The following is a 57,671-nucleotide window of genomic DNA, read 5'->3' on the forward strand; positions in this document are numbered from 1 at the left end:
CAGTATGGTACCGGCAGCCAGGCTGCAAATGCCATATCTATTTATATGGGTTTGGTAGATGCTGCCGATAAGCCTAAAGTATTGGCCAACCTGATTGCCGATATCCGGAGCCACAATAACGGAATTACCGCCGGAGATATAGGATACAGATACCTGTTACGGGTATTGGATGAAGCAGGTCGGTCAGATGTGATCTTTGACATGAACAACAGATCTGATGTGCCGGGATATGGCTATCAGATAGCGCAGGGCGCTACTTCGCTTACCGACTCATGGCAAGGTAACCGGATATCGTCAAATAACCATTTTATGCTGGGGCATTTAATGGAATGGTTTTATAGCGGTTTAGGCGGTATTGCCTGTGATACAAACTCAACGGCGTTTAAGAATATCATCATCAGGCCCGAAACCGTAGGTGATGTAAACAGCGCAAAAGTGACATTTTTATCTCCTTACGGCACCATTGCCAACGAATGGACAAAAACAGGCAAAACGTTTGTGATGAAAACAGTTATACCCCCAAATACCCAATCTACAATTTATTTGCCGGCTAAAGCGGGCAGTGTAATTACCGAGTCGGGAAAAAATGTAAGATTAAACACCAACATCAAATTTATAAAATTAAAAGGTGGCAAAGCTGTGTTAAAAGCAGGATCGGGGAAGTATGTTTTTGCTGTAGATGATTAGCTGTCAGTTAATAAACAGCTTGTGTAGCAATAAAGCGATGTTAATATATTGTATAATAGAAAGTTGAAAAAAGTGCATTAAAAAACATACATCGTTTTTTAAATCAAATTAAAAAGTGCACCTACCGAGTCTTGATTGAAGAATTATTCGGGCTTTAATGGTATTAAAAAGCTCATTTCTATTTGTTTTTTATAACTGCCGGGAGCTATCCCTGTTATTGACTTGATAGAACAACTGTTTAATTCACTTGCAATATTAGAAATTAAATAGATTGACCAACATCCAAGCAGAAATAAAGTCGGATTTGTATAAAGAAAAAGCTGTTTAGATCAAACACCTGACTATCCCTTTCACCTACTTTTGAAATATCAATTGTATAATCAGAAACTGCAATTGTTTAACCAATTAATTACATACGGCACAAGCATTTAAAGGACACATAAAGATGTGGATTTATATGATAGCCCAATAAGATGATTTTCAATACTCTTATTTGCAAAGTATTTAATGTAAAGTTTTAACAGAAAATATAGGTTATCGAGTCGCGGTATCAAAAACGGTTGTTGCATATGCTGTAATTGCCTTATTCGGAATCAAGGCATAAAATGCAGCTAAACATAGTCCTGAAAAATAAATTTCTCTGGTTTGTTACAAATCAAATAGTTAAAAAAATGAAGCATAAATTATTAAGAGTTTTTTTTACGGCTGCCACAGTTTGTTTAATGAAAACGTATGCGGGTGCCCAGCAGATGCCCATTAACAACGGGCCATTTAAGCCAACGGATGAATCGCTGAAACAGTATAAATACCCGGAATGGTTTAGAGACGCCAAATTTGGCATATGGGCGCATTGGGGGCCGCAGGCTGTTCCGCGACAGGGCGATTGGTATGCCCGGAATATGTATGAAGAGGGGAGTAGGCAAAATATATATCATGTGGCAAACTATGGCACGCCTTCAAAATTTGGCTATAAAGATATTATCCCCCTATGGAAAGCTGAAAAATGGAATCCCGAAAAGCTAATGGCTTTGTATAAGCGAGCCGGCGCAAAATATTTTGTAAGTATGGGAAGTCATCATGATAATTTCTTTTTATGGAATTCAAAAATTCACCGGTGGAACTCGGTAAATATGGGGCCGCATAAAGATGTGGTAGGGTTGTGGCAAAAAGCGGCTAAAAACGAAGGTCTTAAATTTGGCGTATCCGAGCATTTGGCGGCCAGCTACACCTGGTATCAATCGGCGCACCGTGCCGATACCGCCGGCCCTTACAAAGGTGTTCCTTATGATGGTGCAGACCCTCAATACGCCGATCTGTATCATACTAAAGCCGCCCCTGGCGATAATGGCTGGTTAACTACTAACCCCGAATGGATGAAAGAATGGTATAATGATGTAAAGGAACTGGTAGATACTTATCATCCCGATTTACTTTATTCTGATAGCAAACTACCATTTGACGAGGTAGGGCGCAGCATGCTGGCTAATTTTTATAATGGCAACATAGCATTCCATAACGGCCAACCAACAGCGGTATACAATTGCAAAGAAGCATCAGAAGGCAAATGGGCGCAGGATGTAGAGCGTGGTGTACTTGATTCAATAAGTCCTTACCCATGGCAAACAGATACATCAATTGGCGATTGGTATTATCGTACCGGTCAAAAGTATAAAACCGGTACCGAGGTTATTCAGATGTTGTTGGACATTGTTAGTAAAAACGGCAACCTGCTGATTAATGTTGTACAGACTCCCGAAGGTGATTTGGAACCGGATGTGTTAAATATTGTTGAAGAAATTGCGGCCTGGATGCCTGTAAATGGCGAAGGAATATATGGTACCCGTCCCTGGAAAATTTATGGCGAAGGGCCTTCAACAATTAAAGCTAACCAGGCAAAAGGCACATTTGGCGGGTTGAGCGATACGCATGCTTACCAGGCTACAGATATACGTTTTACCACCAAAGGGAATGTTTTATATGCTTTTTGTATGGATAAGCCGCAAAGCGATATCCGTATTACTTCACTTGGTAAAAAATCAAAAATTAATAATAAAACGATAGCGGGAGTAAAATTACTGGGCAGTGATGCCAAATTGCAATGGAGGCAGGAGGATGATGCTTTGATCATTACCTGTCCAAAAGACGCATCGGCCTGGAGGGTAAGGGGCTTAAAAGTAGAGCTCAAATAGCCGGGTAAAATGAAGCAAAAAATTGATTTACCTAAAGTTATATTCGGCACCAGTGGTCTCGGAAATTTATATGAGGCTTTGAGTGATAGCACCAAGTATCATATTGTAAAACAAAGTGTTGAACATTCGGCTTCGCCGGTTGTGTTTGATTCTGCCGGGAAATATGGAGCTGGTTTGGCACTGCAATCTTTAGGGGAGCAATTAAAACTGTTGGGTGTGCACAAGGATAATGTTTTGATAAGTAACAAACTGGGTTGGCTGCGAACAAAACTTACCACCGCCGAGCCCACTTTTGAACCCGGCGTATGGAAAAACCTTAAACATGATGCTGTACAGTCCATCAGTTATGAAGGGATACTTAAATGCTACGAACAGGGTAACGATTTGCTGAAGGGGTACAACACGTCATTGGTATCTGTACATGATCCCGACGAGTATCTTGCCGCAGCAATAGATGAAGATGATAAGGCCAGGCGTTATGAAGATATCCTTGCAGCCTACCAGGCTTTAGCCGATTTGAAAAGCAGCGGCCATGTAAAAGCAATTGGCGTTGGTGCAAAAAATTGGAAGGTTATTCAAAGACTTGCGGCTGATGTAGAGCTGGATTGGATAATGATAGCCAACAGCATGACCTTACATAGCCACCCGGCCGGTTTGATTGAGTTTATGCAAAAGATGCAGGTTAAGGGGACAGCCATTATTAACTCGGCAGTATTTAATGCCGGATTTTTAACGGGTGGCGATTTTTATAATTACCGCCGCGTAACTCCGGAAACTCATGAAGGCAAAGCATTGTTTGCCTGGCGTAATCAATTTAATATGATCTGTAATCAGTTTAACATTAAGCCAGTAGCTGCCTGCGTTTTGTTTGGGTTGAGCGCTCCCGGTGTAATCAGCATAGCGCTGAATACTACCAATCCCGATAGGGTAAAACAAAACATAGCCTTAGCCGAAGCTGAAATCCCTGCAGATTTTTGGATTGAGTTGAGTGAAAAGGGATTAATTGATGCTGATTATTTGCCTTTACTACTAAACAAAATATAATTGATGATGAGTAAGTATTGTTTTGCGCTCGATTTGAAAAATGATCCACAACTTATTGCCGAATATGAGGATTGGCACCGCCGTGAAAATGCCTGGCCCGAAATAATAGAGAGTATTACCGGGGCAGGTATAACTAATATGGAAATATACCGTACCGGTAACCGGTTATTTATGATTATGGAAACCACGGAGTCATATTCGGCAAACTCAAAAGCGGCGGCCGACGCTGCCAATCCAAAAGTGCAGGAGTGGGAAACTTTGATGTGGAAATTTCAGCAACCCTTACCCTGGGCAAAGGCCGGCGACAAATGGCTGCTAATGGATAAAATATTTCAATTATAAATGATGAGCGTATTAACCTGTACAGGTCTTGGAGCCTTTGAGTATTGTTGATCCAAAGGATATTGAAACAATTTAAAGCCCAATTTCTGTTTCTTCCATCTCATTGTCCCAATTTGAATATCGTGGTATGCTACACGATACGCCTTTTACATCCTACAGCAATATCAGTTTATTCAGCATTTCGTACAATACGGCTAAATAAGGCATTGATTTACGGAATTCGGATTGAGGCGTCACACAGTACAGGGGTTGAATCCCAAAATCGATATCTTCCGCGTTGCGCGAGCCAGCTACAACGTTAACACTTTGCTGTGATATAACATTCCCAATGATAATTTAACTAAAATTTAATTACACAATTAAAAGCGTCACGGCCAATGCCTAAACAAATCATGGCAAAATCCTTCATAAACCTGTGCTTTATGTTGTATTGATTAACAAAAGTTGACTTTTATTGCTGAATAGTGTGATGATGTCCTTTTTTGAAGGTATAGTTTTGGGTCAATAATTTATGAGCCGTTTTTTAAAAATGGAGAAATATTTTAATGTTAACGTAAAGTATCATTAATAGGAGGTGAGAGTGTTAGGTTGCCGATGTCTCGTAGAAAAATAATTTCTATGTAAAACCTCAACAGGCCACCACTTCGATGTGTTTTCGGCAATTTTTTATTTATCAAAATAGATTTAAGTTAAAGTAGCTACTATGAATATTAAACGGAGTGCATCATTGCTGGCGACGGGTTTTATAATTTTTGCAGCATTTAGATCACAAGGACAGTCTGCAGCTTCAGGCAAGGTAGATATCATCACGTCAAATGATACCTTACGAAGCCTAAAGCCATTTTTTACGCCGGCAACGGCATTAAAAAAAATGCCAGACGCTGATGGATTTATTCAGCGTTGGTTGCTTTTAGAACCCATTAATAAATCAATACGGAGCAATCTTGTATTTACAGATAACTATCTGCAAACACAATTTGAAACCGAATATTTTCCCAACCAGTTTACTGTTATTCCAAAGGATGGAGAAAAAGTAAAAGTTGGAGAGCAGCAACTGTTATGGCATGCATTGGAAAGCCCCAATTTCAACGTCAAATTATTTCGGTTTGCTTATGGGTTAAAAAAACAGACATATGCCGTATTGTTTTGGGCAGTAACGGTAGTAAACAGTCCGCGTGAAATAAAAAACGTGCGATTGGCCGTAGGATCAAACGGTGGATCAACGTGGTGGCTAAACGGAAAAGAAGCGATAGTACTTGATGGCGATAGACGCATGGTAATGGATGATTGTGTCTCGGCCAGGGTGACACTTAATAAAGGAAAAAATATAATACGGGGAGCGGTAATTAACGGGCCCGGACTAAGTGATTTTTGTGTCCGCCTACTGGATGATCAGGGCAAACCAATAAAAGACCTTGGTATCAGTTTACAATAAAATAATCATCCTGCGTAGTATTGAATTTGTATAGTAATTAAGTTAATATGAATTTAACAGTTAAGGTAATAAGTAATATAGTGCTGTTTTTATGGCTGTTGGCCGGAAAAGCGACAGCGCAAATTGGTAAACCGTTTATACACGATCCCTCCACTATTGCCGAATGCGATGGAAAGTATTACACATTCGGGACGTTTGGAGGCGGATTAATATCCGAAGATGGTTGGACATGGAATGGTGGAGCAGAGCGGCCCGGCGGAGGGGCTGCCCCTGATGTGCTAAAGATTGGAAATCGCTACCTTATTGTTTATGGTGCTACTGGTGGCGGCCTGGCCGGCGGTCATAATGGGAAAATACTAACCATGTGGAATAAATCGCTCGATCCGAAATCGCCGGATTTTAAATATTCAGAGGCTGTGGTGGTTGCGTCATCCGATGGCATAGAGGATAACGATGCTATAGATCCAGGGCTTCTTATGGACCCCACTGATGGAAGGTTGTGGTTATCCTATGGTACCTATTTCGGGTATATCCGCCTGGTGGAGCTTGACCCCAAAACAGGTAGGCGTGTGGAGGGTAATAAAGCATTAAATATAGCCATCGATTGCGAGGCCACAGATCTGTTATACAAAGATGGATGGTATTATTTGCTTGGTACGCACGGAACATGCTGTGATGGCCCAAATTCAACCTATAATATTGTTGTTGGGCGCTCCCGGAAGGTAACCGGCCCGTATATAGATAACATGGGAAGAGGCATGTTGAAGGGAGGTGGCAAAATGGTAGTTGCAGCCGGCGACAGGCTGATTGGGCCAGGCCATTTTGGCCGTATAATAGTTGATAAGGGTGTTGAAAAAATGTCTTGCCACTACGAGGCAGATTTAGATCAAAGTGGCCGTAGTGTGTTAGGCATCCGCTCGTTATTATGGAAAGATGGATGGCCCGTTGCCGGAGATGTATTTAAAGATGGAATTTATGAAATTGAGTCTGAACGAAGGGGATACGCCCTGGAGTTGAGGGTTGATTTTACAAGAATGCCGGGCGGGATGCGATTTAGCCGCAATAACGATGAACCTGTAAAACCTGTTCCATCCCAGGAATTAGCAGATGTAATTAAAAGCTGGCCGACAGGAAACATTGGTGTAAGAATGAACGATTATATGTTTCGTCCGCATCAAAAATGGTCAATTTTGCAAGTGCCAGGCGCAGGCGGATATCTGGGTGGCCCGTATTATAAAATTGTAATTGCCGGTACAGACCGTGCTTTGGCGGCAACTGCTGACGGCGAGCTTATTACCGTTCCTGCGTTTACTGCCGCACCCGAGCAATTATGGCGAATCGATCAGCTTATTGACGGAACTTATAGGATTATGCCAAAGGTGGTTCCAAACTCGAAAGAGCCGTTAGCTTTGGTGTCATCTGGCGACAGCACACCAACGCTCGCCAGGTTTGATATGAATAGTGATAATTCCAAGTGGAATTTTAGAGTTCATTAATTTATTAAGCCCACTCCCCTAAAAAGTTTTGTTTATGACTGATAATGCTATTGAGTAAAGTTTTCAATATCCTCTTTGTTTTTATTGGTTGTGTTTTAAATAAATATAATCAGGAAAAAGTCAAAGCAACCTGAAAGAGCTTGTACCGCTGTTGTTTAAAAACCGGTCGGTCTTGTAGTGTTAATATATTTTAAGTGCGCTTAATTGCGGTTAAGCAATTAAGCGTGTTTTTTTAACATGTATTCCAGTCACAAAATATTCAGGTAAGCTATCATGTGATAAGAGTGCAGTTATTGCTTTGTAAACAGAAATAGCCATTTTTATAACAGAGAAAAATCTACTATGAATAAAACATTTATTAACCTTTTTTGGGCACCGGTATTTTTTTTAATGAGCTTAACCGCGTCTTTGGCACAAACGGCTCATAATCCCATTATGTATGCAGATGTGCCCGATATTTCAATAATCAGGGTAGGCAGTACCTATTACATGAGCAGCACTACTATGCATATGAGTCCGGGCGTGCCGATAATGAAATCCAAGGATTTGGTTAATTGGAAAATTGTTAGCTATGCGTACGATATGTTGGATGATACCGATGATTTGAATCTAAATAATGGGCAAAATAGTTATGGGCGAGGTTCTTGGGCAAGCAGCCTGCGCTATCATAAAGGCGCATACTATGTATCTACGTTTGCCGGCAATACAGGCAAAACATATATTTATACTACTCATAATATTGAAAAAGGCCCCTGGAGGGCTATCTCGTTTAAACCAAGCCTGCATGATCATTCCTTGTTTTTTGACGATGATGGTAAAGTTTATATGATTTACGGAAGTGGGCGCATTATGTTAGCGCAATTGAAGGATGATCTTTCCGGGATAAACCCCGATAAAAAGCCACAGGTGCTGATAGAGAATGCCAGCCTTGCAGCAGGGCCAAATTTGGGTTTGCCGGCAGAGGGGTCTCAGATGTTTAAAATTAAGGGTAAATATTACTTGTTCAATATTTCATGGCCACGTGGTGGAATGCGAAGCGTTCTTATTCATCGGGCAGATCACATTACAGGTCCGTACGAAGGCCGTTTGGCATTGCAAGACAAAGGTGTAGCCCAGGGAGGCTTGATAAATACGCCAGGCGGCGAATGGTTTGCATATCTTTTCCGCGATTTTGGTTCGGTAGGCCGTGTACCTTACATGATTCCGGTAAAGTGGGAAGATGGCTGGCCCTTATTGGGTATAAATCATCGGGCCCCCGATACCGTTGCACTACCTGCAAATAAATCATTAATGCCAGGCATAATTTCGTCGGATGAATTTAACCGCAGGCATGGTGAGCGCGATTTGCCGCTGGTTTGGCAATGGAACCATAACCCGGTTAACCAATTATGGTCTGTAAGGCAGCGTAAAGGATATCTTAGGCTAACTACCGGCAGGCTTGATACTACTTTAATTACGGCAAGAAATACGCTTACACAACGCACGTTCGGCCCGGAGTGTTCGGCTATAACGGCGCTTGATGTTTCTGGCCTTAAAGACGGCGATCATGCCGGCCTGGCATTGTTGCAGCAAAAATTGGGGTGGGTAGGCGTGAAGGTCGAAAACGGGAATAAGTTTATCGTTATGGTAAATGCAAAGGGCGGTTCGTCAACAGAGTCGGCAAGTATTCCCTTATTCCAAAACCGGGTGTATTTAAAGGCAGCGTGTGATTTCAAGGACAGGGCCGACAAAGCGTATTTTTATTATAGCCTCGACGGCTGTAATTGGATAGCAATTGGTGGCGTGCTTCAAATGGCTTATACTATTCCACATTTTATGGGCTACAGGTTTGGTTTGTTTAATTATGCCACAAAAATTACCGGAGGTTATGCCGACTTCGATTATTTTCGATTAGCCGATAAGATTGTCACCCCACATTAATTTGTTTGTTTAAAACAGGCATGGTTTTCATACTAAACAAAACATCTTATTTTATCTGATTTTAAACAACAGTGTTGCAATTGCATTAATCAGTGCTACTGTGAAATTGATAATCAATTTACCTTGCAGCACAGTATCCTTAGTGTAACAAGCTTATAATTGGGATGGTAGTATTTTTTAAATGATTTTAAAATAAAAACTATGAGAAACTTAATACCCCTTTTTTGCCTTTTATTACTTTTCTGCCATCAAGCCAGGTCACAAGACAACAAAAGTTCGGAGCCTGATATTTCCGGTGGTATGCCTGCTGCCACAAATATCAGGGGCGCGCAGTTTCCACTTATTTTGTCTAATCATCATGTGGTGTTCAAATTAAAAGCACCTGATGCCCAAAAGGTGCAAATAGAATTAGGGAAAAAATATGATTTGATAAAGAGCGACGACGGTTTTTGGAGTACCACCACTGATTCAATAGGTGAGGGTTTTCATTATTACTCGCTTTTGATTGATGGCGTGGCAACAGCAGATCCTGCAAGCGAAAGTTTCTATGGCATGGGGCGTATGGCCAGTGGCATAGAAATCCCTTTTGCGAAAGGTGATTATTACGCGGAAAAAGACGTACCCCACGGCGACATACGGATAAAAAAATATTATTCGCTGGTCACTAATTCCTGGCGGCAGGTTTACATTTATACCCCGCCCGGTTATGACGCCAACACGGACGACAAATACCCTGTTCTTTATATTTTGCATGGCGGCGGCGAAGATCAACGCGGTTGGGCTATCCAGGGAAAAACGGATATGATTATGGATAATCTTATCGCAGAAAACAAGGCAAGGCCAATGCTGGTTGTAATGCCCGATGCCAATTTGGGTGCGGGTGCGTTTGGCGAAGACGGGCTTAGGGCATTTGAGACAGAAATACAACAATGTATCATTCCTTTCATCGAAAAAAACTACAGGGTTAAAAATAAAAATGAGTACCGTGCGCTGGCAGGTTTGTCTATGGGCGGGATTAATACGTTTTACACCGGCATATATAATACCCATTCTTTCGCGTACCTGGGGGTATTTAGTTCTGGCTGGATTTTACCCATCCAAAACAATATAGCGAACCGGCAGTATGAATACATGCGGCAAAACAGTGCAAAGATTAACAGTAATCTGAAATTGTTTTGGTTATCGGAGGGCGGGAAAGAGGATATAGCCTACAAAAACGGCCAGATTATGCTGGCCAAACTGGATGAACTAAAAATACGCCATACCTATTATGAGTACCCCGGAGGCCACACCTGGCCCGTTTGGAGGAATAACCTTTACACTTTTGCCCCGCTTTTATTCAAATAATACAACGCCAAAAGTTGATGAGAAGTAAATGAATCTATTTAAAGAACAAGATAATAAACTACAAATAATGACGGATTTTAAGAAATGCTTATCGCTAATTGTATCTATTTTATGGTTCAATAGTTTAATGGCACAAAACCCGCTTATTCAAAACCAATTTACCGCCGATCCTTCGGTACGTGTTTTTAATGGAAAGGTATACCTTTATCCGTCACACGACATTCCGGCAACACCGGGGCATGGCCGGGCCGGATGGTTTTGTATGCAAGATTACCACGTGTTCTCATCGCTTAACCTAACCGATTGGATCGATCACGGTGTAATCGTTAGCCAAAATACGGTACCCTGGGCCGACTCTGCCGCTTATAGTATGTGGGCACCTGATTGTATTGAACGGGCCGGAAAATACTATTTTTATTTCCCTGCTCCTGCAAAATCCGGTGGCCCAAAAGGGTTTTCAGTAGGTGTGGCAATAGCCAATAAACCTTATGGGCCCTTTGTTCCACAACCCTTGCCTATAGCCGGGATTCATGGCATTGATCCGAATGTACAAATTGATAAGGACGGACAGGCGTATATTTATTGGGCGCAGGGAAACCTTTACGGTGCCAAACTGAAAACGAATATGCTTGAACTGGCATCAGAGCCGGTAAAACTTGAAGGTTTTCCGGATAAGGGCTTGAAAGAAGGACCTTATTTATTTGAAAGAAAAGGTATTTACTATATGACCTATCCCCATGTAGCCGATAAAATAGAGCGACTTGAATACGCCACGTCAGATAATCCTCTCGGGCCCTTTAAATATGCCGGGGTGCTTATGGACGAATCAACTTCGGGCTGCTGGACAAACCACCAGTCGGTCATCGAATTTAAAAATCAATGGTACTTATTTTATCATAACGACGATTTGTCTCCAAACTTTGATAAAAACCGCTCGGTAAGGGCCGATAGCTTGTTTTTTAACGAAGATGGCACTATTCGCAAGATTACTCCAACATTGCGTGGCGTTGGTATAACTGCCTCATCAGAAAAAATACAGATAGACAGGTTTAGTGCTAAAAGCGCGGATGGCGTAGAGATAGCATTTCTTGACACGCTAAACAAATTCGAGGGTTGGGAAACTATTTTTAATAAAACCGATGCGTGGGTGAAATATAGCAGTGTTTTTTTTGGTAAAAAAACAGCGGGGCACATTAGCGCAAAAATTCGTTCGGTAACCGGAGGGGTTCTATTGGTAAGTATCGATGGCAAACCTGGTAAGGTTATAGCAAAACTTATTATACCAAAAGGGAATAACTGGAGCATTGTAAAAAATGCACTTGTATCGATGCCTGGCGGCGTCAGGAATCTTACTGTACAACTAACAGGCGAGGGGCGGGTAGAAGCGGACTGGGTAAGCTTTAAATAAAACTTATATATCGCATTGCCGGATAAAGCTACCTGGATTTAAAACCATTGGTGTAAACCTGTATACAAGTTGTAAACCAGGTTTGAGCAAATATATAAACAAGCGGCTCTCGTTTTTTAAGGGGGATACAATATACAAGTCTTGTTTTTATACCAGCACACTGTTATTCTCTACTTTTCTGTAATCGGATGGAAGCATATTAAATTTTTCCCTAAACGACCGGGAAAAATAATGAGGCGTAGCAAACCCCGCTTCATAGGCTATTTGCGTAACGGTAAGATCACTTTTTAACAGCAATATAGCCGCCCGGTCAAGTTTATATGAGCGGATAAATTCAACAGGAGGAAGACCCGTAAGCTCAAATATTTTTGTGTAAAGCGCCCCCCGGCTCATCGACAAATGTTCGCTAAGATCAACAACAGAAAATTTGGGATTATTTAAGTTGTTATCTATGTAATTAACCACCTTATTTAAAAATATTTCTCCGCTCGATGTAACATCTATATCAGGGTGTATAACTTTTAATTGTTTTTTGTAGGTGTTTTTAAGCATTGCATTGAGTTGTAATAAGTTTTTAATTTTGATATTTAAAATTTCAAAATTAAATGGCTTGGTCAAATAATCGTTTGCTCCCGATTCAAGCCCCCTAAGCTGCTCATCTTCGCGCGTGCAGGCGGTGAGCATTATAAACGGAATGTGGCTGGTACGCTTATCAGCTTTTATTTTCCTGCTCAGCGTAATACCATTCATAAATGGCATGGTTATATCGCTAATGATTAAATCAGGATGGCATGAAAGAGCCTTATCCCAACCCTCTATACCATTTGAAGCCTCAACAATTTTATATTGGGTTATTAAATTGTCCTTAATATAATAGCGAAACTCATCATTATCTTCTACAATAAGCAATACCGGCATATCTGTAATTGCGTGCACATTATTTTTCTTTATGCGTAAATCTTTATCTTCAACATCTGTTTTAATCGGCGGCTTAACTTCAATTGACGAAGTGGCAAAAACTTCCAGGGGAATTAATACACAGAAGTCGGCTCCTTTTCCTAATTCACTTTCAACAGTGATACTGCCGCCATGCATTTCAACAAACTCTTTTGTTATTGAAAGGCCAATTCCGCTTCCTGGGTTTATGTTTCCTGTATTCATATCTTCTGCCTGGTAAAACCGTTTGAAAATTAAATCTTTTCTATCCGGTTCAATACCAATGCCGGTGTCGCTTATTTTAATTTCTAATACGGTTTTATCTGTTTCAGATGTGGGACGCAGAGTTATGTAAACTGAAACCTTTCCACCGGGCAAGGTAAATTTAAAGGCGTTGGAGAGCAGGTTAAATAAAATACGCTCCACTTTATCGTGATCATAGCGTACAAACATTTTTTCCTTTGGAGCGTTAAAATTGAAGGTGATGCCTCTGGATTCGGACAGGTCATGAAAAGAATCCGCAACATCACTTATAAATGAAATTATCTCCCCCTCGGCAAGGCAAAGCTTCAGTTCTTGTTCTTCTAATTTGCGAAAATCTAAAAGTTGATTTACCAGATTCAACAACCTCCGCGCATTCCGTCGTATAACTGCCAACTGGCCTGTAGTTTGTTCATCCTTAGTTTCTGATAATAGTTTATCCGCAGGTGCCATGATCAACGAAATTGGCGTGCGGAACTCGTGACTTAGGTTGGTAAGAAACTTAATCTTAAGCATATCAAGTTCGTGCAGGCGTTCGGCTTCTTTTCTTTCCTGCTCCAATGCCAATTTCCCTTTCAGTTTTTTTATACCTCTGTGGCGGATAAGCAGAAGCGCGCCCGAAGCAATCAACACATATAGCAGGTAAGCATACCAGGTCATCCATATGGGTGGATGGATAACGATGCGAATTTGCGTGCCGGCATTGTTCCATATCCCATCGTTGTTGCAAGCCTTAACCATAAACACATACTCGCCAGGATCTAAATTGGTATAGTACGCCGTAGTAGCCGAACCTACGTAATTCCAGCTTTTGTTGAACGATTTAAGAATGTAGGCATACCTGTTTTGCTGGGGAAGTGTGAAATTAATTGCTGAATAACTGATTGAAAAGTTTTCCTTATAATCAAGGTCAATTTGCTTTGCTACCGAAATATCCTGTTTAAGCGGCGAGTGATTCCCTGATAATACAGTGTTGTTATTTACCTTAAGTGTAGTTAAAAATACAGGGGGGGCGTTATCGTTATGTTTTACTTCCTGCTGCGGATCAATATAGTTAAAGCCCTTAGCCCCGCCAAAAAACAGCACTCCTTTCTTTGTGCGGATACCCGATCCATCTATAAACGCATCGTTTTGCAGGCCGTTGCAGGCATTATAGTGAGTGAACTTTTTAGATGTTTTGTTAAGTGTACATATGCCTTTATCCGTACTCAGCCAAATATTACCGCTGTAATCCTCAAGAATTTTGTGAACTACACCATCTGTCAGTTCATCTGGCGCAGCGTAATTAATGATTTTTTTTTGCCCGGAATTAAAGCAATATAAGCCATCCCCGGCGGTGCCAATCCACATGTTGCCGCTATGATCATCCTGTAAAAGTGAAAAAGTACGATCTATCGCCATCCCTGTACTCTTATTATTATATACTTTAAACTTTTGAGTAGCGGGGTTTAATACAGCTATTCCACTGCCATAAGTACCAATCCAAATATTTCCTTCATGGTCCTCTTCAATAGCCCTGATAAAACCATTAACAGGCAACAGGCTCTCCCCGGCAGAAGCAGCAGTTGATACGTATTTAAAGAAGGTTTTTTTACCGGGGTCATAAACGTTGACGCCGCCGCCGTTGGTCCCTATCCATATTTTTCCTTTGCTGCTTTCTTTGAGGCAAAATATTTCGTTGTGGTTTATCTGCTCATCACCTTTCCCGGCATTTAATTGTTTGTATCCACCGGTTTTTGTATCATAAATAAACAGGCCGTCCTGAAAAGTGCCTATCCAAAGCTGTTGGTTACCATCAAGCATCATACTTAATATTGGCAAACCCGCTGAATTATTTTTTGCTTTGGATTTTATGGCGATATGGCTGAACAAACCGCTTTTGCTGTGAAGTAGGTTTAAGCCTCCGCCATCCGTACCTACAAACAAATCGCCGTCCCTGGTTTCCGCGAATGATGAAACGAAAGGGGCGCTTAAACCTGCGGGATCAAAGGCATTATTTTGCTTTGAGTTAAATAAGGTAAGATTTTTGTCGTATTTGTCCACACCACCCTGGTAAGTGCCAAGCCAATAAATACCATCGGGATCGTTATAGATACAACGGATAGATTTGCTGCTGATGCTGAATTTATCCCGGTCGTCATGATTGTAGCGCTTTACCTTTCCCGATACCGGATCTAAAATATTTAAACCGCCTTCGGTGCCTACCCAAATTTTATCACCATTGGCGGCTATGCTGTAAATGAGGTTGCCGCTAATTGTGCTATCATCATTGGGATTGTATTTGAAATTTTTAAATGTTTTTAAATCCGGCGATAAGCAACTTAGTCCATTATTAGTTCCTATCCACAGCCTGTGCTGGCATTCGGCTATGGTATTTATTCCCTCATTGGGAATGCTTGACAGATTGTTGTTTTCATGCCGAAAGGCTATAAAGTTGTTTGATTTTTCATCATAAAGATAGAGGCCCTTATCCGTGCCAATCCACATCCTGTTCTGGCTATCCCGAAAGATAGACAATATGATTCCTGAGTGAAGCTGCCCTTGTTTATTATTGTCGGTTTGATAATATATTTCCTGTTTTGTTTTAGGATCAAGTACGCATAAGCCTCCTATCATACCAATCCAGATACGTCCATGAGCATCACCGTAAATAGACTTTATATAGCTGTTTGCAAGATTTCGATAGGAGGGACTCTCCGGGTAGGTTTTAAAACGATCAAGGGAGCGATCAAGGTAATACAGTCCGCCCCCTAAAGTAGCTACCCACAACTGCCCTGCCTGATCTTCATATATGCTTGTTACCTCTTTGGAGCGGTAACCTGATTTGTCTGCTGGATCAAAGCGATAAGGCTTATGTTCCATCCCATCAAATCTGTCAAGCCCGTCGGCTGTAGCAAACCACAAAAATCCGTAGTGATCTTTGAGTATCGCATTTATAGTATTTGAGAGCAAACCATCGTGCGATGTCATTACGGTAAATCGTATAGCTTGCCCGCGGCATTGGATATTGATACCAAGCGATACCATTAGTACAATTAAAAACAAACGGTTAACTGCGGTTCGCTTATATAATAGGTGTGGTATGGCGGATGTCATTGCTTTTTTTTAAATATACAGTCATCCCGCTTTATGGCAGATGAGGGTATTAATGAATATATTGCAGAAAACGTGTGGTTTATAATGGTACTATTTCGAGCATCTGCTAAAATCGTACAACGTAAATCTAAACTATAAATTTATAAAAAGCAATCGATTGCGTAAATAAAAAAAATTCTTCATCAAATTCTTATTTACGTTATGTAACGTAAATGTTTTATGATTTCAGACACTTGTGTAAAGGGCGGTTAACTTTATAACTTGAGGGCTATAACCGCATTATCATAATTGAAATATGCCGGTAGCATAAACAATTAATCTACAGTGTTAAAATGGTAGTATAATTTAATAAGAGTTCCTTACCTAATTACTACATCTTACGGCTAAAAACCACCTAATTTCAACCAAAGTGTTGATTTCTTCAACATTTGTGGCACATCAGGCTCTGTTTTCAAAATACTTTTGTTCAAAAAATGATTGCACGCTTGTGGGTTTTATCATTTTGATGATTTTAAATTATAAGACCAATAAAACTATCAACTGCACTTAACCCATTATGTGAATTTGCACCGATTGCAATAAGGCCCTACACTATCTATGAGTAAAATATCTGAAATGCTAACATCTAAATATTATGAATAAACTCACCCGGTTTACGGGCCTTATAGTCCTATTTACGCTCGCTGTTTTATTGGTAAAGGGTCAGGAAAAAAAGCCTGATTCTTCCTTGTTCTATCAAACAGTAAACACCTACGTGAACCCGGTATTACCTGGCGACCACCCAGACCCCACCTTGCTAAAAGTGGGAGATGATTTTTATCACTGCGGTTCTTCCTTTCACTTTAACCCTTATCTGGCCGTTTATCACTCCAAAGACCTTGTTCATTGGGAGGTAATCAGCAGGGTGCTGCCATCATCAAAAGCCGCCTGGATTAATGACCGGCCGTCAACAGGTATCTGGCAGGGAGCCATAACCTATTTTTATGGCTCTTACTGGATATATTTTTCGGCCGGCGGGCAGTGGTTCTCTAAGACAAATTCTCCTAAAGGGCCTTGGTCTGTTCCTGTACAAGTAAAATCAAATGCCGAAACAGGTGATCTTGGGTATGACAACTCCATTTTTGTAGATGATGACGGAAAGCCTTACATGGTGATAAAAAACGGCCAGAAGGTTAATCGTTTACAGGCATTAGGCACGGACGGGCAATTGACAGATCACGTGATAAATCTCGACTGGGTAAACGCCAGGTTACAGTATAGCTGGGCAGAGGGCCCCGTAATGTGTAAACACAATGGCTATTACTATTACTTTCCGGCCGGCGATGTTACAGGCGGGCAATATGTTTTAAAAGGAAGAACATTAACCGGCGACTCTACAAAATGGGAAAGGCTTGGTGATTTTTTCAAGCCAATCACAGATGATAAGACAGGTTTTCGTCGTCCTAACCATATTTCAGCTCCCGTTCAGTTAGCCGATGGTACCTGGTGGACAATTGGGCAAAGCTATGAGAAATACGATGGCGACGATTGGTCGGGTACCGGACGCCAGACATCTTTATATCCGGTAGTTTGGGAGGGCGACAGGCCATGGGGTATGGCCCCGACTACCATACCTATCCTAAAGCCACACCTGCCACGTGCCGGTATATCATGGACGAGTATAAAAACAGATTATTTTGACGGCAGTGAGTTGAGCCTGAACTGGCATTTTCTTACCAAAAAAGCGTCTGCCTCTTACTCCCTTACCAGCCGTAAGGGATGGATAAGGCTTACGCCCGATTCTAACCGTACCCACCTTGTTCAAAAAGAAACGGACCATTATTATTCCGTAATTACCAAGGTTGACTTGAGTGCAACTAATGATGGTGCTAAAGCCGGCATTTACCTCACTAACGGGAACCAGGCAATAGTGGTTAGGCTTTACAGCGGCTACAAAAATGGCAGCAAAATTGTTTTCAGCATGGATACCGCGAGTAGGAGCGCGCCGAATATCTTCGGCAACGTGGTTTGGCTGAAACTTGAAAGGTATGGCCACGAGTTAACCGGGTTTTATAGTGGCGACGGAAAAACCTGGGGTGCTTTAGGCAGACCAATTAGCGCGGTTAAACTTGATGAAGGTCAACCAAATTTTAATTCGTGGGTAGGGACAAGTGTGGGTTTATTTGCAGAGGGCAAGCCGGCCTATTTTGATTGTTTTATTTGCAAAGATGGGGCTTCGCCGTTGCCGGCAGCAGGGTATCGTAATTACTATGGAACAGCAACTGTAAATAAAGGGAAGTGGAAAACCGTAACCAACACATCCCTGTATGGCGGATGGTTTATGATAGCAGGTGTGGAAATGGGGCGTTCGTCGGCATCCTCCGTTCAGGTAATTGCGTCGTCAAAACGTAAGGGCGCTATTCAAATATGGCTCGATGATCTTCGGGACGATAAATTGATAGCCACAATACCCATAAGCGCTACCGGCACCGATAACTATAAAACATTCAGCAAACCACTTAAAAATGTTACCGGGCAACATGATGTTTTTGTACGGTATTCTGCGGGTGTTCCACAAAGCATCTTTATCAAAAGCATAAGGTTTCCCGGTAAATAAGATAGCTTTTAGATATTAAAAAATAGGGAGAATTTTAAGACAAAATCTTTATAAAACTACAGTGTAAGTATGAAAAAAATAGTGTTATTGTATATAATGGTTGCTTTGCTGCCGGCTTTTGCAAATAGTCAAAGTAAGAAATTTTCAAAAAAAACGCAGGGGAAGGGGGCTTTTGCTTCTGGTATTTATCCCAATGTTTTTCAGGAGGCCGGATATGGCAAAGAGGATATTGACACTAAAGTGGCGAAGGCTTACCATGATGTATTTGAAGGCCCTAATAAGGTTTACTTCGAAGTGGGCGATTCAATGGCCTATGTATCTGATGTGAAAAATCACGATGCCAGAACCGAGGGCCTTTCATATGGTATGATGATCGCTGTGCAGCTTAACAAAAAAGATGTTTTTGACCGCATATGGCGGTGGTCAAAAAAATATGCTCAACACCAGGACGGACCAAGTGAAGGATATTTTGCCTGGAGCATTAATCCCCAAACAATGAAGCGTAATTCAGAAGGCTCCGCATCCGATGGGGAATTATACTATGTTACCGACTTACTTTTTGCCTCTAATCGGTGGGGAAATAACACAGGCATTAATTATTATGGAGAGGCCAGGAGAATATTGGATGCCATGTGGAAAAAAGAGGGTGCCGCGAATGTCCATCCTTTTATAAACATTGCCGCGAAACAAATTTCTTTTGTGCCAGAAGGTGGCGGATATGAATGGACAGATCCATCTTACCATTTGCCGGCATTTTACGAAGTATGGGCGCTTTATGCAAAAGATGGCCATGAACAATTTTACCGGGATTGCGCAGACACCGCAAGGGTGTTTTTACACAGGGCCTGTGACCCCGTTACTGCACTTAACCCCGATAATACCTATTTTAATGGCAAGGCACTCAACTGGGGGCGAATGCAGCCGGCTTTTCGTTTCGACTCCTGGCGGGTACCAATGAATATCGCCATGGATTACGTGTGGTTCGGGAAAGACAAAAAATGGCAGCAAGATTATGCGAAGCGCTTTCAAAACTTTTTAACATCGAAGGGAATAAATGATTTTGAGGATCAGTTTAATACAGATGGATCTACGCCGGCCTTTATTCTTCCGGCAGGAGGAGTAAAAAAGTTAAGGCATTCTTTGGGACTGGTGGCTACCTCCGCTTCGGCATCGCTTATGATAGCCGGCAATACAAAATTCGATTTTATACGTCCTCTTTGGAATGCAAAGCTTGAACCTTATGCAGATGGATATTTCGATCCGTATTATGACGGCTTATTATATTTATTCAGCCTGATGCATCTAAGCGGCAAATACCAGCTTATACAGCCACAAACCAATTGACCAATTCATTTACCTATCAACAATATTAACAATGAACAAACTACAACATACTAAGCGATTTTTGTTTCTAGCATGCGCCTTTATTTTGTTTAACCTGCTTGCTTACTCCCAAAATATAGTTCACCAGGCGCGAGTGGGTTTTGATGTATTTCGTGCGGATATCCCGCATGGTAAAATCGATACTATCACTTATCAATCAAAAACCGTAGGCAATAGCCGTCGCGCGCTTATTTACACACCTCCGGGATATTCTAAAAGTAAAAAATATCCAGTGTTGTATCTTTTGCATGGTATTGGCGGCGATGAAAAAGAATGGTATAACGGTGCCAGCCCCCAGGTGATACTGGATAACTTATATGCCGAAGGTAAAATTGTACCCATGATAGTGGTATTGCCAAACGGCAGGGCTATGAAGGATGATCGCGCGACGGGAAACATTATGGCGCCCGATAAAGTACAGGGTTTTGCCGTTTTTGAAAAAGATTTATTGAACGATCTGATACCATTTATTGATAGCAAATACCGAGTGTATACCGATAAGGACCACAGGGCAGTGGCAGGCCTATCGATGGGCGGCGGGCAATCATTAAATTTTGGTTTGGGAAACCTCGACGTATTTTCATGGGTAGGTGGTTTTTCCTCGGCCCCTAATACAAAAAAGCCCGAAGAGTTAGTTCCCAACCCCGATGCGACAAAAAGTAAGTTAAAGTTACTTTGGATATCATGCGGATCAAGCGATGGGCTAATTGTATTTAGCAAACGTACACATGATTACCTAACAGAGAAAGGCGTGCCGCATATCTATTATATCGAACCCGGAGTACATAATTTTAAAGTTTGGAAAAACGGCCTATATATGTTTTCGCAACTGATTTTTAAGCCGGTAGATGCCTCAACATTTCCCCAATATTCTTATAATGAAATTGGCTTGCCGGCGTCAACCAATATTCCGGGCATAAAGTATCCGCAGATATTTCCGGATAATACAGTTTTCTTTCGAGTGAAGGCCCCGGAGGCAAAAAGTGTTCAAATAGACTTATTGAAAAAATACCCAATGACCAAAGATACCGGGGGATATTGGACGGTAACTACCGACCCGATTGTATTAGGATTTCACTACTATTCCCTGATAATTGACGATGTGGCCGTCGCTGATCCTTCAAGTCAAACTTTTTATGGTATGGGAAGAATGGCAAGTGGTATTGATATTCCTGATCCTGAGGGTGATTTTTATGCCACTAAAGATGTCCCTCACGGCGAGGTGCGCTCAGTGAACTATTACTCAAACATAACCAAGGCGTGGCGGCGAGCAAATGTGTACACACCTCCGGGTTATGATACACAAACCGACAAAAGGTATCCGGTACTTTATTTACAACATGGTTCGGGCGAAGACGAAACCGGCTGGCCCACACAAGGTAAAATGAACTTTATATTGGATAACCTTATTGCCGGGAAACAGGCAACGCCAATGATAGTTGTTATGGATAGGGGATATGCCACAGAACCAACGCAGCCGGTGTCTGCAAACGTTCGTGGAATGAGCATGGCAGGAAATGTTTTTCCGGATGTGCTTGTTAAAGAAATCGTTCCCTTGATTGATGCCAAATTCAGGACGCTTGCCAGCCGCGATCAACGTGCTATGGCAGGGCTTTCAATGGGAGGGTTTCAAACGTTTCAAACCACAATGACAAATCTTGATAAGTTTGCATACATAGGTGGGTTTAGTGGTGCCGGGGTTATACAGCCAAATACCGATATAACCAAAATGTATAACGGTGTATTTGCTGACGCAGCTGGTTTTAACGAAAAAGTTAAAGTACTTTATTTAAGTGTTGGCACCACCGAGCAGGAAAGAATGCAAACCATGGTGAAAGACTTTCACGAGGCACTTGAAAAAGCAGGCATTAAACATGTGTATTACCAATCGCCAGGTACGGCCCACGAGTGGCAATCATGGAGACGCTCCTTAAATCAGTTTGCAAGCCTGATATTCAAGAATTAAGGTATATCGTGAAAATGATACTTAGATGCATAACGCTGATATTCCTGACATTGGTTAGCTTGAAAAGTTTTTCGCAGGATAAGAAATTTTACATATTTATATGCTTTGGCCAGTCAAATATGGAAGGTAATGCGAAAATTGAAGCCCGGGATACTACAGCTGTTGATAGCAGGTTTCAGGTGTTGCAGGCCGTTGATTGTGAGGCCAGGGGTCGGATAAAGGATAATTGGTACACAGCAGTGCCGCCATTGGTGCGGTGCACAACAGGCTTAACCCCTGCAGATTATTTCGGCCGGACTTTGGTGGCTAACCTTCCCGCAAATATAAAGGTGGGCATCGTAAATGTTTCTGTTGCCGGTGCTAAAATCGAAGTTTTTGAAAAGGATAGCTATGAATTATACCTTGCAACAGCCCCGGGCTGGATGAAAAGCATAGTTGCCGAATATGATGGAAATCCATACGCGAGATTAATAGCACTGGCTAAATTAGCTCAACAATCCGGCGTAATTAAAGGTATTTTGTTACACCAGGGAGAGTCAAATCCTAATGATACCCTATGGACAAAAAAAGTAAAAGAAATTTATGATAATCTGATCAGGGATTTAAAACTGAAGCCTAAAAAGGTGCCTTTACTTGCAGGTGAGTTGGTAAATGCCGACCAGGGTGGTGCTTGTGCTGCGATGAATCAGATTATTGCCACCTTACCTCAAACAGTTGCTAATTCATACGTTGTTTCTTCGGCTGGTTGCACCTGTTCGCCCGATCACCTGCATTTTACAGCCGAAGGATACAGATTATTAGGCAAACGCTATGGCCTGCAGATGCTTTCGCTGTTGGGTTACAAGCTTAAAGAAAACATTAGCCATTGACCGCTTTAAGATATACCTGGGCTGTATAGACCAATCAACACACTATCACATAAAATTATAGCGACCTGCTGCAGTTGTGAACGTGATAATAGTTAATATGCGGTTAAAACATGTATACCATTGAAACAGACAATGCAATTGAAGATAATAAGGCTTTTCAAATGGGAGTTGCCGAAAGAGGGACTAAAAATTTATACAGATGTTATACGAATAGAAACAAACCTTGTATTTGCAGTTATCGTCGCTTTTTATCTTTACTATTCGTTTTTCAACAAGGGCTGTTAGATACAATATTACATTAGTTTTTGTTCCGCTTTACGGATAAAGCTTGTAATTATATCTGATAGCCTTACATAGATTTAGGAATATAAACCCTTATCGTTTTTTTACCAAATTATCATGTTATCACGATTTGCAAAAATAACCATGTTTTTTGCTGTAGCAGCTGGTGGTTTAATAATATCATGTAAACCACATTCTCCCATGAAAATGGCAGATTTGCTGCAACAGCTAAAAAAACGGAATTATAATTCTCAAAACATCTTTAGCTCAGATGCCCGGCTGGCCTCCTGCGATTCGCTGTTAAAGGTTGATTCGCCAAACTATAATGCCCAATTGCTGTCAAAAAAGGCCTTATTTGAATTACAGGAAGGGCATGAACAACAGGCTGTTGATATATATACAAAAATTTCAAGGCTGCCCAGGTATATGAACCCCATCAACGTTATGCCCGATCAGGCTGTAGCGTTTATGCGTTTAGGTGAACGTGCCAATTGCATGCTTGGCCATAACGGATCATCCTGTATATTTCCGATCAAAGGAGCGGGTATACACCAGGTTCAAACAGGATCGCAGCAGGCAATTGAAACACTGGAAAATGTTTTGAAAAGTAATGCGCACGATGCCCAGTCCCGGTGGCTGTTAAATATAGCTTATATGACATTAGGTCGGTACCCGGCGCAAGTTCCTGCCCAATATTTAATCCCTGATTTAAATGCCGACGACGGGCCGTACAAAGTGAAGCCATTTACAGATGTAGCAGCAAATGTTGGTATTAAGCTGAATAGCAGGGCGGGCGGTTCGATAGCCGATGATTTTGACGGTGACGGTTACATAGATGTCATTACCTCCGGGATGGACCTGCAGGATCATATGCATTTTTTTCACAACAATGGCAACGGTACTTTTAGTGATCGCACCATTCAAAGTGGCTTACAAGATGAGGTAGGCGGTTTAAATATTGAACAAACCGACTATAACAACGATGGACATCCCGATATTTTTGTAATGCGGGGAGGCTGGCTTCGAGATGGTTTTGGCAATCAGCCAAGTTCGTTGCTTAAAAACAACGGCAACGGCACCTTTACCGACGTTACCATCGCGGCCGGTCTTAAATTTATGCATCCTACGCAAACTGCCGTGTGGGCCGATTTTAATAATGATGGCTGGCTTGATGTTTTTATCGGGATGGAAAGCCATGGAGGAACCGATCCTAATAATAACCATCCATCGGCACTCTATATGAATAATCATGATGGCACCTTTAAAGAAATGGCTCAAAAAGCCCATTGCCGCATTAACGATTTTGTAAAGGGCGTAACGTCTGCCGATTACAATAATGACGGCTGGCCGGACATATTTGTATCTACCATGAGCGGAAGGAAATATTTGCTGAAGAATAAGGGTAAAGGAGGGAAGAATGTAGATTTTGAAGATGTTACCAACAAAGCAGGTATCAATATTACCCAAAATACATTTACCACCTGGTTTTATGATTATAATAATGACGGATGGCCTGATATTTTGATTGGTAGTTACAATTTTACCACAACACTGGGTTATTATGCCGCGTTGGAGGCTTTAGGGACTCCGGTGGCAGACAATGGCAATATTTTTCTTTTTAAAAACAACCGAGACGGCACATTTACAAATGTAACCCGTGATGCAGGGTTAAACAAAGTAGTTTTTAGCATGGGAGGTAATTTTGGTGATATTGATAATGACGGCTACCCCGATATTTATTTTGGAACCGGCAACCCTGATTTTGGATCGCTTATACCCAATAAACTTTTCAGAAATATAGGCGGTAAAAAATTTGCCGATGTAACCAGTTCGTCACGTACCGGCAATTTGCAGAAAGGCCATGGCGTTTCGTTTGCCGATTTTAGGAATAATGGCCTACAGGATATTTTCATAGAAATGGGCGGGGCGTACACGGGAGATGCTTACCCAAGCGCGTTATATCTTAATCCGGGCCAGAATAATAATAACTGGATAGGCTTAAAACTGGTTGGTAAAAAGTCAAATAGGTCGGCAATAGGATCGCGTATCAAGGTAACCCTTACAGAAAAGGGTTTACAAAGAAGCGTTTTTAAAGATGTAAACTCCGGCGGAAGCTTTGGTTCCTCGCCGCTAAGGCAGGAAATAGGGATAGGGCAGGCCGGTATTATTGATGATATCGAGATCCGATGGGCGGGGAGTGGTACAGTGCAGCATATTCAAAAAATAAAACCTAACCAGTTCCTGGAAATAACGGAAGATGGCAAGGTAACGCCACTTAATTTGAAGATACTTAAATTTAATACCAGCACGCGGCCGATCTCAATGCCCATGGCTAATATGTAGAAGGCAAATCTAAATTATTGTACACCATAGTATGATAATTTAAATTTGCACTTATAGACCTCATTTTAAGAACAGCCAATAAATTATTATTCAACAAAGATATTTAAGCTAAAATTTGATAAGCCTGGTTATCCCTGAATTATTTTTTATTGATACCTGTGCTATCTTATCATTGATGAGGATGAACCGGGAGGATTGGGAAAGAAACGAGCTACCATAGTAAAATTCCTGTTTGGTATGGCTGCCGTTTTTATAAGTAATAACGGCGCTTTGATCTGTATCATCTATTTTTAACATAGATGCGTTTGTATTTAATTGGAAAATTTGTAGAGGCCCTAAGTGTTCACTTGCTGCCATCAAATAATTATTAGCAGCCCCTCTTAATTTTACAAGAGCTTTCCCGTCGCCGGGTAAATATATCCCGCTGCGGGCAACTGATAAAGGCGCAAATCCACCTTTGCCGTTACCTTTTAACAATAGTCCATTTAAAGCATCATATCTTCCGATAGAAACATCGGTGCCAAAATCATTCCCATTAATCAATAAATCCAGATTGCCATCCGCATCAAAATCGTCGGCCACCATCCCATTTAATGCTGAAACTTGTGCCTCAACGGGTAAGGGAATCATCGTGAACTTACCTTCGCCATCGTTTCTGAAATAGCAGGACCTCAACTCAGTGGCCTTAAGGCGCAGCGCGTTTTTCATTTGGTCGGCATTCAATATATCCTGCATGGTAGCCTCCGCGTACGAATGATAGTTGGTGAATTTTACCCGCAAGCTAATCATCTGCTTAAAAGCATCATCCCTTACATTTGCGGGGTATTCCCGTTGAAGACCGTCTTTACCCGGAAGAAATAATGATGGAAAAGCGTCGAACCTGTTCCTTTTATCAAAATCATTCGCGGTTATAAAAGTCGGGAACTCGTCGCTCGCCCGGTAAAGGGTGTTCAACCCAACGTTTCCAACTATATAATCTGTTCTGCCTGTATGCCTGAAATCACCTGCAATTATGGAGTTCCACCATCCTGTTTTATTGCCAACACCACTTTTTGCTGTAATATTTACAAACCTTCCACCTGTGTTTTTTAAGAAAGTCAGCGGCATCCATTCTCCTGCCAATATCAGGTCTGTTTTACCATCGTTGTCAAAGTCGCTGAAAATGGCATCGCAAACCAACCCAATCTTTTTTAGGTCGGGAGCAACTTCATTGGTCACATCGGTGAATTTTATCTTTCCGTTTTTGGAGTCATTTCTTAAAATATAGCTATTTACCGGTTCAGGGTATCTCCATGCTTCTACCCGCCCCGAAATAAACAGATCTAATTTGCCGTCGTTATTGTAATCAAAGGCCCTTACACATAACTTGCTTTTTAAACATACCGGTAAGGCATCTTTTGCAAGCGTGAAACGGCCTTTGCCATCATTAATATACAAGCGGTCCTGGTAAGTTGGGTCATTTGCCGGTGCTTTATAACCGCTGCCGGTAATTAGTACATCCGGAAATTTATCGCCGTTTGAATCAAAAATGAGAATTCCCCCGTCAAGATAGGGGTGGTCATATTTCTTTTCGTCTAAAAGGTTTCGTTGTATAAAAGTGCCGTTCTTTTGTTGAAAAAAGATCTGTGCCGGCTCGGTCAAATTACCACCAACAACAATGTCATCCAAACCATCACCGTTCATATCGCCGACTGACAGCGCCGGATTATATGCTGAAAGCTTATGTGGCAAAAGTTTTTGGATATTAAAGTCTGTATAATCCGTATCGCGGTGAATGTATTTAACCGCGCTTTTGGTTGTAATATTAGTAAATAACGGAGCTTTTAGTTGTACAGGATTTGCCCATGTATAGGTTTGATGAGCGTTATCAACATTTGCAGTTAAAGTTTGATCTGCATTTACATTTAAAAATGTTTGCCTGTATTTGTTTGGCCATTTAACAACCACCGAGTCTATGGTTTTGCAGGTACCTAACCCAAAATGTGCTATTGGCTGAATGCTGGTAAGATATCCCCTGTAAGGATTGTTCTCATAAACCTGGTGTAAACCGTGTTGGTAATATATATCCACAAAAGTTCCGATCCCCTCGTGGTTTTGAGGGGGGCCTTCAAACTTTACTGTAAGATAATGGTGCACATTTTCTTTATTTTCTGCAGCAGTATTTTTATAAATCAGCGCTTCGTCATTGATATTATTAATTACAAGGTCTAACGCACCGTCATTATTCAGATCGACATATACAGCACCATTCGAAAAGGAGGGAATACCCAGGCCCCAATCCATGCTCACGTCGTTAAATTCTAAACCGCCATGGTTGCGAAACGCGTAATTGTGAATTTTGACCGACGGTATCTGCTTCAGAACTTCCTTTTTTGGTGTTATCATGAATGCATTGGATCTGTAAGCGATGAAATCGTGATCCGTAACATCGCGGGGATAACCGTTGGTAACAATAATATCGCGGTAACCGTCATTGTCAAAATCGGTTACCATTGGTGTCCAGCTCCAATCTGTTTGTGCCACACCACTTAAAAAGCCAATTTCGCTAAAAGCCGGGTGCCCTAATTGGTTATTTTCTCCAACAGAGGGGCCTTGATTTAGCTGAAGCGTATTTCGAACATATTGATATTGATAACCATAATGGTCAAAATTTTGAATAGTATTATAGCTGCTTGGTCCCGACATTATTTTTTTTCGGTAATTATCAGCCGGATTCATATCCAGCTCAAATATATCGGCCAGTCCGTCGTTATTGATGTCCTCGATATCCTGCCCCATGGCATTGAAGGAGGTATGCTTAAAATACTCCTTAGATTTGTCGGTAAAAGTGCCGTCGTGATTGTTAATATACAGTATATTATTCGACAGAAAATCGTTTGTAACGTATATGTCTTTCCATCCATCAAGGTTAATATCAGCGATAGTGGCAGCATGTCCATATCCCTCTATTTTGATGCCTGCCGCTAATGATACATCTTTAAATACCGGGTGTTTAAGTTTAGGGTCCCAATCGTTCCGATACAATCGCCCCATGCTTCTGCCCGTACCAGTGATATTAATGGGCCTGAATTGGTTGGGAAATTCGGCGGGGTTTGGCTCATTTACGGTTAAATACATGTCAAGATCGCCGTCATTATCATAATCAAAAAAGCTGGCCATGGTAGAGAACAATTGACTATCAAGGCCGTATTCTTTCGCTTCCTCCTTAAATACAGGCACACCGTTTTTATTAAGCCCCTGGTTTATATATAGTAGATTTTGCCTCTTTTGGGGATCATTTGCAAATGAGTTACATACATATATATCGGGCAAACCATCGTTATTGATATCAATAACGGATACGCCCTTTCCCCAGCGTCCTTTGCCATTTACTCCAGCCTGGCTGGTAACATCTTCAAACTTGAAATTACCTTTGTTAAGATATAGCTTATTAGGCACCATGTTGCCCGTAAAATAAATATCCGGCAGGCCATCGTTATTAAAATCACCTATGCCAACGCCTCCACCGTTATATACTGTAGCATTATCTATAGGATTAATCGAATCATTTTCTGTAATCAGGTTATTGAACATAACGCCGGAAGCTGAGGATGGTATTTGCTCAAATAGCGAATGTTTTTTACAGGAAGAAAATAGTATGACTACAGTAAAACCAATAAGGAGCCTTTTCATAATTTAACATAAATATATAGAAAAGCAGGCGACCAACAGGTCGCCTGCTTTTCAAATGGGTATAATAAATTAATAGCCGGGATTTTGATGCCCCGAAACAAGAGGGTTATTATCTAACTCGGCTTGAGGTATAGGTAATAACTCGTCTCTGTTGGCGTGAAAACCAGCAATCGGCTCGGTAGTGAAATACCCTTTTTTGCGCCATCTCAAAATGTCAATGTTGCGTACTTCTTCATCACCTAATTCAACCATTTTTTCGTGCATAATGGCTTTAACCACATCGCTTTTGGATGCAACAGGGAATTGAGCTGTTGGATAAGGAGGCATAGCCACATCTGGCCTTGCGCGCACCATGTTAAGGTAAGCTATAGCTCCCGCTATGTCACCGGTTTCATTAGCACATTCGGCAAGGTCAAGTAAAACCTCCGAATAGCGAATAATACGCTGGTTGTTACCGCCCGGATGGAACCCTGCAGTAGATGCACTTTCCTGGTATATAATCATAAATTTGCGCCAGCTAATCTTTTTGGTAACACCGTTCAATACCGAAGAATTTCCATTTTGATCGGCATCAGTCAAAGTGCTTTGACCATTGTTATAAACGTCGCCGGTTTGATAAACGCTATATGAAAAACGTGGATCTGTTTTTGCCGCACCCGTAGCTGTACTTTCAAATTCATTCAAATATTTATTTGATGGGATAAGGTTTCGCCATGCAACAGGGCAATATTCCTGATTTCTAACTGTTGACTGGTCCTCAGTGGCACTTTCACCGCCCCAGTTGTAACCATTAGTTCCTTTATCTACAAACACAACTTCAAAAATTGATTCTTTGTTAAATTCGGTGGCTAACTCAAAATTATCAAGATAACGGGCGGTTAATGAATAGCCATCGGCCCCGCTGGTAGGTATCTTAAGAAACGCGGCTTTAGCATCGGCATAATTGCCTTGTTGCATTAATACCCTGCCAAGCATTGCATAGGCGGCAGATGCAGTGGCCCGTCCCTTGTCAGTAGCTGATTTTCCGGGCAACACTGCCGCGGCATCTGTAAGGTCCTTAATTATCTGCGCATAAACGGCGGCAACATCGGCCCGTGGTTTAAAATCTGTAACGGTTTTAGGAACGGATGTTACCAGCGGTACCCCGCCCCACATGCTAACCAGGTCGAAATAGGCCCAGGCCCGTAGAAATTTTGCCTCGCCTACGGATTCTTTGGCATCAGCAGCATTGTCGGTAACATTTGGCGCGTTATCTGTTACCACATTTGCGCGGAAAATTACCGTATACCAGCCATTCCAAACAGAATTCATCACCGAGTTGGTAGGATCGTCGGTATTGTTAATCAATTGAAGCCTTGGCGCTTCCAATTGGCCGCCGCCAGGTGCTACTTCGTCGCTCCTGGTATCGTGCAGGTAATACCACTCCCTGGATACAAGGTTGTTTTGATGCATAACCGCGTAAATGGCGTTAACCGCCGATTTTAGTTGTGCTGCTGTTTTATAATAGTTGCCCGTGGTAAGGTTATTAGGGTCAGACGTGTTTAACGCTGTTTTTTTACAGGACAATACGATCACCGTTATCGTTAGTAAGATAATGGTTGACAATAAATAAATTTTTCTATGTTTCATAATATATCAATTTAATGATTGTTAAAATGTTGCCTGTAAACCCACCTGGAACACTCTTGCCGAAGGATATTGACCATAGTCTATACCATTTGTAAGCGTTCCGTTTTTTGAACCAACCTCTGGATCAAGCCCGGTGTACTTTGTAATAGTGAACAGGTTTGTTGATGATAAATAAATCCTCACTTTGCTTACCAGGTTGTTAGTGGATGTTTTAAGCCATGGCATTGGCAAATTGTAGCCTAACTGAAGGTTTTTAAGGCGCAGGTAGGAGCCGCTCTCCACCCAGCGTGTTGAAGGCCTTACGTTTGAGTTAGGGTCTCCTGAAATAGCTCTCGGGATATTGGTGTTGGTATTGCTGGGAGTCCAGGCTTTTAGCACATTAACGTCTGAGTTAAATAACCTCGACATGCCTTCGGCTATAATTCTTTCGGCGTTAAATATTTTATTGCCATATACTCCCTGGAAAAATAAAGCAACGTCGAAATTCTTGTAACTGGCAGAATAATTTAATGAATAAGTGAATTTAGGTAGGTAACTGCCCAGGTTAACCCTGTCGTTGGCATCAATTACGCCATCATGATTAATATCCTTGAATTTTAAATCACCTGGCGCTGCACCTGTTTGGGTAGCATGACTGCTTACATCTGTAGCATTTTGGAATATACCTTCTACTACATAGCCGTAGAAGTACTGGATAGGTTGACCAACCGTAGTGTTGGTAAGTGGACCACCACCACCAAAATCTGCGTCACCGCCGGCTGTAATGCTACCGTTTGCGGCTCCTGTTAATGAGGTAACTTTATTTCGGGTTAAACCAAATACAGCCGTTATATCATATTTAAAGTCGCTGTTTGTTTTATGGTAACCTGCAGTCAATTCAATACCGGTGTTTTGCATCGCACCAACGTTAGCAAGCGGGGCGCCAACACCAAAGCTTGGTGGGGAAGGTACAGTTAAGATAAGATTTTGGGTTTTTCTTTTATAAACCTCGGCCGATAGCGTAATCGCGTTTTGAAATAAGCCCAGGTCAAAACCAATGTTTGTTGATTTGGTTATTTCCCAATGAAGAAAATAATTACTTAGCGAACTGTAGAAAGATCCGTTGCCAGAGTTATTACCCGTTGCCAGGTTGTCAAACGGATATGTTGTGCCGCCCGCAGAAACATTGGAAACATAAGGGTAATTTCCCAATACAGTTCCGTTTATACCGGTAACGCCATAGCCGGCCCGTATTTTTAGCTCACTTACTGATTTAAGATCCTTCATGAAGCTTTCCTGGTCAACCTTCCAGCCAATTGAGGCGGCAGGGAAGTTTTGATATTTGTGACCCGGGGCCCAAACAGACAAGCCATCGCGGCGTATTGAACCGGAAATTAAATATTTGCCCTCAAAATCATATCCCACACGACCCACTAATGATTGCAGAACATTAGTACCATAAGTGTAATTGGTAGTAGTGTTTGTAGCGTTGTTTAAGGTGCGTATAGTGTTGTTATTTTGATTACCAAAAGAGTTTTGACTGTCGCCGCGGTTGGTTTGCACTTCATAAACTGCCAAAGCCGATACATGGTGTTTGCTGGCGAAAGTGTGGTCGAAAGTTAATTGTTGTGTGTAAAGGGTTGTAGTGCCCGAGCCTGTATTTTCGGTTATTGAAGCAATTGGGGCACTTGAAGTACCACCATCATTATATATAGGGGTATATTGTTCCTGCCTGTTTGTTCCGTAATCAAGTCCGTAAGTAGAATTGAATTTGAGCCAGGGTGTAAACTTTACTGTTAAATAAGCATTGCCGCGTATTCCAACACCGTAATTACGGTTTTCGTTAATTAGCGCCTGTTCAATCGGATTTACCGGGTCGGCACCATCAAAACTGCTTTGAGGGCCAAAATAACCGCCCTGGTTGTTTGGATTGTAAACAGGAATATATGGCTGCATTCTTATCACATTGGTAATTGGCGTTCTGTTGCCCGGGGGAATACCGAAACGTTGGCGGGTTGACGAAACATTAAATGTTTCTCCGATTGTGATAAACTTGTTTAGGTTGTGATCAGAATTGATCCGGTAACTTTTACGGCTAAAGCTTGTTCCTACAGTAATACCATCCTGATCAAAGTAGCTGGCTGATGTAAATATGCGTGAATTCTCATTTCCGCCGCTTAATGAAACCGCATGCTGTTGCACAGGCCCTTTTTTGAAGTAGGCACTTTGCCAGTCGGTGTTAGTTTGGGCGAAGGTTTGCGAAGAACCCGCGTAGATAGGCTGATTAAAATTTGCCGGTTGTAAGCGCGGTGGTATGCCAATACCCGCGGCTCCGTTTAAAGCCCTTTCATATTGTACATATTGATTGGTATTGAGTAGATCATACCTTTTGGTAGCTTCCTGAAATCCTGCGTACGAATCAAAGCTCAACGCGACTTTACCACCAGAACCCTTTTTGGTTGTGATGATGATAACGCCGTTAGTTGCTCTTGAACCATAGATTGCCGCTGCACTTGCATCCTTGAGTACATCAACAGATTGTATATCTCTGGGGTCGAGACTGCCGATGGAGCCCGGAAAACCATCTATAATATACAATGGGTCGCCTCCATAACCGATAGAGCTTACACCGCGTATCTGTACAATTGGCGCTGTACCCGGCGAACCATTGTTGGTAACAGTTAAGCCGGCCACGCGCCCCTGCAAGGCCTGATCGACACCGCCAACCGGTAAAGCTGACAATGTTTTACCGCTTACTGATGAAACAGCACCGGTTACGTTGGCACGCTTTTGCGTTCCGTAACCCACAACTACTACCTCATTTAAAGATTTGGAATCGCTGCTCATCGATACGTTAACAACAGATTTACCTGAAACAGGTACTTCTTTTGAAACGTAGCCTATAAAAGTAAAAACAAGAACCGACTGATCATTAGGTACCTCAATGCGGAAAGCGCCGTTGACATCGGTTCCTACCGCGGTAGTTGTGCCTTTTAATGTAACAGTTACACCAGGTAGTCCGATGCCGTTCTCATCTGTTACTTTACCTGTTATAACCTTACTGGCCTCTGAGTTGATCACATCAGAATTTGTATGCTGCAAATGGGTAAGGTCATTAGCCGCAAACACGCAGTTTATAATAGTAGTACTTATAAATACTATTATAACCGTCATTTTCATGAAAGTGCTTAGTAAATATTTTTTTTTCATATTTTGGTTTATTAATTGAAAATATTGGTTTGGAAATTGGTAAGACTCACCGTTTATTTGGGAATAAGGCCTTTGCATCAGTTAGTTGTTAGGGTATGAATGAATTGAACTCATCCATAATTATTAACAATGCCTTATCAGAAGGACTTTACTTATTAAAAAGCGGTTTACTTAAATTGGCTGCTTAACCGGTAGCCTCTAACAGCATTGAATTTATTGGTTATTGAATCCGTGATATGGATACCGGTATAGTTCACTGCGGGTCACAAACTGTGGCCGGCAAAACAAGGTCTTAAGGTTTATTCTCTCATAAATATAGCTTATAAAAGGTTTGCAATCGATTGTAGAAGCAGACCAGTTTGTGCTTTTCCTGGATACAAGTAAACTATAGTAAACAGGTCGACCAAGTTTTAAAACTTAAATCTGAATTTTGATAAAACTCGCCGGTCGGCTTTATTGGTTTATAATGCAACAGCTATCTGATCATAATTATGGCAGCTTTGCAACAGTAAAATTACTTTTGAGGCAGATGGATGTAACCAATTTTTTACCATAATAACACAACATTTGTCAATTTATGCCGCATTTTCAGCCAAAAAGCTGCACTGCAGGCGCTAAACCATGAATCATTTTTTGATTCAGGCCTGTTTTTTTTGATCGAAAAAATCAGCTGTTTTAAAGGCAACAAAAGTTATAATACGCACAGGTATCATCATGTTGAGGCAACTTTGTTGTAGAAGTGCTCCAATATTGTTTTGCTTTTACGCCGATTGTGAAGAATATTGAAAAATAGCGTCGGAGTAATATGTTGCAACCTGTTTATAAATAAGACGTATGTTTCCGACATTTATAAAATGTCGGAAACATACGTACAAAAAACACTGGTGTTATGCCCTGGGAGTATACAGGGAAGCGGAGGTGAAGCAAGGAACATCCGTGGGGATTGTCCCGATGCTTTTAAAAACATAGGGGGATATTCAAATGAACGTGATTACAGAAATCGCGCGCGAGATACGCATCGGTAGTTGCTATATATATTCCTGAAGAGGAGGATAACTTAAAGTAAATACGTTAACATAAAGCGTATCGATTTGCCAGACGAAGCGCCGGACTCTCACGAAATTTGTTATGGAACGTTCTTATTCAATGTCAATTTTTCCATTGGGCGAAAGTCTCCATTTGAAATAAGCATTCAACACCTTTAGTGATGCATCACTCGGAACCTGACCTATATGTGCCGTTTGGGAAAAGTACATCACCACGGGGTGAGCAGCGTTGAACGCCGGCCATTTAGGCACTCCAGAACCATTGGGGTCGCCATATTTCGCAAAATTTGTCCAATAAGTGCTCATCGCATCCGAAATATCAAGATCCGTTTTACTTGTTTGTAGACTTGAGGCATCAAGTGTGCCGAATACATAAGAAACCTCCTGTGCATGAGGCGATCCATAACCCGCTTGAGGTGAGCCTGCAGGATATTCCGGATGCTGATCAAAATAATAATAAAAAACCTTCGATTTGCCTTTATTTGCCTGTAACGTTGCCCAGCTCCATGTATGCCAGCCAAATGCCGCGTCGCGGGTTAAATCACGGGCACTTTTTGCAACCGTACCTGCGCCGGGCGGATAAGCCTTAATAAGCTCATCGGCAAACTTGCCGTAGCGTTTTTTTACAGCCACAATATAATCCTCCGGGGTTTTAGGTGGCGAAAAGCTGGCTCCTTCATCGGAGTTGTAACCTACCAGTATAGGTGTTTCATTATATTTTCCGGCTTCATATAGTTTATACTGGTCATCAGGTATCACCCAGCCATCAACAATAGGCCATGCAAGGCCGCGAACAGCCGGAAGTTTATCAGCATTCACCTTTCGCAAACTGGCAATTGAAGATAGCCCCGCATCTTTAACATAGGCTTCGCCGGCAGCTTCTGCATCATGAAGGGTTTTCATGTTTTCGCCCGGAAAGGTTAAGGTACGTGTGGGGCCAAATGACCCGCCACTTTCGGAGATAGCCCCCTCGAACAGGCCTTTTGCCAGGGGGCTTGCACATAACATACTAACCGCTATACCTCCTGCAGACTCGCCGAAAATAGTTACCTTATTTGGATCGCCCCCAAAGGCGCCTATATTTTCTTTAATCCATTTAAGTGCTGCTATCATATCCAGCAGGCCATAGTTTCCAGAAACATGGTTCGGGTTTTCGGCGCTTAATTCGGGGGTTGCTAAAAATCCAAGCTGACCCACCCGGTATGCAATGCTTACCAGCACTACACCCTTTTTTGCCAGCTTTTCGCCATTATAACTGGGCTCGGCAGTACCACCAAAATTGAAAGCGCCGCCGTAGATCCATACCAATACCGGAATTTTGTCGTCCGATGATTTGGCCGGCGACCAAACGTTCAGATACAGGCAATCTTCACTTTTTCCTGCAACAGAGTTACCTCCCTGTATTGGTTCTGGCGCAAATTTATTGGCCTCACGTACGCCATTCCATTTTGCAGTGGGCTGCGGGGCGCGCCAGCGCAATTCGCCAATTGGGGGGGCTGCAAACGGAACACCTTTATAAATTGTAATACCGTTTTCAAAAGTTCCTTGTAATAATCCCTCATTAACCTTAACGGGAGCGGGTTGTGCTTTAGCAAATTCGCCAAGAAGTACTAAAACAAACATAAAAATCAAATGTCTCATAAAATATTATTACGCTCTTAAAACTACCATAAATCTTTGATTCAGTGTAAGCTTCTATTACCAAAAGCATAACTACTGTGTTCTTATATGTAAAATTGAGTTTGAACGATTACACTCCTAAGTCGGTTAAGCGCATATCCTTTCAATTGGTTTAATTAAGGTAAGTGATCATCGGGGTTCAACTAAAAAATCTCTAATGCCTCATTTGTATCCAAGGCATCAGAGATTTTGAAAAAATTAGTAATTTTAATTAATCTATATTTTAACGAAAGCCCATTGCTGATTACGGCCTCCGGAGTAAGTCCATTGATCAACCGCACCGCCGTTATTAAGCGTAGCCCCTACAATATCCAAAACCTTTCCGCTATTTGCGTTGACGATCTTATAATATCCGTTGTCGGTTATTTGAATTGACCATTTTTGATTTGAACCGCCGTTGTAATCCCATAAATCTGCCTGGCCGCCGTTTCCCGTATTAAAACCATACATTTCCAAACACTTCCCGGTAGCGTGCATTGGGGTTAATCTATAGTAGCCCCCTCCCGCATCTTCCACTTTAAACTGTTGATTGGCTCCTGCCAGATAATCCCATTGATCAGCCGATGTCTGATTAGCGGTACCCCAGCCGGCAAATTCCAAAGCCTTAAAACTGTATCTGTTATAAATCTGATAAATTTGCCCTATTTGAATCGATGAGGATGTACCATTTTGCGTTCCTTGAATCACCGCGGCTAAACCTTGTTGATCGGCTACGCCGTTAGTCTGCCTGTTAATAATCCTGAATGCATTATTTCCGGTCGACCCATCATCAAAATAAAATGGATGCAAGCCGAATTGCAATGCCTGGTGTGTGACGTAATTAAGATAATATGCCCTGCCTGCAAGATGCAAAGTTAATGGATCGCCCGAAAGTGTTGTTAACCGGCGGATTGCTCCAAACTCTCCTAATATAACCGGAATACCCTTGTCTATAAATTTTGCCTTCATTAGCGGAAACTCTGCAACAGCATCTGACTCTTCGCCCCAGGTAGGGTTTCGCGACGCATCGGTTGCAGAATGATATCCATTACCCCAATAATAAAACATATTGCCCCAGCTTGCATCGGCAGTTAAGCCAGCAAAGTTAAAAGGAGTGTAATAATGAACTTCAACCATCAGACGATTGGCGGCCGCGTCTGTAGGAAGGGTATTCATTAAATTGTTTGTATAGTCGATACTTGTAGAGGGCCCCTGTATAAGCAGTACTCTGTAGCTATTGCGCCCTCCAGTTGATCTGACTGCGTTGACAAACGTTTGATGGTAAGAAAGCAAAACCCCCATACCTGTAGCATCTGATACAGCAGGCTCATTTGCGCTGGCAAAAATCACATGTTCGTCAAAACCACGCATTTGAGTAGCTATTTGTTCCCAAAAGGCCTTTTGCTTGGCGTTTACAGCAGCCTGCGCGGCGGTTGTGCAATTATTCTCCAGCCATCCACCGTCCCAATGTATATTTAATATTACATACAAACCGTCATTAACGCAGTATTGAACAACCTGCTGCACCCGGTTGAGCCATGATTGCTGAATTTGCGCTGTGTTCTGGTCAGAATACTGATTCCAATTGCAAGGGATACGAACCGCGGTGAACCCTGCTTTTTTTACCCCGTCGATAAGTGCCTGGGTCACGGCAGGATTTCCCCAGGCTGTTTCGCTGCCGGTTGCCTCCAGTGTGTTCCCAATGTTCCACCCTAATTGGAATTTTGCAGCAAGCTGAGTCGCTGTACTGGTTACTCCCGTTTGGTCTGGCGAGAGTGGCGATGTGTTGTAACTGGGGTACGAGATGCTTGTTAGTTTTTTAGCCGTGCTCGCAATAACCGGTTTCACGGTGGGAGTAATAGTCGCCTGTTTTTTGCAGCTTGTTAATGCTAAGATTGTAAAGATGCATAAGTAATAATTTAAGTTTCTCTTCATAAAAAATTGGTTAAGTTAACGATAGGTGTGTATTGAATAATTGGTTAATTGCTTCTGAATTATCCTGTCATTAAAGTTTACATAGATGCTGTTGTCAGTAATCTATTGTGTATAAGTATTTTAAGGACAGGTGATTATTAAAACGATTAATAGTAATGCAGTTGCCATTCTGCATAATGGCAGGATGTAACATTAATACCACTTTTTCGATATGTATAACAGGCCTGAACCGGTTTAATTGGTTAAATTTTATTTTCGCAAGTCGGGATAATTAGTAAAAAGGCGCATTTCAAAAACAACAACATATAGCTGTTGCAATAGCGGCAGTGTTTTATCTGCAAAATTTTTAATTGGGGCTCGGTTTACTAATTAGTTAGTAAAACTATAGAAGAAATGAATGAGTGATGGGATACAGAAGTTTGAAAATAGGGTGCGAAATGTTAAAGCCGAAGAAAAAATATAGGGTTTACAACGTTTTTTTGAATAAGTAACGTTTTATTGGATAGAAGATTGATAAAAAGGTATAGGTAATTAGGTGTTAACCATCTTAACACCATAATAAAAAAACGATGTTGGGTTCCGATAAGTGCAGTTGCTCTGATCGCCTCGGTTGGTCCGGGTATTTTATTTCATTTTGAGTTCTGATTATTCTACCTATTTACAGATTAAAGGGCAGCGATCAGGATGGTAACATTATGAAGTTGCTTATATAATATTTGAAGTTTTATTTGCCTTTTGTTTTTAATACCAGTGTAGTTACCAGCGAATCTGCTGGTACTGTAGCCAGGTCAAGTTTGATACCCGCCATATCTTGATGGAATTTAATTTTTTTACCATTTAGTACCTTACATGCTGTAATGATTTGTTTGATTGGTGGTAATTTAACAACCGAATCTCCTGTCGGAATTTTAAGCAAATGGATATATATATTGTTACCCCGGTAGGTGGTGCCGTAAAAATTATCAACCGGTTGAAAAGGACCTGGACGCGTTTGATATATACTTTCGCCATTTTGCGCTAACCAGTTCCCCACTTCTTTCAGTCGTTCTACATGAGTGGGAGGGATTACGCCATCCGGGTCTGGCCCAACATTTAATAACATATTTCCGCCGCGGTCAACGGTATTAACAAGCATCTCTATAATCTGTTTCAAGGGCATCAAATTCTGAGTTTTGTTATATCCCCAGCTTGTTGCATTAAGGTTCAAGCATTTTTCCCAGGGGAAGGGGATAATAGGCCCCTTAACGTCCGCACCGCCTTCATCGGTCTGGAAATCTCCAACCATTCCTGATCTTGGGTTAATGACCACATCCGGATTGTAGCGGCGTACCATCGCGTTAAGTTTTAACGGTTCCCAAAACCAAGCGGCGTCGGCGTCACTGCCCTTATGCGCTAACCAGCCCCCATCGTACCACAAAATATCTATTTTGCCATAATTTTTCATTAGCTCTTCTACCTGCCCATAAGTTTGTTTTTTGAGCAGCGCGGCATTATCAGGAAGTCCCCTGGGGTCGAAATATCCTGGAAAGCGCCAATCCAGCGGAGAGTAATAAAGGCCTACAGAGAGACCTGCCTTACGGCATGCATCGGTGTATTCTTTTACAAAATCGCGATGAGCTGCAGTTTCCCAGCTATCAAAGTGCTTATAACTTGAGGGGCTGTTCCAAAGGGCAAAACCATCATGGTGCCTGGTAACCATTACCATATATTTCATTCCGGCTTCTTTAGCTACCCTGGCCCATTCCGTTGCGCTGAAATGTTTCGGATTAAACTGATCAGCGAGTTTGGCATACTCTTCAGCAGGTATTTTTTGGTTAAACATGGTCCATTCGCCCGAAGCCGGGATTGCATATAGTCCCCAATGTATAAACATTCCAAATTTTTGATCTTCCCAGGCTTGCATCTTTTCGGGCGGAAGATTAGAACCCGGACCAGATACACCTTGCCCAGCACCTTTTAATGCAGGGTAAATTGATCCTTTTTCCATTGATTTTTTTTCTGCATCGCCCATCTGCTGGCTTTTTGCGGAAAAAGAATGGCTCATAAAAACCAATAAGAGCCCGGTTACTGTAATTTTTATTTTTTGTTTGAACATATAATTTAGGATTTTATAGCCGAAATTGAAGCTGCCAGATACTTAAAAAGTTGTCTGAGTTTCAAAATATTTTTTACTTAAGCCTGTTTGAGCTATTTGCACTAATTACTCCTGTGAAACCACCCCTGGGCAGGCATTTAATTTGCATCGTACCCGATTTTTTGATACTACTGGTTTCGCTTGTTATAGATTTAGTGTCTATACCGTCCTTGAATATCTGGAAAGAATAGTCTGAGTTGCCTAAAAAGTTAAACGTAATATTGAGCGTTTGCGCGGTATCTTTTCCGTTAAGCCCGGCAACATACCAAAGTTTACCTTTTCTTCGCGCTATAACAACCGTTTCGCCCGGGTAACCATTTATCAGCTTTGTTTCATCCCAGGTTGTAGGAAAGTTCTTTAGAAATTCCCGGGGTTCATCAGGTAGGGCATAATAGGCAGAAGGCTTGTCTGCAAAATGCTGGACTCCAGATTCAAATACCACGGCCAAAGCCAATTCATGAGCAAAAGAAGTTTTATGTTCATGTTGCGAATTGGAAAAAGTTACCGGTGTGTAATCCATAGAGCCTACTATATTCCTGGTAAATGGAAGAGTGGTATTATGCGCGGCAGCTTTATCTGTTAAAACGCCGTTATTGTTATACCATTCTGCACCATATACCGCTTCGGTACTCATCAAATTGGGATAAGTGCGCGCCCACCCCCGGGGTATGGTAGCTCCGTGAAAATTTACCAGCAGGTTGTGTTTTGCCGCATCCTCCAAAATATCAATATAATATTGCATCATAGCTTGCTGATCACCCGCAAAAAAGTCGACTTTAATACCTGATACTCCAATTTCTGTCAGCCATGAAAATTCCTTTTCTCTTTTTTCGTGCGTTAACAGCCTGTCAGCAGGTGTTGCGCCAAGCCACTCGGTACCGGAGTTATACCATAAAAGTGTTTTGATGCCTTTACTCCTGGCATAGTTCAACGCGTCTTTTAAAGTTCCTCCGTTTGCCATGGTATCCCATTCCCAGTCAATAAGTACATATGGCCATTTCATTTTTACTGCAAGGTCAATGTATTCAATCACCCTTTGATAATCCTTTGACCCGTGGTTGTATGCCCAATACACCCAGGCCGCACTTCCGGGTTCAATCCATTTGGTGTCTTTAAAGGCAGTAGGTTCGCTCACATCGGTAATCAGTGTGCTTTCTACCAAATCGGCCAGTTTTCCTACTATCATCACATGCCATTGCGATTTCCACGGCAAACCGGAAACTGCTCCGCCGTGCATGTCTTTTTTTGCCACAGGATAACTCACTTTATACACGTTTGTATTTTGTTTATTATTAAGCCTTGCCGCGCAATTTTGCCTGGTTATACCCGCCTCAGAAATGAGTACCCATAATGACTGGTTATTAGCCTTATACAAGGCCGGATATCCCCATTCGCCGCTGTTTTTCTCATCAGCCCCACCGGTACTAAGCGGATAAAAATTTTCATAAGATTGATCAAATGGCTGCATCCATCTCGCTGTACCCTCGGGGATAACATAGGCTGTCGCTTCATCTTTAATAGATAAACTGGAGTCTGAGTGATTTGGAAAAGTGTACCTGAAAGCAACCCCGTCGTTATAAACCCTGAAAGTGATATTCAAGGGTTGTTTTGAGTTGTTTTGATAATTAAATGTTTTTTCGGTGCCAAAGTTTTCGCAAAGCTTGCGCTTTCCTGTCAGCATTTCGTATTTGTCATGAACCAATACAGGTTTGCTTTCACCAATGAGTTTAAGATTTGATGTGAATTGCTGATCCTCCCTTACAATGCCCAGGGGCGAAGCCGGCAGCACTTCAATATAAGCCTCCTTGCTTTTATAAAGTACTTTAAAATAGGCTTGGCTTAATCCTTTTTCTTCTGCGGGCCGCATTTCCACAACTAACTTGATTTTTTTATTAGGGGATAAAATTTGTTGGGCATAACCAACGGAGCTTAAAAAAAAGCTCAGAATAAGAAAAACGCTTTTCATTTTAAATTTTTATAAAGGTTTAATTCTGCAGTTGAAATATTTTATCCATTATCACCCATTTTTCACCGATTGCAGGCCGGAAGGGGGATTCTGAAATTTTATAACGGTTTGATTCTATTTAGAATAGGGTAAATTATTCATTGGCTTATAAAAGGTTCGATAGTAATTTACCGGTACGGGCTGTATCCAATAAAGCTATTTGGTGAAAACAAAATTAGGTAAAGGCAGTCCTTGCAGAATTGCGTCAATCAGACTTTCTTTTAAACAAAACCGACATTAGCATATTGAGCAATGCGAATTGTTAAAGTAAGCCTTGACTAAATAAATTACAAAAGAGAATGTTGACAAAACAATAAGCAGCTTCTGTGGTATAATTGGCGTATTATTTCAAATAATCAGCTTTTTTGAGCGGTTACTGATTGTGATTATATTGGGTTACTGGTAGATTAATGATTAAAGCCAACCCTGAATATTTGTTTTTTGTATACACTTGGTGATACCCCGGTTAGCTTTTTGAAGGTTTTGGAAAAATAGGATAGATTATCAAATCCTGTTTGAGTGCAAATTTCGGAATGAGACATTCTGGTTGTTGCCATCAGATATTGTGCCCGCTCAACACGTTTTTCGTTAATATAATTTAACGGCCTACTTCCCGTATATTGTTTAAACTGCCTGGAAAAGTAGTCTACATTTTGATTAACGCGGGAGGCGAGCTGATGCACCGAAAGATCGATGTGTAAATTAACAAGGATATAATTTAATGTTTCTGCAATTTTTACAGGTATGAGTTTATGCTCCGGATGTTTGAATAGTTTGGGATTAAGGAACTTGGCAGTTAGCATCATCAGGATACCCTGGGTTTCCAGGTATATTGAAGTGTTTTGTTGATTGTTAAGTTCCTGGTATTCCTTGTAAAAAATGTCTTTTTCATACACTTTCGGATTGTCAGACCTGTTAATCCCTCTTCCGGGGTTAATTTGAAGCAACCTGGTAAAAAGGCTGAGATCCATTTCAGAAGATTTTGCTTTCAATATAGTTCTGTTATTGGCGAATAAAGAATTTCCATCAACAGAATCCTCAAAAAATTGCACAAAATACTGCCCCAGGAAATTGTTGCAGCTCAGATTACATAAGGTAAAGCTCGGAATGATATACAAATAACCTGGTTCAAGCTTTAGTGAACTGCCAGCATCTGATATTTCACCTTCGCCATCATCAATATAATAAATACGATAATAAGGACTGATAACATTCCTGTAATTCCATTTGGAGTTAAGCCTTACATAGTCAACATTTAGGAGCGAAAAGGTATGTTGTAAGTTTCTTTTGATCATTACAGTTACAAATATGCAATTTGCCGGAATATTATAAGTGGATACTTGCTTTTTAAATAAGATAAAGTCGGTTTTTTACAAAAAAAAGTCTATTTCAGCCAAGTTATAGGAAACGGATTGCCGTACGTTTGAATTAACCAATATAAGAATATAACATCTTTAAAAGCAGCATTACTTAACTCTTACAGCACGCGTTGGCCGTAGCATAAATTGCCTGATGAAAGGCATTTAAAAGATGTTGCCAGATAAAACAGTAAATAGAAGCAATAGTTTTGGTCAAAGATTGATTGACGATGTTTTGGATTGATATATTCAAATTCGATATTTACAGAAACCAAATTTGAAATTCCTTTGTGAACCGCAGATAGCCTATATTATTGATTGATTTTATAAAACCGCCGATCCTCTAAAGCTATGAGATATAAAATATCCTTAAGCGTTCTTATCATTTTGTTTACGGTTTTTAGTGTTTATGCGCAAAACGGCAAATACCAGTTTTCACAGCTAAGCAGAAGCAATGGGCTTTCTCACAATCAGGTTAATTCTGTTTTTAAAGATTCTGAAGGTTTCATGTGGTTCGGTACTGCATCGGGCCTTAATCGTTATGATGGCTATACGTTTAAAATATTCAAACATGACGCCGATAATAAAAAATCCCTTAACGACGATTTTATAACCGGTATTTTTGAGGGACCCGGCAAAAAATTATGGGTATCAACACGGAGAGGTTATTGTTTTTATGATCCTGAAACAGAGCAATTTGATAGCGACGTATCGGGAATGGCCGGTTCCTTAAAACTTCCCGGGTATCCTTATGTCTCTAAAATAATTAGCACTGGCCAGGGTGAGTTTTGGTTTATATGCCCCGATTCTGGTCTTTACAGGTATAATGAATTAAACAAAACAACCAGGAGGTATTATCACCACAGTTCCGGTGCTTCATTATATTCAAATTATATTGCAGATATGACACGGGATGCCACCGGCAATATATGGTTAGCATACCGCGACGGTGTGGTTGAGAGGTTTGATATTAAACAAAACAAAGTTACTTACCACACCGATGTGTTTAGTAAAACAACCAGTAACAACGGGGGGAATTACTCAATTACTGTAGATGGGGACAATGATTTGTGGTTATATTCTCCTAATTTCAATTCAGGTGCATATTATTACAGTCCTTCTTCAGGAGTATTCAGGCACATTACAGATGAATCGGCAGGGGCAAAATTAAAGTCGAATATTATTGGCAATATTATCCAGGCCGATGATGGCCTGATATGGATAGCCACCGACCATGGCGGTATAAACCTGTTAGATAAAAAAAAATTCACCGTAACCTACTTACTGAACCGTGAGGACGATGCTAAGTCGCTAAGTCAAAACAGCGTGACTCTTTATAAAGATGATTCGGGAATTATGTGGGCCGGCACCTTTAAAGAAGGGGTGAGCTATTATCATAAAAATATTATCCGATTTCCGCTTTACAGGCACTTCGCTTCAGACTCTAAAAGCTTAAGTTTTGAAGATGTTAACAAGTTTGTTGAAGATAAAAGCGGTAACCTTTGGATTGGCACAAACGGAGGAGGGCTAATTTACTTTAACCGTAAAACGGGTAGTTTTAAACAGTATAAGTACGATCCGCGAAATTCAAATAGTCTTAGCAATGATATCATTGTTAGTTTATGTATAGATCATGAACAGCAATTATGGATAGGAACCTACTTTGGCGGGCTTGATTGCTTTGACGGGAAAAAATTTATTCATTTTAAACATGATGATAAGGTAGCCGGCAGTATTGCCGACAACCGTGTATGGAGTATACTTGAAGATTCTTCGAACAGGTTATGGATAGGAACATTTGCCGCGGGGCTTCAAATATTTGACAGGGACAAAAAAATATTTTCTCCGCCTTTTAAGCAAACGGATATCAGATCGCCTTATATATCCACGCTTTTTGAGGATAGGATGGGTAATATTTGGGTAGGCGGATATTTTGGCGTTGATGTAATCTTGAAAAACAAAGCCCGGGTTGTTCATTACAGCGCCGATGGAAAGGGCACAAACAGATTGATTAGTAACAGCATAAATTGTATTACACAGGATAGCCGCGGTCTCATCTGGGTAGCAACGGTTGAAGGTGTAAGCATAGTTAACCCTCAAACAGGATTTATCAGATCGTTAACAGCGCAAAACGGATTGCCAGCCAAGATCATAATGGATATACTGGAGGATAGCCAGGGAACAATATGGTTAAGTACAGCAAACGGATTGAGCAGAATAAGTTTTACCAACAAAAAAGCGCCTTATACTGTCAAATTTGAAAACTTTGACGAAACAGATGGCCTGCAGGGCCGGGAGTTTAACACGCGCGCTGCACTTAAAACCAGCAAGGACGAATTGATATTTGGAGGTGGACATGGTTTTAACATTTTTGCCCCTGCAACCATACATGCCAATATATATAAGCCCAAATTGGTTTTTACCGATTTTATGCTGTTTAACAAAAGCATAAAGGCTAATGAAGAAATTAACGGACATGTAATATTGTCCAAAGCCATTTCAGCAACTCGTGAACTAACACTTACACATAGCGAAAACGCGTTTACAATTGAATTTGCCGCGCTCAATTTTTTTAACCCCAATAAAGTAAAACATCAATATATGATGGAGGGTTTTGATAAGGATTGGCTCGATGCGGATAACGCTACGCGAAAAGCTTCATACACCAACCTTGATGGCGGCGATTATATTTTTAAGGTGCGGGCAATTAGCCAGGAGGGACAATGGACCCCAGATTATACATCCTTAAAAATTAAAGTGTTGCCTCCGTTCTGGAAGTCAACAATAGCTTATTTTATATATGTGTTGCTTTTATCAGCAGCTCTTTTTTTTATGCGCCGGCGGGGAATTCAAAAAATAAGAAGACAGTTTGCTGTTGAAAAGGAAAAGCAGGAGGCTCAATTATTAATTGAGCACGAGCGTCAGGAGGCCAGGCGTATGCATGACCTTGATATGATGAAAATTAAGTTTTTTACCAACGTGAGCCATGAATTCAGAACTCCTATATCATTGATTATGGCTCCGGTTGATAAAATTTTGAAGCACACTGAGGCGGAGGACCAGAGGTACCAGCTACAAATGATAAACCGTAATGCCAAACGTTTACTAAATATGGTAAATCAGTTACTTGATTTCAGAAAAATGGAAGTGCAGGAACTCCGGTTGCATGCACGAAACGGGGATATTATAAGTTTTATCAAAGAAATGGTTTACTCTTTTTCAGATGTGGCCGAGAAAAAGCATATCAGACTGGTATTCGATTCTGAAATTCAAAGCCTGATAATCAACTTTGATCACGATAAAATAGAGCGTATCATCTTTAATTTACTTTCCAATGCATTTAAATTTACTCCGGGGGATGGACACATAAGTGTTTTATTGGCAACAATTGAAAAAGCATTTCAAAAAACATTACTGGAAATAAAGATAATTGATACCGGAATTGGAATCCCGTTTGATAAACAAGATAAGATTTTTGAGCGCTTTTTTCAAAACGAAGTACCTGGCTCTATGGTTAACCAGGGAAGCGGTATAGGCTTGTCGATAACTAAAGAGTTTGTAAAGCTGCATAATGGCAAAATATCAGTAGAGAGCGAACAAGGACGAGGTACCTGTTTTACAATATTATTACCAATTGATCTTGTAATGGAAGAACAAGTAACCCTCAAAGAACTTTACCAACCCGCCACAGCGGCAGTAAGCGAAACCCCAGATGGGATATGGGCGGTAAATGGTAATACCATTAAAAAACTCACAGTTTTGCTGGTTGAAGACAACGAAGATTTTAGGTTTTACTTGAAGGATAATTTAAATGACAGCTTTAATATTATTGAAGCCGCCAATGGAAAAGAAGGATGGCAAAAAGCGCTCGCGCTGCATCCTAATATGGTAGTCAGCGATATCAGCATGCCCGAAATGAATGGTATAGACCTATGCCGGAAAATACGTAACGATAAGCGAACATCGCATATCCCCGTTGTGTTACTCACCGCTGTTACGGGCGAAGATATACAATTACAAGGACTCGAAACCGGTGCCAATGACTACTTGACCAAGCCCTTTAACTTCGAGATCCTGCTCTCCAAATTGAAAAACATACTGGCCATACAGGAAGATATGCGCAGAACCTATCAAAAGCAATTGGACGTTAAGCCAACAGAAGTCATGAGCGAATCGTTTGATGAGGCCTTTATAAAAAAAGCATTACAGGTTATTGAAAAAAACATTGACAATGCCGATTTCTCGGTAGAGGAGTTGAGCGGTGAATTATGTGTAAGCCGGGTTACGCTGTATAAAAGGGCATTGGCTTTAACTGGTAAATCACCTGTGGAACTCATCAGGTCTATCCGTTTAAAGCGTGCTGCACAATTGCTTGAAAACTCGCAGTTAACCATATCCCAAATATCGTACAAGGTTGGCTTTAAAAGCCAAAAATATTTTGTGCGCTCCTTTAAGGCAGAGTTCAATTGTCTTCCATCTGCATATGCTACTACTAAAAAGCATGGGGCGTCTAATTAAAAGCTATTCAACCTGATATGCTTTTTTTACAATTTCTCTTTTTAGGCCCATTTTGTTAACCAATTTAGTTATTGTACTTCCCTTAATAAGCCAAAATATCTATATTTTGTTATTTAAATAACTGTTAATCAGTGCTTTGTATTGAGTTAACATTTGTACCCCTATTTGTAAACAATCGATTGCGGCATCCCTTGTAATTTTAACTCATACAAAGCGGCATAAATTCAACATAGCTGTCGCAAGCCTGCAATCCGGTAATGGTGCAGGCACATAACCAATTAATAGTAACCTGATTAAACCAAGCATTATGCCAAAACGTGTACTTATAAGTACTTGTATTATCCGTCTGTCGGGCAGCCGCCCAAACAGTTGCAAAGCCAATGTTAATACCACATATATAACCTGGTTGCAATAGACTTCTTGCAACAATAGCCGGCGGTTTCTCACAAATTAGCTTCCTGATCTGATGTTAGTAGTGCCATTAACCGCTATTGTTCGGGAGAAATAATTTCAATACTAACAGGTAAATACGATTGAGAAATAACGCCGGAAGCAAAATAATTATGAATGAAAGAAGAACCAATTAAGTACTAACCAACCAACAATGAACCAATTATTAAACTTTAAAATCCTTTTAAAAGATGGATAAAAATTTACAAAGAAGAGTGAAATGCCAGATTTCATTATTTATTACGGGCATGTTTCTTTATTTTTCGGCCCATGCACAAACGGTAAATATTACCGGTAAAATAACAAGCTCTGACGATGGTGCTCCAATACCAGGAGCAAGCATTAAAATTAAAGGGACTGCCCTTGGTACTGTATCCAGTATTGACGGTAGCTATGCAATAGCGGCCGAGCCAGGTAAAATACTCGTATTTAACTTTTTAGGTTTTGCACCGCAGGAAATAGCAGTTAAGCGGGCTGGCGCAATTAACGTAAAGCTTAATTCAACATCCAGTAATTTGAACGAGGTTGTTGTTATAGGTTATGCTAAGGCACGAAGAAAAGATGTTACAGGATCTATCAGTTCAATATCGGGAATGGATTTGCGCCAAACGCAACCAACTACTTTTGACCAGGCCCTGCAAGGTAAGGTTGCAGGAGTTGTTGTTCAACAGGTATCGGGCCAGCCTGGTGGCGGCGTATCTATTCAAATACGCGGGGTATCGTCAATAAGCGGCTCTAATTCGCCACTGTACGTAATAGATGGTATTATTATCCCTCCTGTTTCTGACCCCGGTAATGGTTCTAATCCATTAAATAGTATCAATCCTGCCGAAATTGAATCAATAGATGTATTGAAAGATGCTTCGGCAACAGCCATATATGGTTCGCAGGCAACCAATGGCGTAGTTGTTATCACCACAAAAAGAGGCAAAGCCGGACCACCACGGATAACTTATGATTTTTATACCGGTTACCAGGAAATAGTCAAGCGGCTCCCTACAGTAAATTTGCCACAATTTGCTACTTTCATTAACGCCCGGGCCGCTGTCTGGGGTTTCGATTCGAGGCCTGAATTTGCCAATCCGCAATATTTAGGCCCGGGCACCGACTGGCAAAAAGAATTATTCCGGAAAGCCCCGATGATGAATCACACATTTACGGTAAGCGGTGGGGATGCCAGAACCCAATATTTACTATCAACCTCGTATTTTGACCAGGAAGGGATTGCCCTTGGATCTGATTTTAAAAGATACTCCTTGAGGCTGAATTTAGATAACAAAACCACTGATTGGCTAAAAATAGGAACCAGCCTTCAATTAGCGCATATTAATGAAAATGTAAATTCAACGGCCAGTAATGTAATCAGCACCGCGCTAAGCATAACTCCCGATGTTCCGGTAACAAACGGTGATGGTTCCTTTGGTGGTGTTACCAACCCCAATGGGTGGGTACAACCAGTTGCCAACCCGGTGGCATTGGCGAGCATTGTCAAAGACCTAAAAAGGAGGAATCAGATATTCGGCAATGTGTATGCTGAAATACAGTTTACTAAAGATCTGTCGCTGCGAAATGAATTATCCGGTAACTTCGATTTTAATACGGAAGACAGGTTTTCACCAACTTATAGTTTTGGTAAAGACACTCCCAGTCCTAACTTCGGTTCCTCTTCTGCCGGTCAAAATTTTTATATAGTCATCCGCAATTTTCTTACTTATAACCATAATTTCAATAAATTTCATATCGACGCCTTAGCAGGGCATGAATCGCAGGAGAGCACTTTTCAAAATCTTGGCGGTGCACGTAAGAATTTTCCTTCAAACAACGTACAGGCGCTTAGTGCAGGGGATGCTACTACAGCTACAAACTACGGCGATAATTCAAATTCAAACCCCACCGGCGGTTCGGCACAGGAATCCTATTTCGGGCGTATCAATTTTTCATGGGCTGATAAATACCTGCTCACCGGCAATTTACGGAACGATGGCTCTTCAAATTTTCCCACCAATAATCGTTGTGTTACTACTTATTCAGGTGGGTTTGCCTGGAAAATTAATAATGAGGCATTTTTAAAAGATGTGAAAAGTATAAATGAATTGAAGTTGAGACTCGGTTACGGTCTTACCAACAATCAAGGCATACCGGGTAATACCTTTGTAACCCAACTTGCATCGGTGGCAAATGGCTTATCAGGCACAGCGCAGTTTCAAAACAATTTGGCAAATCCGTCTGTGAAATGGGAAAAAACAGATTATTACAGTGCCGGGATTGACGGATCGTTTTGGAATGGACGGTTAGGCTTTTCATTAGACGTTTACGACCGCGAAACAAAAGGCCTTTTATTACAGGTGCCGCTTCCGGGATACACAGGTACCGTTGCGGGTTATGGACCGGGATCTATGCAAGCGCCTTATGCCAATGTTGGCTCGCTAAGCAACAAAGGGTTTGACTTACAAATCAACGCTACCAATATCAACTCTAAAAATTTCATTTGGAAAACTGCTTTTACCATATCGCGGAATATTAATAAAGTAATCTACTTAGGTGCAGGGGGAAGTGAGGCTAACTTAAGCAAGAAATCTTACACAATTAACGATGTAATTGAAAAAACGGTGGTGGGCCAGCCCATTGGCGAATTTTATGGTTATGTGTTTGATGGGGTTTTTGCAACTCCAAAAGATTTTCAAAACCATGCCCGGACTGCTGACCCAAATGGTAACCCTTATCCGGTTTCTCCAGCGGGTGGCGGTATCTGGTACGGCGATCGTATGTTTAAGGATTTGAATGGCGACGGTATTATTGATTCAAAGGATCAAACCTTTTTGGGCTCCCCGATCCCCAAATTCCAGTATGGTATCAATAATACATTTAACTACAAAAATTTTGATCTGAATATTTTCTTCAGTGGCAGCTATGGCAACAAGGTGTTCAATCAAATGGCTATACAACAGTCCGATCCGCAAAATCATACTACCTATTTTACATCGGTATTGAATTATGCACGTTTGGGCATGGTAGATCCTAACGGTTCTTCATCCGATGTTAACAATGTATATGTTACCAACCCGAATACAACAATTGTAGGATTGAGAAATGACAATACCAACGGTAATAACCGTCCTAATAGTTTAATGATCCAGGATGGTTCATTTCTGCGGTGCAAAAATATCACCTTAGGTTACCGGTTGCCAGAAAGTCTTTTATCAAAAATAGCTGTGCAGTCTGTTAGGGTATACGCCAACGTATCCAATGCATTTATAATTACAAAATATAAAGGTATGGACCCTGAAATTGGTTCGTGGGACCCGCTTCAGGCAGGTTGGGACAGCGGTTATTATCCGCAACCAAGAGTATTTACAATTGGTGCCAACATAACACTGAAATAATAAAACGATCACCGATTTAAAAAATATGTTTATGAAATTAATTAACAAAATTATCATCATCCTGCTATGTATGGCAGCAGCGGCCGGATGTAAAAAGAGCTTTTTGGACCGTCCGTCCAACTCGCAGATAAGTTCTAATAATTTTTACAAAACCACTTCTGATTTACGGCTGGCTACGGCTGGCCTTTACGGCGGTTCGCTGTGGTGGCAATGGCACAATGGTGCCTGGTTACCACTTGGCGACGTATTAAGCGGCACCGGCAGTTTTCAGTATAGTAACGATTTGGTACAGCTTTTTACACGCACTATTACGGCGCAAAATGGTCTTGTAACAACTGGTTGGGTTGGGTTGTACAATGTTATAGCGCAATGTAATGGCGTTATCAATGCCATACAGCAACAGGCATCTCCGTCTATTTCGGCAGCAGACAGAAATGCCGCCATAGGTGAGGCAAAATTTATTCGTGCCGTAGCTTATTACCATTTGGCGGTATATTGGGGTGCGGTACCCATTATTGAAGATAACAGCAAACTGATACAAGATCCGCTTCGAAATCGTAATATTGTTTCGGATGTCTATAAGTTCGTTACTAAAGACCTGACTTATGCAGCACAATACCTTCCTCAAACAGATGAAAAGGGGCGGGTAACTACCTGGTCGGCACAGGGAATGCTGGGCAAAGTATATTTGACGATGGCGGGTTTAGGCAAAAGCGGCGGTGTACGCGATCAGGCTTTGTTAGATAGTGCCAAAAAGTACGCAGGCAACGTGTGTAAAAATAGCGGGTTAGATTTATTGCCCAATTATTATGACCTTTTCAAGGCTCAAAACAACGATAACGCCGAATCATTATTTTCCCTTCAATGGGCCGCTGGCGTAGGTTACGGAAACGGCAACAATTTACAAACTTATTTTTCGCCAACAGCCGCTGTTCTTCCTCAAAAACAAGGTGGATGGCAACCCCTGCAGCCAACTTATGATTTGTACCGGATGTATTCTGCTAAGGATACGGTAAGGCGCAAAGCCACTATTATGCTCAACGGAGATTTTTATCCCGAATTGAATGCTGCCGGCGGTGGTTATAAGGCGACAGGTACGGGACTAAAAAAACACATTATTGGTAACGAAAAAGATAACAATTCGCCAACAATGGATACATGGTCATCCATCGAACACAACGCTATTCTTAGATTGGCCGATGTGTATCTGGTATATGCCGAAGCTATTTTGGGTAATAATACTACCACGAGCAATGGTGACGCCTTAACTTATTTTAATAAAGTGCGTGCAAGGGCCGGCGTGGATATTGTGAATGTGATAACCCCCGCTGCACTGCGTACTGAAAGAAGAGTTGAACTGGCTTTTGAAGGACAATATTGGATTGACCTTGTTAGGTATTCTTATTATGACCCCACTAATGCTGTGAAGTTTCTTAATGATCAGGATGCTACTCATGGCCGGATTTCGTTTACTTATGACCCTGCAACGAAAACAGCGACAAGGGACACCACCGCGCTACCATCTACGCTTCCGGCAACTATCAATTCATTTACGTTACCAATTCCATCATCGGAGTTAACCAGTGACCCTAAATTGGCACAACCCCCGGTACCATACTATTAATCAAAAAATTAAAACATATTGTTATGAAAAAGAAATCATACTTACGCTTGTGTTTTTTGCCGTTTTTCTTGATGATAGCGGCTTTATTACCAGCTTGTAAAAAGAATACCGATGGTGGCGGCGGTGCCGCTCCGGTTATCGCGGCTATTAAAAGTTATGTGGCTTCGCCTAATGATACGGTTTTAAATAGCGCGGTGGCAAAAGGCCAGTGGGTTGTGATAACCGGGCAGAATTTGCAAAATGCAACTCAAATCTCTTTTGACGGAGTTTCGGCCTCTTTTAACTCTGCCTTGTTTGCCCCAAATAGCGCTGTGGTACAAATACCAGCCATACAATTTTCAACAATCGATACTACCAAACTGTATACAGTACGATATGCCACAACAACAGGTTCAACAACGTTTTCTTTTAAATTAGGACCTGCAGCGCCTACCGTTACTGCTATTTCTAACGTGTTTGCTGCCCCGGGCGATTCTGTTCACCTTTATGGCACAAATCTGGTACTGGTGCAACGCTTTTTGTATGGCGGAACTCCGGTTACAACGTTTAAATCAAACCTCGACGGAACTTCCCTTGGCTTTATCATGCCGGCAACCACGCCTACTGATCAGATATTGGTAGTCACAAAGTCTGGTACTGTTAATTTAAAAATAGTAGCAACGCCAACCATTACCAGCATTTCTAATGAAAATGCCAGCCAGGGCGATTCTGTGTTTGTTTATGGCACATATCTTAAAAATATCCAATCATTATCTTTTGCAGGTACCTTAATTACTTCTTTTAAAGAAACAAGTGATGGAACCTCTGCCCGTTTTGTTTTACCGGCTTTAACTAAAAGCGGGCCGGTATCTGTTACTACAAAGTTTGGCGCTGCTGCTACCGTGTACAATGTGAACGATGTTGCAACTGGCAGAATATCAGATTGGGAATGGGGAGGAAACTTTAACTGGCAATGGTGGGGTGGTTCGTACTACACAAGTGGCAGCCCAGATTTTCCAGGTAATTCAACTCAATATATGGTGCTTAAAACCGGTGTTCTGTCTCCCGCCGAAGGAAATACATACTCCAGTTACGCAATACGTATGAACGGCGCACAGTGGGTACCAACAGCCAATATTAATGATCAGGTTAGCAATTGGGCTTTTAAATTCGAAGTAAATGTTTCGAAACCCTGGAATGGTGGTACAATAGATATTTTGAGTGGGATAGATAGCAGCCCGATAGCCCGATGGGAGCCATGGCAAAAAAACGCGACTACCACCGCGGCCTACGCCACAAAAGGGTGGATAACGGTAACTATCCCGTTGTCATCTTTCCGTAAAGCAGATCCAACGCTTGGCGACGGAAAAGGCGACGCTATAACCAAAATTGCTGATTTGGTTGGCCCATCAGGAAATACCTCGTGCTTCGTGTACATACACAACTATAGCACTGCAGCCACAGCAACAGGCTTTTATGGTGCTTTTGACAACTTCAGAGTTGTAAAAATTAAATAAACAACAGTTTAAGCTCCATAGCGGCATACCCGCCATGGAACTTAAATTAATCAGAAGATAATATTTTCAACAAAAAATGAATATGAAGATAACCAGAATAAAGACGGCCTTTAAAATTGCGGGAGTATCTTTTGCAGTTTTAATTGCGGCTTCTTGTAAAAAATCAGGAACGGCACCTGCACAGCTTACGCTTTCAAACTTAACAGATACTATCCCGGAAGCTGGAGGAACTGTTGCCTTAAAATTTACCAGTAATGCCGCATGGAGTGTTGATACTACCGGCGTAGGATGGCTGCATTTAAGTCAAACATCGGGCAATAGCGGTAATGTCGCCATTAATGTAACAGCCCCAGCAAATTCATCGGGCATGAGCCGCTCTGTGCTTTTAAATTTAAGTTCAACCAACGGGCAAAGCAGGCGAATTACGGTAATGCAAAATGCCAAAATTTATCCATCATATAATACATCGCCAGTGGCACCCGACGCAACAGGTATGGGCAGTACTGCTACACAGCTGGCGGCAAATATTAAAATGGGATACAATATTTATAACACCATGGAAGCTCCGGGCGGAGAAACCGGCTGGGGAAATCCTGCAATCAGCCAGCAACTGATTGATTTAATTAAAAATAGCGGTATGAATGCGGTACGATTACCTGTTCAGTACGATTGGTCGCATATAATTGATAAAAAAACTGCTAAAATAGACCCCGTGTGGCTCGCCCGGGTTAAACAAGTAGTTCAATATTGTATCAATGATAATGTTTATGTGATGGTTAATATTCATTATGATAATGGCTGGCTTGATTGTACAGCAACAGGTGCCAAACAGGATTCTATTAATGCTAAGCAAAAAGCTTATTGGGAGCAAATAGCCACCACATTGCGCGATTTTGACGAACATTTAATGTTTGCCAGCGCCAATGAACCTAATGCTACAGATGTACCAACATCAAATGTGTTAATGCGTTATCATCAAACCTTTATTAACGCGGTACGCAGTACCGGCGGTAAAAACAGTTATCGTACTTTAATTATTCAAACTCCTTCAACATCAATTGATTTAGCAAACGAATATTTAAAGGCAGCTAATGTATTTAAAGCGGTTCAATTGCCTGTGGACCCTACGCCTAATAAAATGATATTTGAGTTTCATTATTATACTCCGTCGAATTTTTGTATACTATCTGCCGATGCCAGCTGGGGAAAAGAGGCGTTTTTCTGGGGAACAAGCCTTCATACAAAAAATCCGCTTTTCCTTGACCGAAATTCTGCTGCCTCGACAGAAGAACATTTTGTAGATTCGATATTCCACACCGCCAAAGTAAACTTTGTAGATAAGGGGATACCCATGATTATGGGCGAATATGGCACGGAATACCATGCCGATAAATTAAAAGGGTATCCGGCAGATTCGTTATTATCTGTAAATTCTCAGATGCATTTTTATCGCTACATCACACAACAAGCCAAAACAAATGGCGTGCTGCCATTTTTATGGGCAAGTGATGTATTTAACCGCCAAACTAATACTATCGGCAACCAGCGTACATTGGATTCGCTAAAAAAAGGCGCGGGTTTTTAAAAAGTACGACTGGCGGCGCGCAACAATTAAAATCGGTATTAACAATATCAGTTAAATAAAAGAGAGTGTTAGTTGATTATAAGTGAATGCCTGGGGCCTTTACCGAGAGGTCCCGGCATTTTTTTGTAAAAAACTATACTATAAAAGGCCTTTACTATTAACGCTTACCGGCGGAACAGAAAACGGAGAATTTTTAGGGAAGACGTACTTCAATGATAATTGATCTGGCGGCACAGTTGGAACGTCATCAAACTAAAGATTTCCTGACATGGAATATGCAAAGCCATTTTCGGCGACAGTGAAAAATAGCGTAAATATAAACGCACAGCACAGGCATATTCTGTTGAATACATCTTAATGGATAATGAAAAATAAAATAAAATTACTT

Annotated in this window: 29 protein-coding genes (1 of these 29 running past the window's edge); 20 read left to right on the top strand and 9 right to left on the bottom strand. The window is 41.3% G+C overall.

Translation table 11 applies throughout. The features are described from left to right. From QWZ17_RS05620 to QWZ17_RS05660, 9 genes are all read left to right on the top strand, one after another. On the top strand, positions 1-687 hold a 687-nt coding region (locus tag QWZ17_RS05620; RefSeq protein ID WP_290304049.1), incomplete at its 5' end, for an alpha-L-rhamnosidase-related protein. A 722-nt stretch (positions 688-1,409) separates the two neighbouring features. After that, entirely contained in the window at positions 1,410-2,876 is a 1,467-nt protein-coding gene (locus QWZ17_RS05625; RefSeq protein ID WP_290304050.1) for an alpha-L-fucosidase, read from the top strand. 9 nt (positions 2,877-2,885) lie between these two features. Next, on the top strand, positions 2,886-3,920 hold the full coding sequence (locus tag QWZ17_RS05630; RefSeq protein ID WP_290304051.1) for an aldo/keto reductase: 1,035 nt from the start codon (positions 2,886-2,888) through the stop codon (positions 3,918-3,920). A 6-nt stretch (positions 3,921-3,926) separates the two neighbouring features. Then, complete coding sequence (locus QWZ17_RS05635; RefSeq protein WP_290304052.1) at positions 3,927-4,262, top strand: L-rhamnose mutarotase; 336 nt, start codon at positions 3,927-3,929, stop codon at positions 4,260-4,262. A 703-nt stretch (positions 4,263-4,965) separates the two neighbouring features. Continuing rightward, positions 4,966-5,697 carry a hypothetical protein gene (locus QWZ17_RS05640; RefSeq protein ID WP_290304053.1) on the top strand — a complete coding sequence of 244 codons (732 nt, stop codon included), beginning with the start codon at positions 4,966-4,968 and terminating at the stop codon, positions 5,695-5,697. Positions 5,698-5,744: 47 nt separating this feature from the next. Continuing rightward, positions 5,745-7,193, top strand: coding sequence for a family 43 glycosylhydrolase (locus QWZ17_RS05645; RefSeq protein ID WP_290304054.1), 1,449 nt, complete (start codon positions 5,745-5,747; stop codon positions 7,191-7,193). 342 nt (positions 7,194-7,535) lie between these two features. Further along, on the top strand, positions 7,536-9,113 hold the full coding sequence (locus QWZ17_RS05650) for a glycoside hydrolase family 43 protein (protein ID WP_290304056.1): 1,578 nt from the start codon (positions 7,536-7,538) through the stop codon (positions 9,111-9,113). A 300-nt stretch (positions 9,114-9,413) separates the two neighbouring features. Next, on the top strand, positions 9,414-10,460 hold the full coding sequence (locus tag QWZ17_RS05655) for an alpha/beta hydrolase-fold protein (RefSeq protein ID WP_290304057.1): 1,047 nt from the start codon (positions 9,414-9,416) through the stop codon (positions 10,458-10,460). Positions 10,461-10,527: 67 nt separating this feature from the next. Next, positions 10,528-11,868 carry a family 43 glycosylhydrolase gene (locus tag QWZ17_RS05660; RefSeq protein ID WP_290304058.1) on the top strand — a complete coding sequence of 447 codons (1,341 nt, stop codon included), beginning with the start codon at positions 10,528-10,530 and terminating at the stop codon, positions 11,866-11,868. 147 nt (positions 11,869-12,015) lie between these two features. Here QWZ17_RS05660 and QWZ17_RS05665 read toward each other — a convergent pair whose 3' ends face one another. After that, positions 12,016-16,161 (bottom strand): hybrid sensor histidine kinase/response regulator transcription factor, encoded by a 4,146-nt coding sequence (locus QWZ17_RS05665; RefSeq protein WP_290304059.1) that lies wholly within the window; start codon positions 16,159-16,161, stop codon positions 12,016-12,018. 634 nt (positions 16,162-16,795) lie between these two features. Between QWZ17_RS05665 and QWZ17_RS05670 the strand changes: the two genes are divergently transcribed. The 5 genes from QWZ17_RS05670 to QWZ17_RS05690 all read left to right on the top strand — a co-directional run bounded on the left by QWZ17_RS05670 (position 16,796) and on the right by QWZ17_RS05690 (position 25,600). Beyond that, positions 16,796-18,757 carry a family 43 glycosylhydrolase gene (locus QWZ17_RS05670; RefSeq protein WP_290304060.1) on the top strand — a complete coding sequence of 654 codons (1,962 nt, stop codon included), beginning with the start codon at positions 16,796-16,798 and terminating at the stop codon, positions 18,755-18,757. Positions 18,758-18,826: 69 nt separating this feature from the next. Then, a complete protein-coding gene (locus tag QWZ17_RS05675; RefSeq protein WP_290304061.1) occupies positions 18,827-20,101 on the top strand; it encodes a family 8 glycosyl hydrolase in 1,275 nt (424 codons plus the stop codon). A gap of 31 nt (positions 20,102-20,132) precedes the next feature. After that, positions 20,133-22,106 carry an alpha/beta hydrolase-fold protein gene (locus QWZ17_RS05680; protein WP_290304062.1) on the top strand — a complete coding sequence of 658 codons (1,974 nt, stop codon included), beginning with the start codon at positions 20,133-20,135 and terminating at the stop codon, positions 22,104-22,106. 14 nt (positions 22,107-22,120) lie between these two features. Further along, positions 22,121-22,975, top strand: coding sequence for a sialate O-acetylesterase (locus QWZ17_RS05685; protein WP_290304063.1), 855 nt, complete (start codon positions 22,121-22,123; stop codon positions 22,973-22,975). Positions 22,976-23,458: 483 nt separating this feature from the next. Then, positions 23,459-25,600, top strand: coding sequence for a CRTAC1 family protein (locus QWZ17_RS05690; RefSeq protein WP_290304064.1), 2,142 nt, complete (start codon positions 23,459-23,461; stop codon positions 25,598-25,600). Positions 25,601-25,708: 108 nt separating this feature from the next. On the opposite strand, the gene QWZ17_RS05695 is transcribed toward QWZ17_RS05690, so the two are convergent. The 8 genes from QWZ17_RS05695 to QWZ17_RS05730 all read right to left on the bottom strand — a co-directional run bounded on the left by QWZ17_RS05695 (position 25,709) and on the right by QWZ17_RS05730 (position 44,164). After that, positions 25,709-29,272: a VCBS repeat-containing protein gene (locus QWZ17_RS05695; RefSeq protein ID WP_290304065.1), complete on the bottom strand. Its 3,564-nt coding sequence runs from the start codon at positions 29,270-29,272 to the stop codon at positions 25,709-25,711. Between the two features lie 69 nt (positions 29,273-29,341). Then, entirely contained in the window at positions 29,342-30,901 is a 1,560-nt protein-coding gene (locus tag QWZ17_RS05700) for a RagB/SusD family nutrient uptake outer membrane protein (RefSeq protein WP_290304066.1), read from the bottom strand. Between the two features lie 21 nt (positions 30,902-30,922). Next, positions 30,923-34,090 carry a SusC/RagA family TonB-linked outer membrane protein gene (locus QWZ17_RS05705; RefSeq protein WP_290304067.1) on the bottom strand — a complete coding sequence of 1,056 codons (3,168 nt, stop codon included), beginning with the start codon at positions 34,088-34,090 and terminating at the stop codon, positions 30,923-30,925. 1,139 nt (positions 34,091-35,229) lie between these two features. After that, positions 35,230-36,777: a carboxylesterase/lipase family protein gene (locus tag QWZ17_RS05710; protein ID WP_290304068.1), complete on the bottom strand. Its 1,548-nt coding sequence runs from the start codon at positions 36,775-36,777 to the stop codon at positions 35,230-35,232. A gap of 255 nt (positions 36,778-37,032) precedes the next feature. Then, positions 37,033-38,643 carry a cellulase family glycosylhydrolase gene (locus QWZ17_RS05715; protein WP_290304069.1) on the bottom strand — a complete coding sequence of 537 codons (1,611 nt, stop codon included), beginning with the start codon at positions 38,641-38,643 and terminating at the stop codon, positions 37,033-37,035. Positions 38,644-39,454: 811 nt separating this feature from the next. Then, positions 39,455-40,825, bottom strand: coding sequence for an alpha-L-fucosidase (locus tag QWZ17_RS05720; protein WP_290304070.1), 1,371 nt, complete (start codon positions 40,823-40,825; stop codon positions 39,455-39,457). A gap of 73 nt (positions 40,826-40,898) precedes the next feature. After that, positions 40,899-42,830 (bottom strand): glycoside hydrolase family 97 protein, encoded by a 1,932-nt coding sequence (locus tag QWZ17_RS05725; protein WP_290304071.1) that lies wholly within the window; start codon positions 42,828-42,830, stop codon positions 40,899-40,901. Positions 42,831-43,276: 446 nt separating this feature from the next. Continuing rightward, positions 43,277-44,164 (bottom strand): helix-turn-helix domain-containing protein, encoded by an 888-nt coding sequence (locus QWZ17_RS05730; RefSeq protein ID WP_290304072.1) that lies wholly within the window; start codon positions 44,162-44,164, stop codon positions 43,277-43,279. A 414-nt stretch (positions 44,165-44,578) separates the two neighbouring features. Here QWZ17_RS05730 and QWZ17_RS05735 point away from each other — a divergent pair, with 414 nt between their 5' ends. The 6 genes from QWZ17_RS05735 to QWZ17_RS05760 form a co-directional block, all read left to right on the top strand. Beyond that, on the top strand, positions 44,579-48,745 hold the full coding sequence (locus QWZ17_RS05735) for a hybrid sensor histidine kinase/response regulator transcription factor (protein WP_290304073.1): 4,167 nt from the start codon (positions 44,579-44,581) through the stop codon (positions 48,743-48,745). A gap of 641 nt (positions 48,746-49,386) precedes the next feature. Beyond that, entirely contained in the window at positions 49,387-52,578 is a 3,192-nt protein-coding gene (locus QWZ17_RS05740) for a SusC/RagA family TonB-linked outer membrane protein (RefSeq protein WP_290304075.1), read from the top strand. Between the two features lie 31 nt (positions 52,579-52,609). Beyond that, positions 52,610-54,202, top strand: coding sequence for a RagB/SusD family nutrient uptake outer membrane protein (locus QWZ17_RS05745; protein ID WP_290304076.1), 1,593 nt, complete (start codon positions 52,610-52,612; stop codon positions 54,200-54,202). Positions 54,203-54,225: 23 nt separating this feature from the next. Next, positions 54,226-55,698 carry a glycan-binding surface protein gene (locus tag QWZ17_RS05750; RefSeq protein WP_290304077.1) on the top strand — a complete coding sequence of 491 codons (1,473 nt, stop codon included), beginning with the start codon at positions 54,226-54,228 and terminating at the stop codon, positions 55,696-55,698. A gap of 82 nt (positions 55,699-55,780) precedes the next feature. Continuing rightward, the gene (locus QWZ17_RS05755) at positions 55,781-57,283 is read left to right on the top strand and encodes a cellulase family glycosylhydrolase (RefSeq protein WP_290304078.1); all 1,503 of its coding nucleotides are present in this window, start codon (positions 55,781-55,783) and stop codon (positions 57,281-57,283) included. Between the two features lie 364 nt (positions 57,284-57,647). Next, a protein-coding gene (locus QWZ17_RS05760; protein ID WP_290304079.1) for a glycoside hydrolase family 3 C-terminal domain-containing protein crosses the window boundary here: on the top strand, positions 57,648-57,671 show its 5' portion. Its footprint extends 2,157 nt past the window's final position; the window shows 24 of its 2,181 coding nt (coding positions 1-24); the start codon lies at positions 57,648-57,650; its stop codon lies beyond the right edge, outside the window.

Origin of the sequence: Mucilaginibacter flavus, from assembly GCF_030409315.1 — a bacterium.
Classification (GTDB): Bacteria; Bacteroidota; Bacteroidia; order Sphingobacteriales; family Sphingobacteriaceae; genus Mucilaginibacter; species Mucilaginibacter flavus.

Excerpts from the sequence above, each read along its gene's own strand:
- QWZ17_RS05735 (WP_290304073.1), top strand. The coding sequence starts at position 44,579 with ATGAGATATAAAATATCCTTAAGCGTTCTTATCATTTTGTTTACGGTT.
- QWZ17_RS05705 (WP_290304067.1), bottom strand. The coding sequence starts at position 34,090 with ATGAAAAAAAAATATTTACTAAGCACTTTCATGAAAATGACGGTTATA.
- QWZ17_RS05655 (WP_290304057.1), top strand. The coding sequence starts at position 9,414 with ATGCCTGCTGCCACAAATATCAGGGGCGCGCAGTTTCCACTTATTTTG.
- QWZ17_RS05720 (WP_290304070.1), bottom strand. The coding sequence starts at position 40,825 with ATGTTCAAACAAAAAATAAAAATTACAGTAACCGGGCTCTTATTGGTT.
- QWZ17_RS05755 (WP_290304078.1), top strand. The coding sequence starts at position 55,781 with ATGAAGATAACCAGAATAAAGACGGCCTTTAAAATTGCGGGAGTATCT.
- QWZ17_RS05630 (WP_290304051.1), top strand. The coding sequence starts at position 2,886 with ATGAAGCAAAAAATTGATTTACCTAAAGTTATATTCGGCACCAGTGGT.
- QWZ17_RS05635 (WP_290304052.1), top strand. The coding sequence starts at position 3,927 with ATGAGTAAGTATTGTTTTGCGCTCGATTTGAAAAATGATCCACAACTT.
- QWZ17_RS05730 (WP_290304072.1), bottom strand. The coding sequence starts at position 44,164 with ATGATCAAAAGAAACTTACAACATACCTTTTCGCTCCTAAATGTTGAC.
- QWZ17_RS05690 (WP_290304064.1), top strand. The coding sequence starts at position 23,459 with ATGAAAATGGCAGATTTGCTGCAACAGCTAAAAAAACGGAATTATAAT.
- QWZ17_RS05725 (WP_290304071.1), bottom strand. The coding sequence starts at position 42,830 with ATGAAAAGCGTTTTTCTTATTCTGAGCTTTTTTTTAAGCTCCGTTGGT.
- QWZ17_RS05675 (WP_290304061.1), top strand. The coding sequence starts at position 18,827 with ATGAAAAAAATAGTGTTATTGTATATAATGGTTGCTTTGCTGCCGGCT.
- QWZ17_RS05700 (WP_290304066.1), bottom strand. The coding sequence starts at position 30,901 with ATGAAACATAGAAAAATTTATTTATTGTCAACCATTATCTTACTAACG.
- QWZ17_RS05740 (WP_290304075.1), top strand. The coding sequence starts at position 49,387 with ATGGATAAAAATTTACAAAGAAGAGTGAAATGCCAGATTTCATTATTT.
- QWZ17_RS05745 (WP_290304076.1), top strand. The coding sequence starts at position 52,610 with ATGAAATTAATTAACAAAATTATCATCATCCTGCTATGTATGGCAGCA.
- QWZ17_RS05680 (WP_290304062.1), top strand. The coding sequence starts at position 20,133 with ATGAACAAACTACAACATACTAAGCGATTTTTGTTTCTAGCATGCGCC.
- QWZ17_RS05695 (WP_290304065.1), bottom strand. The coding sequence starts at position 29,272 with ATGAAAAGGCTCCTTATTGGTTTTACTGTAGTCATACTATTTTCTTCC.
- QWZ17_RS05670 (WP_290304060.1), top strand. The coding sequence starts at position 16,796 with ATGAATAAACTCACCCGGTTTACGGGCCTTATAGTCCTATTTACGCTC.
- QWZ17_RS05660 (WP_290304058.1), top strand. The coding sequence starts at position 10,528 with ATGACGGATTTTAAGAAATGCTTATCGCTAATTGTATCTATTTTATGG.
- QWZ17_RS05710 (WP_290304068.1), bottom strand. The coding sequence starts at position 36,777 with ATGAGACATTTGATTTTTATGTTTGTTTTAGTACTTCTTGGCGAATTT.
- QWZ17_RS05750 (WP_290304077.1), top strand. The coding sequence starts at position 54,226 with ATGAAAAAGAAATCATACTTACGCTTGTGTTTTTTGCCGTTTTTCTTG.
- QWZ17_RS05650 (WP_290304056.1), top strand. The coding sequence starts at position 7,536 with ATGAATAAAACATTTATTAACCTTTTTTGGGCACCGGTATTTTTTTTA.
- QWZ17_RS05685 (WP_290304063.1), top strand. The coding sequence starts at position 22,121 with ATGATACTTAGATGCATAACGCTGATATTCCTGACATTGGTTAGCTTG.
- QWZ17_RS05665 (WP_290304059.1), bottom strand. The coding sequence starts at position 16,161 with ATGACATCCGCCATACCACACCTATTATATAAGCGAACCGCAGTTAAC.
- QWZ17_RS05645 (WP_290304054.1), top strand. The coding sequence starts at position 5,745 with ATGAATTTAACAGTTAAGGTAATAAGTAATATAGTGCTGTTTTTATGG.
- QWZ17_RS05625 (WP_290304050.1), top strand. The coding sequence starts at position 1,410 with ATGAAAACGTATGCGGGTGCCCAGCAGATGCCCATTAACAACGGGCCA.
- QWZ17_RS05640 (WP_290304053.1), top strand. The coding sequence starts at position 4,966 with ATGAATATTAAACGGAGTGCATCATTGCTGGCGACGGGTTTTATAATT.